Below are 57,671 nucleotides of genomic sequence, written 5' to 3' on the forward strand. Positions count from 1 at the left end.
CTAGTCACGCTCCGATATTTAAGTGCCTGCGGCACGAGCCGTGGGACAGGCGCGCGGTATCGGCCGAGGGACAGACCGTGGCGCTTCCAGGGTCTGTCGTTTGGATCAGGCCGGGCTCGGCCTGATCCAAACGACAGACCCTAGTGGTTCGCGTAGCCCAGCGTCTCCGACAGGCGTTTGCAGGCCGACAGCACCGCCTCGATCACGGGCGGATGCGCCTCCGGCGGCAGCCGCATCGTCGGGGCCGAGATGTTGACAGCGGCGACCGGGGCACCACGGAAGTCGCGTACGGGCGCCGCCACCGCGGTCATGCCCGGCTCGTGCTCCTCGATGGACACCACGTAGCCGGCCCGATGCTCCTCGTGAAGTCGCTCCAACAGGGCCGGGACGGTACGGGGTGCGCGCTCGCTGCCGGGCAGTGGCTCTCCCGTCGCGTCCGCGGCGGCGAAGAGCGCGACCACCTCGTCGTCCGGCAGGCCCAGCAGCAGGGCGCGTCCGGAGGACGTGCAGTTCAGCGGGGACGTCTGGCCGACCCGCTCGTGCACTTGCAGCGTGCGGACCGGGCGCTCCGACAGCACCGTCACCGCCGCGTTCCCGGCCAGCGTCGTGAGGTGCGCCGACTCGCCCAGCTGCTGAACGAGGGCGCGCAGCACGCGCGGTGCCTCGTGCCGGAGCGGATTCTCCTCGGCCGCGGCGGCAAGGGCGAAGAACTGCCAGCCCAGCCGGTACTCCATCGTTTCGGGGTCACGCACCACGAAACCCTCTTCGGCCAGCACCTTCAAGGTGCGCGAGACCTGCGTCTTCTCTCTGCCGATCGCGTGTGCCATCGCCTGCACCCGCATCGGCCCCTGCCCGAGGGCACGCAGGACTTCCAGGGCGCGCTTGACGCTACTGAGGCTGTCGTTACTCACAGCTCAACCTTCCCCCAACCGTGCGTATAGCGCAACAGTAGTTGCTGCATGCGCTCCGATGACGTAATGTCGACCTGCATGTGTGGCATAGCTGCGATCTACCACCAGTCCTCCAAGGACTCCGATCCCCTCCATACCTGCGCCGCGGGCCGGAAGATGCTCACCGGCATCAGGCACCGCGGTCCCGACGAAAGTGACCACTGGCTCCTCGGGCATTCCGCCTGGCTCGGTCACACCCGGTTGTCGATCGTGGACCTCGACGGCGGTCGGCAGCCCCTCGGCCGGCAGGACGGCTGGGCCCTCGTCTGCAACGGTGAGATCTACAATCACGCCGACATCCGCGCCGACCTCGGCGAGGCCGCCCGCTTCGCCACCTCTTCCGACAGCGAGTCGGCCCTCGCCCTGCTGAAGCTGTACGGCCCCGCCGCCCTCGACCGCCTCCACGGCATGTGGGCCCTGTGCGCCGCAACCCCCGACGGCCGCTTCGTCGCCGCCCGCGACCGCATCGGCATCAAGCCCCTCTACTGGGCACAGCAGGACGGAACCCTCTGGTTCGCCTCCGAGCTGCGCGCCTTCCCGCGCGAAGTCCAGCCCGCCGTCGAGGCATTCCCGCCCGGCTGCTACTGGACGCCCGAGGCCGGCCTCGTACGGTTCGCCCACGCCGTCCCGAGCGTCGGCGCACCCGGCGGCGAAGTTGCCGAGGACTGGCTGCAGTTGGCGCCCGAGATCGCCGAAAAGGCCACCCACGAGGTCCTCGTGGACTCCGTACGCCGTCACCTCATGGCCGACGTCGACGTCGGCGTGTTCCTCTCCGGAGGGCTCGACTCCAGCGTGGTCGCCGCCATCGCCGCCCGCGAATACGCGAAGCGGGGCAAGACGCTGAAGACCTTCGCCGTCGGCACCGACGGCTCGCCCGACCTGCTCGCGGCCCGCGAGGCGGCGGCATTCCTCGGCACCGAACACCACGAGGCCGTCTTCGACGCCGAGCAGGCGACCGCCGTCGTGGACCAGGTCGTCGCCGCGGTCGAGTCCTTCGACGCCAGCCTCATCCGCAGCGCCGTGCCCAACTGGTTCCTCTCGGAGCTGGCCTCCCGGCACGTCAAGGCGGTACTGACCGGCGAGGGCGCGGACGAGCTGTTCGCCGGGTACGACTACTACCACAGCGCACACGCCGACCCTGCCGCACTCGACGCCGAACTGGCCCGCACCATCGGCGACCTCCACGGCCTGAACCTCCAGCGCTGCGACCGCGTCACCATGGCCCACGGCCTTGAGGCACGCGTTCCGTTCCTCGACGCGCAGGTCATCGCGCACGCCGTGTCGCTGCCGCCGGAGCTGAAGGGGCTCGAACCGGACGGCATGGAGAAGGGGCACCTGCGCCGGGCCTTCACCGGCTGGCTGCCCGAGCATCTGCTCTGGCGCCGCAAGGTGCAGTTCGGTACGGGCAGCGGCGCACAGGACGTGCTCGCACCGCGACCGGGAGCCGGTGACCACGACCGGGTCTCCGATGCGGAAGCGTCGGAGATGGGCTTGCGGACCGCGGAGGAGACCGCCTACTACCGGGCCTTCCGGCGGGCACTGCCGGACGTACGGCCGGAGGCCGTACTGACGAGGTTCGCCACGGCCTGACATTCGGGCCGATGCACCTTCCCCGATTCCTGCTCGCGCCGGCGTAAGAATCACGCGGGTCGGCTCTCAATGGCCGCCACGCGCTCTCCAGCCGAGGCGGTGGTCGCGAGCGGCAGCACTGCAGCATCCATCGCGCAGACGTCGCCGGTGCATGTGCGGTGCCCGGCAGCGTTCGCGGTCCGCCGCCCAGCCCTGACCAGAACTCCTGGCTGACGGTAGGTCAGGTAGGACCTGCGGAACCGCTCCGAGGGCTCGTGTGTCAGCGGTGTGTGCCGTGTCACGCACCCCAAAAGCCGCTTAAGTTGCGTGCATCACAGCGTAAATGTCCCTTTGGTGTCCATGCTCGAAACGGATACCGCACCCCGAAGTGGCACCTATCGGAACTCTTGGGCACAAAGCTCAAAGTGACTCATGCCACAGCACTCGGGACATTCCCCCCTGCCCTGGAAGGTACCTCCTTATGGCCGCTTACCTCTGTCCTCCTGCCGTCATACACGGCGAGCACACCGTGGAGACCAGCGACATCGTGACGGAGGTGCGCGATCGGCATCCACACGCGGCGTGGGCGCCGCGGATCGACGGCATCGCGGCCAGCACGGGCATCGAGACACGTGGGTGGATGCTGCCGCTGGAGGCCGCCGTCGCACCCGGCAATGGCGGCGGCCTGCGGGGTGTCAGCATCGAGTCGGCCCAAGAGGCGTTGGCACGCGACGGGTTCACCCAGCAGGACGCGGACCGCGTGATCACCGCACTTGAGGCGATACCCGGGCCGCAGACCGTCCAGGAGCGCACCGCGCCGGCCTGGGAGGCCGTGCAGTCCTACGGGGAGCGTGCGGCGCGCGGGGCCCTGCAGATCGCCGGGCTGGACGCCGCGGACATCGACTGCGTCATCACCAGCCACTCCACCACCCCGGCGCTGCCGGGTCTGGACGTCGCCCTGGCCAACAAGCTTCCGCTCCGCAAGGACGTGCTGCTGCTGCCGGCCACGCAGTGGGCCTGCATAGCGGGGACCCGCTCCCTGGCGCTGGCGGCGGATCTCGTGGCCGCGGACCCCGACCGGGTGGTCCTGGTGGTGATCGCGGAGGCGCTGAGCACGACCTACCAGCCCACGGACGACACTCTGGAGTCCCTGATCGTCCGGTTGCTGTTCGCCGACACCGCGGTCGCCGCGGTGGTCACGGGCCGCCCGAGGCGCGAGTCGGTGCTGCGGCTGGACGCCACCTGGCACCACACCCTGCCCGGCACCCAAGATCTGCACCGCCTGGACACCCGGGCGGACGGCACCCACTTCGTGATGGACCGGCGCGGGCCGCGCGCCGTGCAGGAGACGGTCGCAGCGATGTGGGAGTGGCTGCGCGTCCGCTACCAGGACGACCCCGACGCCTGGCACCCCGACGTGCTGCTGGCGCACCCCGGCGGGACCCGGGTGCTGGAGTACATGGAGAAGACGATGCCCGACGCATGGCCGTCGGGGCTGCTGGACTACAGCCGGGACAGCTACACCAGCGGCAACCGCGGCGGCGCCGCCGTGTTCGACATCCTGCGGCGGGCGCACGACGCCGGGCAGAAGTCGGGCAGCCGCGCCGTCCTGTACGCGGCCGCACCGGGCCTGACCGCCACCGCCCTGGAAGGGAAGTGGCTGTAGCCCGAGCCCGCGCCACCCGTACCGGCAAACGGGCCGTCCGCGTCACCCCGCGACCTCTGCCCAGACCACCTTGCCGGTGTCCGTCCACCGCACCCCCCACCGGGTGGTGAGCCTGTGCACGATGTGCAGGCCACGACCGCCGTCGTCGAAGAGGCCGCCCCGGCCCAGACGTGGCCTGCCGTTGCCGGTGTCGCCCACCTCGCACAGCAGGCCGTGACCGGCCCTGATCAGCCGTACCGTGAGGGGACCGGTGGCGAAGCGCACCGCGTTCGTGACCAGCTCGCTGACCACCAGCAGCACGTTGTCCCGGGTGTCGTCCCTGGTGCGCCAGTGCCGCAGCAGCACGGAGGCCTGCGCGCGGGCACGGGCGGGGGCGTCGTCGCGGGCGGGCAGCCGCCAGGTCTCGGTGTCCCCCTTGCGGTAGCCGACCATCCGCGCGAGCAGCAGGGTCACATCGTCGCGCTGGCGCCCGGGAGCCAGCGCGGAGACGACCTGCCGTGCGGCCTGCTGCAGGGCGTCCCAGGGGTGCACCCTGGACACGGCGTCCGCCAGCCTGCTGATGCCCTCGTCGATCGACACGTCCGGATCCTCCACCAGGCCGTCGGTGTAGAGGACGAGCAGGGAGCCGGCGGGGGCGCCGAACGTGCGCACCTCGAACGGCTCCCGCAGCGCGAACTCGGCGCCCAGGCCGGGGTGCGGGCGGACCGCGAGCGGGCCCGCGTGCCCGTCCGGCGAGACCAGGACCGGGGGGAGGTGGCCCGCGCTGGACAGCGACACACGGTGGCTGACCGGGTCGTAGAGGGCGATGCAGCAGGTCGACCCGAGGGCGCTGTAGCCGGCCGCCAGCCCGGACTCCGCGTCGTCCATCAGCGTCACGGTTTCGTCCAGGTGCTCCAGTACCTCGTCGGGCGCGAGCCCCGCGGACAGCAGCGCCCGGGCCTCCATGCTCAGCTGGCCCATGGTCGCCGCGGCTCCCAGGCCGTGCCCGACGACGTCACCGACCACCAGCGCGGTACGGCCGTCCGGCAGCGGAAAGCTGTTCACCCAGTCACCGCCGACGCCCGCGCTGTCGGGGGTGGCGGGCTGGTAGACGCTGGCGATCTCGACGGTGTCGCCGCCGGTCCGGGGCAGCAGCCGGCGCTGCAACGCCAGCACCTGTGTGTGCTCGCGCTGGTGCTGACGGGCCAGGTCGACGTGATGGGCGGTCCTGGCCACCAGTTCCTGCAGGTCGAACAGCTCGCTGTCGTGGAAGGGGCAGTCCGCCCGCCGCCAGACCTCCGCCACGCCCAGCACGACGGGCGGCGAGCCGTCCAAGACCAGCGGTATGCACGCCACACCCGCCGCCCGGTCGCCGGGCACCAGGGCACGCATCACCCGCGGACTGCCGAATACCCGCTCGACCGCCTCCCGGTCGGGTATGACGATGGCCTGCGGAGCGTCGTCCCGCCGTACCGCCTGCGCCAGCAGGCGACTCGCGTCGCTGGGAAGATCGTCGCCCGGAGTCACGTAGCCCTCGGGCCACGCCCGGTCCGGCACCAGGGCCGCCCGCCGCAGCCGGATGCGCCCCTGCCCCTGCCCGGTGACTCCCTCGCCCGTCCACACGGCGAAGTCGAGGTCGACGGCAGCCACGTCTCCCCAAGCCAGCAGGGACTGCGCCAGCGACTGTGCGGTGTCCCCGATGTCCAGCGAGGTGCCGATCGCGGTCTCGGCGGCGTACAGGTGCAGCCTCCTGGCCATGGCGATCACGGAGACGGTCAGGCCCTCCTGCGGCACCGCGGCGGGCAGGATGCTCATCGAGACCACCAGCTCCGACCCGTCGCTGCGCCGCAGGCGCTGGATCCGGGCGACGTGCGCCTCACCGGTCTCCCATACCTGCCGCAACCGCCGTGTGACCGTCGGTACGTCCCCCGGGGGCAGGAGATCGGCGAAGGGACTCCCGACCACGGCGTCCAGACCCGCGAACACGGGGGCGTCCAGATTGCAGCGGGTGATGTTCAGATCCCGGTCCAGGTTGACCGCACCGAGAATCTGATCCTGACGGCCGGCTGCCTGGTTGTCGGGTACACGTGGGCGGGTGGTGCGGTCGCCCTGCGCGTCGGCGGGACCGGCGGCCGCTGCCGCCCCGCGGCGTGGGATATAGCGCCCCAGGGCGCTGCTGACCAGGTCGAACGCCGAAGAGGACGAGCGCGAGGGTGTCGAGTCCATGCCGGCTCTCTCAGCAATCCCCGGCACAGCGCCGGGGCCGTACTCGGACCCGTGCGACGGGGCCCGAGATCCCTGACCACACCCTTCATTGAATAACACCGTGGGTCGCTTCGCCCACACCAGCGAATCGCACAGTGAACGCGGACAGTGAGCGAACGGAACACCGCGGCAGGTGGGGCCGTGCTCACCCTGCCGGGGGCCTTCGCTGCGTGACGGCTACCTCGGTCAGCGCCGCCCTGCCGTGCGAGCCACCTGGTCAGCGACCCGAATCCGGAACCTCACACGGAGCGGACGCAGCCGGGCGTCCGGGCCGAGAGACCCAGCCGGCGGTGGCGGCCAGGGTACGCAGGACGGTCGCGCCGGCGAACACCACCGAGGAGACCGGCCGTCCCATCCATCGCGTCAGATCGCCTCGCAGGTCGGGATCGACCTCGACGGTCACCCGGATGTATCTGCTCTTCAGCCTGGTGACATTGGCGGACCGGGGTACCGAGACATTCTGCTCGCGCCGCAATGCGGCGCGGTAGTTGTCCTTGCGCTGGCTCATTCCTCATCCTGACGCTTGATCAGTTCCTCCGCGAAGTCCATGTACGCCGAGCCCTTGGCCTGGACCGGGTTCCCGAAGGACTGGGCGTAGAGGTCGAGCCGCGCGATCTGGGTGTCCAGCACCTCGAAACCCCGCTCGCCGAGTGCCTCACGAGCGTCGGCATCGGGCCCGGTGCGCGTGGCATCGGGACGGTTGGTGCGATTGAGCAGGACCGCCGTGCGGGCGGGTTCGGCACGCAGGGACTGCACGTCCGCCATCTCGGTAAGGATGGGTGCCATCCGGTCCAGTTCGATGGGGGCGGGCGTCACGGGCACGATCCACTCGCCGGCGTACCTCATGATGCTGCGGGTGATGCGGGCATGGTCCTCCAGCTGGGGCGCGTCGAGCACGACGGCCTGCCGGTCGCCGAGGAAGTCGTTCACGCGACGGTGGACGTCCCCCACCGGCAGGGCGATCACCGGAAACGGAAAGCCACCGGCCAGCTCGCTCCAGCGCAGCGCGGAACCGGCCGGGTCACCGTCCACCAGCAGCGGCGACAGTCCCGACTCATGAAGCGCATGGGCCAGCCACACCGCACTCGTCGTCTTCCCGACGCCGGGCTTGAGGTTCACAAACGCGCAGCTCAACGGCACGAGAGCTGACGATAACGGGCACGATCATCCGGCTTCGGCCGACACGAGGACGCGGCTTCGTGGTTCACCCGCACGCGAGTGGAAAACGGCGGGCACCCAGTCCTCTCACTGGCCGAGGAAACTCAACCGCACCTGACGGTTGGCATTATCGACATTGGTGTCGACCAGGCAGACCGACTGCCACGTGCCCAGTGCCATCCGGCCCGACACGACCGGGAGGGTGGCGTGGGGTGGGACGAGGGCCGGCAGAACGTGGTCGCGGCCGTGGCCGGGGCTGCCGTGCCGGTGGCGCCAGCGGTTGTCGGCGGGCAGCAGGTCGTGGAGCGTGGCCAGGAGGTCTTCGTCGCTGCCTGCGCCGGTCTCCAGTACGGCGATGCCGGCTGTGGCGTGCGGCACGAAGATGTTCAGCAGGCCGTCCCGGCCGTCCGCGTGCTCTCGGAGGAACTCGGCGCAGTCGGCGGTGAGGTCGGCGACGGCCTCGGTCGTGCCGGTGGTGATGTCCAGGGTGCGAGTGGTGAATGCGGCGCTCATGCGGCCATTTTCGTACGGGCGTCTCCGGGAAGACATACGGCCCCTCCCGGGTTGGGTGAAGCATGAACCACTTCGGGGTGCGTGACGTCGAGGTCGTGGTGATCGGTGCCGGGCAGGCGGGTCTGGCCGCGGCCTTCCATCTGCGGCGGGCCGGCTGGGTACCGGACCGGGACTTCGTCGTGCTCGACCACTCCCCGCGCCCCGGCGGGGCCTGGCAGTTCCGGTGGCCCACGCTGACGTACGACAAGGTGCACGGGATGCACGCACTGCCGGGCATGGAGCTGACCGGCGCCGATCCGCAGCGCCCGTCGTCCGAGGTGATCGGCGGGTACTTCGACCGCTATGAGCAGGCCTTCGGGCTGCGGGTGCACCGGCCGGTGAGCGTGACGGCGGTGCGGGCGGGCGCCGACGACCGGCTGCTGGTCGAGGCGTCCGAGGGCGCTTACGCACCGCGGGCGCTGATCAACGCGACCGGGACCTGGGACCGGCCGTTCTGGCCACGGTTTCCGGGACAGGACGTCTTCGCCGGCCGTCAGCTGCACAGTGCGCAGTACAAGGGGCCGGAGGACTTCCGCGGTGCGCGGGTCGTGGTGGTGGGCGGCGGGACATCGGCCGTCCAGCAGTTGCTGGAGATCGCGCCGGTCGCCGCCGCCACGACGTGGGTGACCCGTCGGCCGCCGGTGTTCCGGGAGGGACCGTTCGGCGAGGAGCAGGGCCGGGCCGCGGTCGCGCTCGTGGAGCAGCGGGTGCGGCAGGGGCTGCCGCCGCGGAGCGTGGTGAGCGTGACGGGGCTGCCGATGACCGAGGCGATCCGGCGGGCCCGGGCGAGCGGCGTGCTGGAACGGCTGCCGCTCTTCGCGCGCCTCACGCCCGGCGGGGTGGTCTGGCCCGACGGCCGTACGGTCGAGGCCGATGTGCTCCTGTACGCGACGGGCTTTCGTGCGGCGCTCGACCACCTCGCCCCGCTGCGGCTGCGTGAGCCGGGCGGCGGGATCCGGATGGACGGCACCCGTACCCTGCGCGATCCGCGGGTGCACCTCGTCGGCTACGGACCGTCGGCGAGCACCATCGGCGCCAACCGGGCGGGGCGTGCCGCGGTCCGCGACATCCGCCGGCTGCTCGATGGTGATGCACAACCTGCCCGTGAGGAGGGGGAATTGGCCGGGCGTCCGGCCGCATGAGGTGCGTTCGTGCACTGTCGTCACGAGGGCACCGCGAAGAGCCCCGTCCACGCGAACGCGAGGGCCCGGGCGCGCACGTTCGACGACACGCATGCTCGAAGAGTTGTGGGGTTCAATTGACTCACCGCAACGGGCAATGATGACGAGGCGCAAGCCACGGGCTGCAGACCGTTACCGGCGCCTCCGGTCGAACCCCCTTGCTGGACCGGAGAGTTGACTCCCACGTCAAAGGAGTAGCCTCGATGGACCTCATCACCAACTTCATCGCGAACATCCTCCACTTTGTGGGGTGGCTCGTCTGACCGACCCCGCCTCGAAGCGCCGCCCCTACCTGTCCCTGGAGGGGCGGCGCCTTCGCGTGGTGCCGGACGCGTGAGGCCCGCGGGCGCCGGCGGGCCCGCGCACGCCCAGCGAGGCCGGCCCCGGCGGCGGGCGCTCGCGGATCGTGTACTGCTGGTGGCGGTCGGGGTGGCGGTGAGCCGTGAGCGAACTACCGGATGGCCGCGAGGGCGACCGCGCAGACTGAGGGCATGGATGTGATCGAGGTACTGCCGAAGCTGCGCATGCTCCGATTCCCGGTGGGATCGGCCTATTTATGGCGGGACGGTGACGAGCTGACCCTGATCGACACCGGGACGGCGGAGTGCGCGGCGGAGATCGAGGGAGCCCTTGACGACGAGCTTCGGCGGATCGTGCTGACGCACTGGCACGAGGACCATACGGGCTCGGCTGCCGAATTGGCCGCCCGGCACGGGGCGGAGGTGCTGGCGCATCGGCTGGAAGCGCCGGTGATTCAGGGGGAGGTGGCCGGGACGCCGCCGGTGCTGGAGGAGTTCGAGGTGCCGATTTGGGCGACGCTTCCGCGCCTGCCAGTGGCACCACCGTGCCTGGTGGACCGAGAGGTGGAGGACGGCGATGTCCTGGAGTTCGGCGGCGGGGCGGTGGTGGTCGCGGTGCCTGGGCACACGGATGGGTCGATCGCACTCCACCTGCCCGGTCCGAGCGTGCTGTTCACCGGTGACGCGGTCGCCAACGTCGGCCAAACGATGCTGGGTGTCTTCAACACCGACCGCCCCCGGGCCATCGAGTCGCTGCACCGAATGGCCAAGCTGGAGGCCGACACGGCGGTCTTCGGGCACGGCGATCCCCTCGTCCACGGCGCGGCGGCCGCCCTGCAAGAAGCGGCCACCGCAGTGAGGTGACGACGGTCGGCCTTTCGGCTCACCGTCAGGCCGCCCCCTCATAGGCACATAGCTCGGGAACAGGCAGGTCCCCGGTGTCCGGCGGCCGGCGGTGCCATCTCGGGAACGCGGGTCGGTGATCCGATTCGAGGGCCGACGGCCCGGCCCCGCGCCGTGCAGACGCAGGGCCGGGATCGTGCGCGCGGCTGGGCTCAGCTCTCCAGGCCCAGCTCCCTTGCGATGAGCATCCGCTGGATCTCGCTGGTGCCCTCGCCGATCTCCAGGATCTTGGAGTCGCGCCACATGCGGGCCACCGGATACTCGTTCATGAAGCCGTAACCGCCGTGCACCTGGGTGGCGTCGCGGGCGTTGTCCACGGCGATGGTGGAGGAGTGCAGCTTGGCCAGGGCCGCCTCCTTCTTGAAGGGCTCGCCCGCCACAAACCGGGAGGCGGCGTCGCGCCAGGCCAGCCGGGCCGTGTGGGCCTTCATCTCCATGTCGGCAATCTTGAACTGGATGGCCTGGTGGGAGGCGATCGGGCGGCCGAACGACACCCGCTCCTTCGCGTACTTCACCGACTCGTCCACACAGCCCTGGGCAAGCCCCGTCGCCAGGGCCGCGAGGGCGATGCGGCCCTCATCCAGGATGCGCAGGAACTGGGCGTACCCCCGGCCCTCCTCACCCAGCAGGTTGGCCGCCGGCACCCGGACGTCGGAGAACGACAGTTCGCGGGTGTCGGAGGCGTTCCAGCCGACCTTCGAGTAGGGCGCGCCGACCGTGAAGCCCGGTGTGCCGGACGGGACGATGATCGCCGAGATCCGCGGTCCGCCGTCGGGCTTGCGGCCGGTGACGGCGGTGACGGTCACCAGCCCCGTGATCTCCGTGCCCGAGTTGGTGATGAAACACTTCGTGCCATTGATCACCCATTCGCCGGTGTCCGGGTCCAGCCGGGCCGTGGTGTGCGGTGCGCCCGCGTCACTGCCGCCGTTCGGCTCCGTCAGGCCGAACGCGCCGAGCGTCTCGCCCGCGCAGAGGCGGGGCAGCCACTGCCGCTTCTGCTCCTCCGTGCCGAAGAGATGGATCGGCATCGCGCCGAGCGAGACACCGGCCTCCAGGGTGATCGCCACCGAGGAATCCACCCGAGCCAGTTCCTCCAGGGCGATGCCGAGCGCCAGACAATCGCCGCCCATGCCCCCGTACTCCTCCGGGAACGGCAGAGCGAACAGGCCCATACGGCCCATCTCGCGCACGATCTCGTAGGGGAACTCGTGCCGCTCGTAGAAGTCGCCGATCTTCGGCGCGACTATGTCGTGCGCGAATTCCCGTACGGTGCGGCGGAGTTGCTCCAGCTCTGGGCTGAGACGGTGGTCCATGCTGATCACTGATCCTCGGGAGAGTGAGTGGGCGGTGCAGCGCGGACGAGGCCGGCGGCGGGAAGCGCCGGCGATCGGCCGCTGTGGCCGGCCGACATCCGGCCCAGGCTCCCGACGTCAGGCTTCGCCGAGCACTGACGTGCTTGCTGTGGTGCGGGCGGGGCAACCGGGCGGGGACGGCCACGCATCCGCCCCCCTGGCCCGGCCCACCCGGTAGGCGGGTCAGCCCTTCCGCAGTCCGGCCAGCCTCGCTGCGGCCTCGCGCAGCACCTCGGCCGACTTGCAGAAGGCGAAGCGGACGAGCCAGTCCGGGCCCGTGTTGTCGGCACCGTGCCGAAAGGCGGAAGAGGGAATGGCCGCGACCCCGATCCGCAGGGGCAGCTCCCGGCAGAACTGGTCCCCGTCCGTATATCCCGCGCCCCGCACGTCCGCCTGCAGGAAATACCCCCCTTCGCCGCGGTAGGTACGCATTCCGACCTGCTCAAGGCCGGTACGCAGCAGGTCACGATGGTGCTGCAGAGTGCCTCGCAACTGCGCTGCCCACGCCTCGACGTCGGCGAGCATGCCCGCCACAGCAGCCTGGAACGGTGTGCCGGAGGCGAAGGTCAGGAACTGTTTGACGGAGAGCACCGATTCCACCAGCCAGTCCGGTCCGCAGGCCCAGCCGACCTTCCAGCCGGTGACGTTGAATGTCTTGCCGGCGGACGAGACGGTGAGCGTGCGCTCCCGCATGCCTGGGAGCGAGGCGAGCGAGTGATGCTTTCCGCCGTCGTACACGAGGTGTTCGTACACCTCATCCGTGACGGCGGTCAGTCCGTGGTCCAGGCACAGCTGGGCCAGGACGGCGAGTTCCGCAGCGGTGAACACCTTGCCGGTGGGGTTGTGCGGTGTGTTGAGCAGCAGTACCTGTGTCCGCGGGGTGACCGCGGCCCGCAACGCGGCCTCGTCCAGCACGAACCGGTCGCCCTCCATGGCCAGCGGAACGGCGACGAGCCTGGCGCCGGCCAGCGAAGCGGCGGCCGAATAGGCGTCATAGCAAGGATCGAGTGTAAGGACCTCGTCCCCGGGGTTGCACAGCGAGAGGAGCGCGGCTGCGACGGCCTCGGTCGCTCCGGCGGTGACGACCACTTCACGGTCCGGCTCGTACCGGACCCCGGTGCTGCACAGCCGGCTTTCGGCTATCGCACTGCGCAGCTCGCCGAGTCCTGCCGCCGGAGGGTACTGGTTGTGTCCTGCGGCCATGGCCGATGCAGCGGCGTCCACCAGGGCCGTGGGGGCGTCCAGTCCGGGCGCGCCCTGGCCCAGGTCGATGGCGCCGTGCCGCTCGGCGAGTTCACGTATCTCGGTGAAGACGGACGGCCGGAAGTGCTGGATACGGTCGGCCCTGGGCCTGCGGAGGACAGGGGTGTCCGAGGGAGTCTGCGCTAGGGGCACTGTTGCGGTGTCCTTTCCTTGTCCGTTCCTACGTGGTGCTCGTCGTCTCGGCCCTGTCTCATATCCGCAGAAGGACCGTCTCGGGGGATTCGACAAGGTCACGCAGCGCGGTCAGGAAGGCGGCGGCCTCCGCGCCGTCACACACCCGGTGGTCGAAGGCGCAGGTGAGCTTCGCGGTGGGCCGTACGACGAGCGCGTCCTTTCCCAGGACGTACGGACGAGGCCGGATCGAACCCACACCGAGGATCGCCGCCTCGGGGTGGTTGATGACCGGCACTCCTTCGTCGAGCCCCAGTGCACCGAAGTTGGAGACGGTGAAGGTGGAGCCCGTCAGCTCCCCGGGGCCGAGGGTGCCCTCGCGGGCCTCAGCCGCCAGCCGCGCCGTCTCCTCGGTCAGCGCCGCGGTGGACATCGTGTGGGCATCGCGGACCACCGGCACGACCAGGCCACGCGGGGTGGCCGTGCCGATGCCCAGGTGTATCGCGTCGTACGTGCGCACCGCCGGGCCTTCTTCGACGAAGGAGGCGTTGAGCCGTGGATGGTCGCGCAGCGTCAGCGTCAGGAGCCGCAGAAGGAGTGCGAAGGGGGTGGCCTGCTCCGCTCCTGACCCCGCCCGCAGCCCGTCGCGCAGGGCCAGCAGGCGGGAGAAATCGGCGGTGACGGAGCAGTGTGCGTCGGGAATCTCCCGGCGGGACATCGCCATGCGCTCGGCTGCTCGCGCCCGGATACCGCGGACCGGAAGGGTGTGCGCCGCCGGTTCCGTTCCGGGGCCCTTGGCGGCCCCCGTGGCGAGGGAGTCCGCGGCCGCATGGACGTCTGCACGCGTGATGATTCCCGCGGGGCCCGAGCCCCTGCCGAGGGAAGCCAGGTCCACGCCGAGCGCGCGGGCGAGCTGTCGCACGGGGGGCTTGGCACGGGGGCGTCCGGTGTCCGTCACGGTCGGCTCCGGACGCCGGGGAGCAGGGCGCCGACGGACGCTGCGCCCTCGGGCTGCCGTGCCCCGGTCCGTGCCGTATCCGACGAGTACCGGCCCCGGCTCCGTCCCTGGTAAGTGAGCACCGTCCTCGCTGCCGGCGTCGCCGGCCGGTGCGGTGTCGATGAGTGTCAGGAGTGTTCCCACCAGGAGGGTTTCTCCTGGCTCACCGCGTCGTTCCAGAACGACTCCGGCGAACGGGGAGGGGATCTCCACCTCGGCCTTGGCCGTTTCGAGAGAGCACAGGGGCTGGTTGACCGTAACTGAGTCACCCGGCGCCACCAACCACTCGACCACGGTCGCTTCGACCAGCCCCTCCCCCAGGTCGGGTACGAGGAATTCCCGGGCCGCGTTATCCGTCAGGGCGTCAGTCATGGGCGTACCCGAACGATCGGTCGATGCTGTCGAGCAGCCTGTCCACACCTGGCAGCCATGCCTTCTCCCATCGTGCCGGCGGATACGGTGTGTCGAATCCCGTGGCCCGCAGCACGGGAGCCTCCAGGTCCCAGAACAATTCCTCCTGCACCCTGGCCGCGATCTCTGCCCCCAGCCCCAGCGTGCGCGGCCCCTCGTGCAGCACGACGCAGCGTCCGGTGCGCGACACCGATTCGGCGATGGTGGGGAAGTCGAGGGGTGCCAGCGAACGCAGGTCCACCACCTCCAGCTCCCACCCGTGCTCGCGCCGGGCGGTCTCCGCGGCCTCGAGGGCGGTGCCGACGGTGCCACCGTAGGCAACGACCGTGACATCCCTCCCGGTTCGGCGGATCATCGCCCGTGCCAGGTCCGCCGGCGCTTCGTCGGCAAGCAGGTCACCGCTCTCCCAGTAGCGTCGCTTGGGTTCCAGGAAGAGCACCGGGTCATCACAGTCGATGGCCTGCCGGAGCAACGTGTGGGCGTCGGCCGCCGTGCCGGGCGCCACTACTCGCAACCCGGCGGTGTGGGCCCAGAAGGTCTCGGTGGACTCCGAGTGGTGCTCGACCGCGCCGATACCGCCGAAGGACGGGATACGCAGTGTCACCGGAACCGCAAGCTGCCCACGGGTGCGATTGCGGTACTTGGCCAGGTGACTGACGATCTGGTCGAGCGCAGGGTAGGCGAACCCGTCGAACTGGATTTCAGGTACCGGACGGAGTCCACGCATCGCCATGCCCAACGCCACCCCCACAATCGCCGACTCGGCCAGTGGCGTGTCAAAGCAGCGTTGTGGGCCGAACCGCTCGGCGAGGCCCTCCGTCACACGGAAGACACCGCCTTGGCGTGCCACATCCTGGCCGAAGACAAGAACTCGCTCGTCCTCGGCCATGGCTTCACGCAGCGCCGCATTGAGTGCTTCCACCATGGTCGCCGCCACTGATCACTCCTCCCGGGTCAGCTCGGCGAGGAGCTGGTCGGATTGGGCCAGCAGGTCCTGCGGGGGCTCCTTGAGCACGTGCGCGAACAGCTCCTCCGGCGGGACGTCCGGTGCGTCGAACACGCTGGCTCGCAACTCGGTGCACATCTGCGCGGCCCGCGCCTGCGCGCGGTCCTCGACCTCCGTGTGCCAGATGTCCAGGTGAGTGAGGTACCGGCGGTAGCGTGGCAGCGGGTCGAGCCGCTCCCAGCGGTCCACCTCCTCCTGCGGGCGGTACCGGGTCGGGTCGTCCGAGGTGGTGTGCGGGCCGAGCCGGTAGGTGACCGCCTCGACAAGGGTCGGGCCGCCGCCTTCCCGGGCCCGGCGGGCGGCCTGTTCGGTCACTGCCCGGCAGGCGAGTACGTCGTTGCCGTCGACCCGCACCCCCGGCATGCCGTAGCCCACGGCCTTGTGCGCGAGGGAGGGGGACCGCGTCTGCTGGGACAGGGGTACGGAGATCGCCCACTGGTTGTTCTGGATGTAGAACACACACGGTGCGGAGTTCACGGCGGCGAAGTTCAGTGCTTCATGCACATCTCCCTCACTCGTCGCCCCGTCGCCGATGAACGCGACGGTCACTGAGTCCTCCCCGAGCCGGGGCGCCGCCATGGCGGCGCCGACCGCGTGCAGGGCGTGCGTACCAATGGGTATGGACATCGGTGCGCACGCGTGCTCGGGGAAGCCCCAGCCGGCGTGCCAAGTGCCGCGCCAGGCGGAGCCGACCGCGGCGGCCGGCACACCGCGCATCAGGAACAACCCGAGTTCCCGGTACTGCGGGAAGAGCCAGTCGTCGGAGCGCAGTGAGGCAGCGCAGCCGACCTGTGCCGCCTCCTGGCCCCTGCACGAGGGGTAGAGAGCCAGTTGTCCCTGCCGCTGCAGATTGATGAACTCCGCGTCCACGGCCCGGGTGATGACCATCCACTCATACAGGCCGGTCAGCTCGTCCGGTGACGACGGTACGTCGAACGGCGGGTCTTCCACCGGTAGGCCCTCAGGGGTGAGGAGAGCGACCAGCTCCGGATCGACTGTGGTTGGTGCGGCCTGCATGAAGGCCCTCCTTACGCAATCAGTGCAGTCCCCTGCGATCCGGGAGTCAGCCGGCGGCTTCCTCGGCGCGGATGGTGTCCCCGTGGTACCAGGGGTTGCCCGCGGCCTCGGAAATCAGTTCGCGCGAACGCGTCTCGTGGGCCCGGCCGAGGTCCAGCGTTATGTACTGGATCAGTTCGAGCGCGGTGAAGTACTTGCGGGTGAAGGTAGGTTCGGTGAGGGGGACCACGGAGACCTCGATGTTCCGGTTCTCCGGGCGGTCGCTGGTGAGGAGACCGACCAGGTTCTTCATCTTCGCCCTGGTGTAAGCGTCATCGTCGTCGTCCTCGAAAATGATCAGGCTGTGCTTCCTGGTCGGGTCGGACAGCGTGGCCACCTCGCTGTGGCAGAACTCGTGGAAGTAGTTCCGGGCCGCCGGCACCATCGCGATCTCGTTGAGGTGCATCTTGCCCAGCTTCAGCAGGCTCTCGTGCCACTTGGGGGAGGCCAGCATGATGACGTTGGCGTCACGACTGCGCTCAGCCACCACCCGAGCCAGCTCGCGGTGGGCCTCAGTGAAGTCGGTCTCCAGGTGCCCGGGGAGTTCCCGGGTCTCCTGCCGGTGGTCCTGGTCGATCAGTCCCAGTTCAAGGAACATGTCCAGCAGGATGGCGAAGTACTGGCCGACGTGGAAAAGCGGGTACTCGCGGTCCGGCTCGCTCAGCGTCCACCGAGCGATCGACACTCCCGCCTCCTGGCCCAGGTCGCCCAACCGCCCGCCCGAGGTGAGCAGCAGCACCCTGTCATGGGCGTGCGCGAGGTTGTGGAAGACGTGGACCGGCTCGTTCGAGTGGCCGCTGTACGAGCTGAGGATGATGAGTGTCGACTCGTCATCCATGATCGAGGCCGGGAGCAGATAGCGGTAGTCGTAGTCGTTGAAGACGTGGAATTCCAGTTCGCTGCCAGCCGAGTTGAAGAAGGCTGCGACCACGTCGGAGACGATTGCGGAGCATCCCATACCGGTGAACACGACCCGCTTGAACTGCCCCGACTTGATTTTGAGTCGGAGGTCGCCGGTGACGTCTGCGAGGGAGTATTCCTCAGGCTTGAGGAATCCCGTCCGGTACTCATTGGTGAGAAAGTTCTCGTAGCGTGCCATGCGCGACTGCATGTGACTTACCTTTCGTTGTGGGGGGCGTCCGCCGGGTGGGAATCAGCTGTGCGAATACCGGAAAGCCGAACCGTCACCACATGAACTGGCCGCCGTCAACAATCATCTTCTGTCCCGTGATGTACGAAGCCTTGTCACTGACCAGGAACTCCAGTGCGTCGGCCATGGATTCCGGGCTGCCGATGTAGCCCTGCGGGATCTCGGCCAGCAGCCGGTCACGGAACTCCGGCTCATCCGTCCTGAACCGTGTGTTCATCTCTTCGGTGTCGATCATGCCGGGGATCAGAGAATTGACCCTGATCGTGGGAGCGAGTTCCAGTGCGAGGCACTTGGTGAGGTGGAGCAGGCCGGCCTTGCTCGCGCAGTAGTTGGCGCCGTTCAGCCGGGGCCGGATGCCGGTGGTTGCGGCCACGTTGACCACACTGCCACCGCCGGCCGCCAGCATGGCGGGAGCCAGCACTCGGGTCAGGTAGAAGGGCGCGGACAGGTTCGCCTCGATTACCTGGTTCCAATCCGCCGGAGACATCTCCAGGAAAGGACGGTCGATGTTCCGCCCCGCATTGTTGACGAGCACATGAGGGGTACCGTGCTCGGACAGCAGCAGTTCGATGGTGCGGAAGGCCTCAGCGCTGTCGGAGATGTCCGACTGCAGTGCCGTGAAACCGTCGTCGCCCAGCTCCTTTACGGCGCGCGCGGCGGACTCCTGGTCGCTGCGGTACAGGGCGACGACCCGGTACCCCACGGACAGCAGTCTACGACTGAAGCTCAGGCCAATTCCCTTCGTTCCGCCGGTAATCACGGCAAGTCGCGGCTGCATGGAGAACTCCTTACTTCGTGGGGGCCTGCGTAGCCCAACCTTCACGGGTCGGCGCTCATATCCAGAACTCGGCATGCCGGAATTCCGGAATGCCCACCCGCGGGTCGGCCCTCAGCGGTCATGGGGTGTGCTCAGTCCAGTGGGGGCCAGGTGAGGACCGCTTCGTTCTGGCTGGTGAGCTTGGACAGGGGCGCGAACCGAAAGTAGAGGTCGCGCAACCGGGACGAGGCCGCGCCCTCCAGCTGCTCGGTCTCGCTGAGCGCACGGGCCGCGCCGACCAGTGCCTCGGTCCGCGGCCGGCGCTCGTCCTCGTAGCCGCGCAGGGCCGCGGACAGATCCGTTGCCCCCTTGAGGTGCTGGGCGAGGACGACGGCGTCCTCTATGGCGAGCGCCGCGCCCTGGCCGAGGCTCACCAACATCGGGTGCGCCGCGTCCCCGAGCAGGGTCATCCGTCCGCTGCCCCACCGTGACAGGAACGGGCGGTCCTGGGCGGTGATGCGGACGATCGTCTCCTCGGGGGTGGCCCGGATCGCCTCCTGTACCTCGTCGGCCCAGCCGGCAAAGAGGCCGGTGAGCCCCTCCTTGCCCCGCCGCAGGCGCCCGGAGGCCCCGGCGGGGACATTCTTCGTCCCCCACCAGTACGCGCGGCCGTGACCGATGTCGGCGAGGCCGAAGCGCTGGCCCCGCCCCCAGTAGTGCGCGGCGTAGCCCTTGGTCATCCGCGGGTGGCTGAAGGGCACCGTCGCCAGCCAGCAGGCGTAGTTGCCGGGCCGTGGCTCATCGGCGACCGCCACCTGGCGGCGGATCGCGGAGTTGAAGCCGTCCGCGCCGATCAGGACGTCGCCCGAGGCCGTCCGCCCGTCCTCGAAGGTCACCTCGACCCCGTCGGCACCGGAGACGAACCCCGTTGCCGCGGCGTTGAGTTGGATGACCTGGTCGTCCCCGAGCGCGTCCAACAGCGTCTGCTGGAGATCAGCCCTGTGGACGGCGTAGTTCGACGCGCCCAGCCGGTCCGCGAGTTCACGGAAGGGGAGCGTTCTGATCGGCCTGCCGCGCTTCGTCAGGAACTTCAGCTCGTCGAAGACCTCACCGCGCTTGTCCAGCCCCGGAGCGATGTCGATGTCCAGGGTGCGCAACGCCAGGATCGCGTTGGCCATCAAGGAGACCGCTGTCGTCCCCGGGCGCAGCTCGGGGGCCCGTTCGAAGATCTGCACCTCGACGCCGGCCCGGCGCAGCGTGGCCGCGGCCGCCAGCCCGCCGATCCCTGCCCCGATGATGAGGGCCTTGCGTGGGGAGTGCTGGATCATTTCCCGCTCCTCTTTGCCGGCCGCCCGTCGAGACGGTCGGACATCGCTTCCGCCACCCTCTGGGCGACCGTGCTCACGTGCGGTTCCTCCAGCAGGACCAAGTGGTCACCAGGAACGTCCACCACCTGGAGCCGGCCGGTGGTCAGGGCTCCCCACCCGTTGGTGGGGTCCTCGTGCAGACTCTGTGCGGCTCCGTGCATCGGCCGGAGGATGTCCGGAAGTTCTGCGTGGGCGCGGAGCAGTACCAGGTCCTCGTCGCCCGGTTCGGGGTGGTAGGAGAGAATCGCCTGCCAGTGCGCCTTGAACATGCGGAACAGCCGCCGCACGGTGGTGCGTGAACTGCCCGCCGGCAGGACGCCGGCCTGCGTGGCGTGCTCGACGATGAAGTCGAACTTCGCCTCCTCCTCCAGCCCGTCCGGCAGCGAGACCACCGGCGCGGTCCCGCCGCGTTCCATCCACAGCAGCTCCCAGAAGAACCACTCCAGCAGCGAATGGTCGGCGATGTCGGGCCGCTCGCCCTGCCGCACGAAGATCGGATCGATCAGCACGGCGGCCCGGAGGGCGTCCGGATCGGTGCGCCGCAGCTGACGCGCCATCTCGAAGGCGATGAAGCCGCCGAACGACCAGCCGCCGATGACGTACGGGCCTTCCGGGCACGCCCGGCGTATCGCCTTCAGATAGCTGTCGGCCAACTCGGGGACGGAGCTGAGCGGTTCCGTGCCGGGGACGGTCCCGGCAGCCTGCAGCGCGTAGACCGGCCGGTCTTCCGGCAGGTGGCGGGCGAGGCGTACGTAGGACAGGACGTGGCCGCCGAGTGGGTGGACCAGGAAGAGCGGGGGCTCGCTGCCCTGGGCGCGGATCGGCACGACAGGGTCGAACTCCGCCCCCGAGTCCCCGCCCCGCAGCCGTTCCGCGAGCCCGGCCACGGTCGGCGCCGCGACGAACGCGGAGAGCGGGACGTTGACGCCGTACCGCTTCTCGATCGTCATCACCAGCCGCATCGCGGTCAAAGAGGTGCCGCCGATGTCGAAGAAGTTGTCTCGCACCCCTAGCGACGGCAGCTCCAGCAGTTCCGCCAGGATGTCCACCAGCGCCCGCTCGTACTCGTCACCCGGCGGGGCGGCGTCGGCCGTCGGCGCGGCGAGCGGCATGCGGCGCAGCAGCGCGTCGTCCCGCTTGCCGCTGGGGGTCAGGGGGATGCGGGGCAGCCACTCCAGGTGCGAGGGCATCATGTAGTCCGGCAGCACCACGCGCAGGCGGGAACGCACCTCGTCCAGGTCAACGGCGGCCGCGTCACCCACGAGGAACGCGGCGAGGAACGCGTCGGCGCCTTCCCGGCGCCGGGCCACCACCGCGGCCTCACGAATACCCGGCTGCTCCTCGGCGAGTTTGGCGATCGCGATTTCCACCTCGGCGAGCTCGACCCTGAAGCCGCGCACCTTCACCTGGGAGTCGGCGCGGCCGAGCCACACGAGGTTGCCGTCGGGCATGCGCCTGGCCAGGTCACCGGTGCGGTACAGACGGGCCCCCGGCTCCCCGGAGGGATGCGGTACGAAGCGCTGCTCGGTGAGGTCGGGCCGGTTGCGGTAACCGTGGGCCAGGCACACCCCGCCGACGTAGACCTCCCCCTTCGCGCCCGGCGGCACCGGCTGCATCAGCCCGTCGAGCAGGTGAATCTCGATCCCGTCGAACGGGGTGCCGATGGGCGGCAGGTCGGGGAAGGAGGCCGGGTCGCCGGTCATCGTGTGGTGGGTCAGCAGGTGCGTCTCGGTCGGCCCGTACTGGTTCTCCAGCACGGTGCCCGGCAGCGCGGCGCAGAACCGCCGGATCTCGTCGGTGACGCGCAGCTGTTCGCCGGAGGAGATTACGACCCGCAGCGCGCGGGGCCGGATGCCCAGCGCTTGGGAGGCCTCCGCGAGCTGCTGGAGCGCCACGCAGGGCATGAAGGCGCGCTCCACCTCCTCGCGGTCCAGGAGGCGCAGCAGCGCCGGCATGTCGCGCCGCTCCTCCTCGGCGAGCAGTTGGAGAGTGCCGCCGCCGCACAGGGTGGAGTAGATCTCCTGGAACGCCACGTCGAAGCTGAGCGATGCGAACTGCAGGGTCTTGCCGCCCGCCGCGCCGCTGACGGACGGGATCTGCCATTCCATGTAGTTGGCGAGCACCCGGTGCGGGAGTTCGACGCCCTTGGGCTCACCGCTGGATCCGGAAGTGAACAGCAGGTAGGCGACGGTCTCACCGGTGATCTCCGGCAGGTCCGGCCCGTCAGCTGCCGGCTCGGCGGTGAGCAGGTCGGCCACGTCCAGCAGCCGGGAGGAGTCCGCGAAGAGATGCGCGTGCGTGGCGTGCGTGATGATCCGCACCGGGTCGGCCTGGGCGACCATGGCCGCGAGCCTGGCCGGTGGATAGCTGACGTCGAGCGGGACGCAGGTGGCGCCGGCCTTCCCGACCCCCAGCACGGTGGCCAGCGTTTCGGGCGACCGGTCCATCGCGATGCCGACGGTCGTCCCGGGCCGGGCCCCGGCGCCGATCAGACCACGGGCTATTCGGTTCGCGGCGTCGTCGAGCTGTGCGTACGTCCACTGGCGCGACCCGCAGGAGACGGCCACCGCGTCGGGGGTGCGCGCCACGTGCTCGTCGATCCGCCGGATGACGTTCTTGTGCGCGGCCACGCCGGTGCCGGGCGCTGACCTCAGTGCCGCTTCGGCCCGCGGATCGCGCAGGAAGGCGAAGTCCACGCTCTCGTCGGGGTGTTCGGTCAACTGCTGGAGGACGGCGAGATACGTCCGGCCGATGCTCTCCACCTGTGCCCGGGAGAAGGTGCGTCCGTCGCAGTCCATGCGCAGCCAGAGGTGTTCGTCCACGGGGTCGACCACAGCGTTGACCAGGAACTTGAAGTTCGTCTCCTCCCAGGTCCTGAAGCCGGTCAGCTCCATGCCGGTGTCCTCGAAGAGCGAGGTGAGCACGTGCGGGTGGACGTAGTTGAAGGCCGTCTCGAAGATCACGCCCCCGCCGCGGTCCTCCTGGATCGCGCTGAGCGGGTAGTGCCGGTGGGGGTGGCTGTCCCGCTCCTGCTGGTAGACCTCGCGCGCCGAGTCCAGCCAGGTACGCGGCTCGGGGTCGAGGCGCAGCGGCAGCGTCTCCAGGAAGAGACCGGTGATCCGTTCGGCATCGGCTTCCTCCGGCCGTCCGCCGGTGACCAGGCCCGTGGTGATGTCCGGCGTGTCGGAGTACAGCCGCAGGGTCAGACAGTGCGCCGCGAGCAGCAGGGATTTGACCGGCAGGCCATGGGTGCGCGCCAACTGGCGCACCTGGGTGCCGAGGCCGTCGGGCAGTTCCACATGGTGGACGATGAGTCCCTCGTCGCCCGCGGGTGCGTACGGCCGGAATCCGTCGAGCTGGACCAGTTCGGAGCCGGCCAGCAGCCGCTCCCAGTAGCCCTTGGTGAGATCGGAGGCGAGGGCCCGCCGTTCCTCACGTACGTAGAGGGCGGGGGACGGCAGCTCGCCGGACGGGACGGCGGCGACGGGCTGCCCGGCGTGATGGAGGAAGTCCTGGAGCAGCTCGCGGACGAGGGTGGCCACGCTCCAGCCGTCCAGGATCGCGTGGTGGAAACTGAACACCAGCTCCACGGAGGAGTCCAGGACGTGCGCACGGAACAGGTACAGCGGCGGGCGGTCCAGCCGGTACTCGTGGTACCGCCGCTCCTCGACGTGCCGGGCGACCTCGGCCTGCGCCTCCTCGTCACTGAGCCCGCGCAGGTCCGCGATCTCCAGTCCGCCGTCGACCTCGCGGTGGACGAGTTGCAGGGGTTCGGAGTATCCGCCCAGATCGAATGCCGAGCGCAGGACCGGGTGGCGCCGGACCAGGCTGTCGAAGGCGCGGCGCAGCGCTTCCTCGTCCCAGACCGTCTTGAGGGAGTAGCGGAAGACATCGTGGTAGACGGCCGTCCGCTCGTGCTCCCGGCTGTGGTAAAGGAGACCGAGGTGAAGCCGCGTCGCCGGGTAGGCGTCCGCCAGGCCGGTCAGCCGCGCGCGGTCGACCCCGGAGACCAGCGCGAACGGCTCCAGCGGAGCGTCCCGCCCGTCCGGCGACGAGGTGGTCGCGACCTCGGCGAGCGCCGCCACGGTGGGGTGCCGGACCATGTCGGCCAGGGTGAAGTGCACGCCGGCGCGCCGTGCCTCCGCCTGGATGCGGAGCATCAGGATCGAGTCCCCGCCCAGGGAGTAGTAGTCCTGGTCGACACCGATCCCGTCGGTTTCGAGGACGACGGACCAGGCCGCCGCGATCTTCGCCTCCATCTCGTTGGCCGGCGCCGCGCCCTTGGCGTCCGCCTCGACGGCGGGAGCGGGCAGCCGCCGCCGGTCGGCCTTGCCGTTCGCGGTGAGCGGGATGTGGTCGATCCGTACGAAGAACGCCGGGATCATGAACTCCGGCAAGGTCTCCAGGAGCCGGTCCCGAAGATCCGCGATCCGCACTTCCTCATCCGCGACGTAGTAACCCACCAGGTGGACGCCGCGGGCCGAGGTGCTCCGGTCCACGACGATCGCGTCCCGGACGCCCGGGAAGGCCGCCAGCCGGTCGCGCACCTCGCCGAGCTCCACCCGGTTTCCGCGGATCTTGACCTGGTCGTCCAGCCGGCCCAGATATTCGAGGGTGCCGTCCGCGAGCCATCGCGCCCGGTCACCGGTCCGGTACATCCGTCCGCCGGGTGTGAACGGGTCCGTCACGAACACCGCCGAGTCCAGCTCGGGCCGGTCCAGGTAGCCGCGTGCCACGCCCACACCCGCGATGCACAGCTCACCGGCCACTCCGGCGGGCTGCAGGTCGCCGTGTGCCCCGACCACGTAGAGCCGGAGGTTGTCGATCGGCCGCCCGATCGGGACCCGTCGGACTTCTTCGGCCGCGTCGCCCGGGCAGTCGTAGTAGGTGACGTCGACCGTGGCCTCGGTCGGGCCATAGAGGTTGACCAGCCGCGGCGGGGTGGCACCGGCCGCGGTGAAAGCCCGGTTGAACCGGTTCACCTGAGCAGGCGTCAGCGCCTCTCCGCTGCAGAACACCAGGCGCAGTGACGCGATGTCGTCGACGAGTGCCGGAGTCGCTTCGAGCAGGTCGAGGAAGGGGCCGAGCATCGAGGGCACGAAGTGGGCCACACTCACCCGGTGCGCCTTGACCGTCCCGAGAATGACCTTGGGGTCGCGCTCGCCCCGGGGCGGGAGCAGCGCGAGTCCGGCGCCGGTGATCGCCCACCAGAACAGCTCCCACACCGAGACGTCGAAGGTCGCCGGCGTCTTCTGGAGCAGCACGTCCTCGGCACCGACCGGGTAGCCGCGCTGCATCCACTCCAGCCGGTTCACCACGGAACGGTGCTCCACCTGCACGCCCTTGGGCTGCCCGGTGGACCCCGAGGTGTAGATGACATAGGCCAGGTCCCGCGGACCGCCGAAGGAGCCGGGCGGCGCGGACGCGGCACGCGGGGCGGCGTCCAGGTTCCGTACGGGCACCGCGTCACCCACCAGGGCACCGGACACGGTACTGCCCAGGAGTGCGGCCTTCGCCCCGCTGTCGGTGAGCAGGAACCTGACCCGTTCCGCGGGGTGGCTCGGGTCCACCGGTACGTACGCACCGCCTGCCTTGAGCACTCCCAGTACGGCCGCCACCAGTTGCGGGCTGCGCTCGGCTACCACGGCCACCCGGTCGCCGACCTCCACGCCGTCGCCGCGCAACTGGTGCGCGACGTGGTTCGACCACGCGTCCAGCTGGGCGAAGGTGAGCGACTGGGCGGGATCGTCCGTGACGACGGCCAACCGGTCGGGGGTCCTGGCCGCCTGCTGCTCGAAGAGCGCGTGGACCGTGGTGTCCCGGGAGAAGTCGGACACCGGGCCACTGCCCGTCGTGAGCAGGGCGGCGCGCTCAGCTTCGCTGATCATGGGGACCTCTGACAGCGGGCGGTCCGGCCGGGCGAGGGCGCCCTTGAGGATCGTCTCGATGTGGGTGGCCACCGACTCGATGGGGAAGTCCGTGTCGAAGACGTCGAGCGCGTAGTCCATGTCGACCAGGACGTCGCTGACGTCGTCGGGCTCGTTGACGACGACCGCCAGTACGTCGTCGTCGTGGGCGCGGGCCTGTACGACGGTTTCGTACGCCACGCCCTGCACGTCGAGCGGGCTGGGCCAGCGCAGATAGGTGATGGTGGTGTCGAACAGCCGCTTGGGGCCGCTCTCCTGAAGCGGTACCGAGCGCAGCAGGTCGCCCAGGGGGAACCGCTCATGGGGCTTGAGCGCCCGGGTCGCGGCCTGCACCCCGGCGACCAGCTCGCTCATCGTGCGGTCTCCGGAAGGGGTCACCCGCAGCGGCAGGGTGTTGGCGAAATGGCCGACGGTCTCCTTCTGGCCGTCGGTGGGCCGGTTCAGCAGCGGGACGCCCAGAACGACCTCGTCGCTGCCGTGGACCCGGGAGAGATAGACGGAGAAGGCACTGGCGACGAACGCGAAGACCGAATGGCCGCGTTCACGTATGCCGTCGATGACGCCGCGCTCGATCAGGAAGCTGTGGCGGGCGCTTTGCCGGGAGCCGGCCGGGGCGGTGCGGCGGAAGAACGCCGGGGTGACGCCCTTCAACTGCTGCTGGAAGAACTCACGGTCCCGCTCGTGATCGTCCGAACCCTGGTAGCGGCGCTCTTCGTCGACGAAATCGAGGTACGACGGCGCGGGCCGGTCGCGGAACCGCCCGGTCCGCCGCACCTGGTCGTATTCGGCGCGGACCTGGGACATGAACAGGTTCAGGCCCCAGCCGTCGGCGACGATGTGGTGCACCTTGACGTAGGTGTGGACGACGTTCTCGCGCTCCTTGAGGACCGCTAACGTGAACAGCCGACGACGCTCCGCCTCGAACGGGACGTCGAATGCTTCTTTGATCCACTTCTCACAGGCCGCACGTGGCACGGCAGTTCCGGAGAGGTCGACCGTAGGGATGTCGAACGCCTCGTGCTCGGCCCACTGGCTCGGGGTTCCGTCCTCCGGGTCGATCCGGAGCTGGAACGCGTCGTTGCGGTCGGCCGCGCGGCGCAGGCACTCCTTGAGCAGGTCGACGTCGACCTCACCTGTGAACCGGTCGGTGATGAAGCAGTTGAACTGCGGGAGATCCGGGTAAAGAGAGTTCGCTGCCCAGATGTCCTGCTGATATGCCGTGAGAGACTTGCGCCCCCGGAGATTCACGATCGCTCCATTTTCCTCGGCTTTGCCTGTGCTGCATGAGCTGTGGGAGTGCCTCAGCGGGCATTCTCCGCGGCGGTCGCGCTGCCGTGCTGCCAGGAATGCCCGGCCGCCTCGGAGGTGAGATGGCATGCTTCGTTTCCCGCGCCCTTCGGAGACCAAGGGGGTCAGGCACTCAATGAGTTCCAGCGCGGTGAAATACTGGCGGATGGAGGTTGGCTGGTCGAGTTCGGCTTCTGCCACGGTGACGCGCGTTCTTCGAGACCGACGCGGTGCGCGACGAAACCATTTTCTTGCGCTTGACTCGGGTGTCTTCGTCCGCTGCCGGGCCGGAGAAGATGAGAATGCCGTGCCGGCACTCGGGATCGGTGAGCGTGGCCGCCTCGCCGTGGCAGAACTCGTGGCAGCAATTCCCCGTCACCGGCACCATATCGATCTCGTTGCGGTGCGTCGCCGGCATCGGCGGCCGACGCACGCAGCGCAGGCGCGACGACGTTCTGCAGGGCCTTCGCCAGGCCACGGGCCTCGGGACCACGGCCCACATCGAGGATCCCGAGCTGCCGGAGCGTGGCGACCAGAAGCGGGAAGGGTGCCCAGCAGCTCCGGACGATTCGCTTCCGATCGTCCTCGCTCACCGAACGCGGGACCGGGAACGCGAAGTCGCGGTCTTTGCAGACCTGCACTTCAAGGTCGTTCCTGACCGAGTGGACGAAGACCCCGATCATGTCCGACACGGTGGTCGAGTGACCCGTTCCGCAGTACACAATACGCGTGAACCGGCCGCCTTGCATTCGCTTTAAAAAATCATCAGAGACCCAGGAGACATCACACTCGTCCGACTTCACGGAACTGGGGTGGCACTCCTGCTCAACATCTCCCTGACAGCGCTCAAGGCGTGCTCGCATGACTTCCCCCGTTCGTCAAAACCCGCTGCCTACAGGCACACTGATGCGCAGTCCGCAGAAGATTGCCGAGTGACATTACAGCATGATTCGACTGCCGTTTGAGGTCAATTATCGGCTCTTGGTCGAGATGGCACGTTAATGCATCGTGAAATCAAGTGCGTCCACCCCGTGGCGGTGACGCCGACCCTGCGCTGCGAAATCACTTCCAGCACTGCCCTCATGCATTCCGCTCGACCGAGCCGGAGCGGGGCCGCACCGCGTCCGCTCCGGGGCGAACTCCTCCGGCGAGGCGGTTCACCCGGATGCCAGGGGACGAGTTCCGTAGAGACTTGGTCAGATGGAGTGGGATCGGCTCGCAGCGAACCCTGGGGGGCGCCGTGCCGGCCGGGGCCGGCCGGGGCCCGGCCGCCGTGGTCGCGCGTTGCCGACCAGCGCTTCGCCGCCCCGAGCGAGGGGCCTGTTCGGCGATGCCTCCGAAGAAGCGAAGCGAGCGGGCGTGCCCCCGGTTCCGGCGCGGACGGGCTCACCGGCGCATCCGACGCACGAGCCCGGGAGAGTCCGGGACCGAGCCGGGCCGACGCGGTATGCCGCCGGTCAACTCCCCTTCCACTGCCCCCCGGTTCAGCTCAGACGGCCTCGGGCTTGCGGGCCCGAAGGATGACGTCGAACCGTCCAGGGTACTGGCGGTCGATCGTCTCGAAACCGGCTTCGGTGTACCACTGCTCGAACTCCCGCGCCGTGTAGATGCGGCCCTCGGGCGATGCGACCGTTTGGACGTACGCCGACATGAACGCGGCGTGGGCGGGACCCGTCTCGTCGTCGTCCTGGGCACAGGCGACGATCACCATGTGGCCGCCCGGCTCCAACGCGCGGTAGGTCTTCGCGAAAAGGTCCTTGACCTGCTCCGGGGACCAGATTTCGAGGAACCGGGAGTACACGACGCAGTCGTGGGACGACGTGGGGAACTCTTCCTGCATGATGTCGGTTCCGATCGCGCTGACCCGCTCGGACAGGCCGGCCTCAGCGATCCGGTCGTTCGCCATCTTCGCCACGTTGGGCAGTTCGAGGATGGTCGCCTGAAGGTGCGGCCATCGTTCGGCGAAGCTGATGGCGTTGGTTCCGGTCCCCCCTCCGACGTCCAGTACGCGGTGGTACGACGAGAAGTCAACGGCGTTGACGAGGTCCTCGACCACCGAGCGACTCTGGTGTTCCATCATCGCGGTGAAGACCTTTTCGAGGTCCTTGTCCTCGGCGAGGAGCTCGTAGAGCGTGGTCGCCGACGATCCCGCGAGCAACTCCCGGTCCATCCCCAGGTTCTCGTTCTGCACCAGCGACTCGTAGAGCCAGCCGACCGGCCGGTAGAGCACCTGGTGGGTGTAGCGGACGATGACCGGCATGAAGGCGTCCTGGTCACCAGCCAGAAGGTCGGTCGCGGCGGTGTTGTGGTAGCCGTCCCCCTCCTTGCGGACCAGTTCGTACGCGCAACACCCCAGCAGCAGCACATGTCCCGCGCGCTCTTCCAGCCCTAACGCGTCGGTTATTTCCTCAAGCGTGCTGCCGGGCCGGTCCTTGAGCAGGGTGAACAGATCCAGCCGTTGGGCGGCATGCATGAACGGGAATCGGAAGCTGGTGTACACCAGCTTCCAGAGCTCGTCCAACGCGGTCGACGACGGTTCAGTCATGGTGTTTCCCTTCACGAAATCGCAGGCCTCGGGCGGGTGTCCTCGGTCGAGTCGTGGTGCGGTCCGGCATCGTCCGGGTCTGCGGATCGCCGGCGGCTCGAAGTGGGCAACAGAAACAGCGGCTACGGATCGCCGTGCGCGGCCGGCCCGCCCACTGCACGGTCCTGGATGCGGAATGCGTCTTGTTCGTCACCCGGCGGGCGCACGCACGGCGTTGGTCTGCGTCGATGCGCAGCGTGGGCGGCGACATCGCCGGCCTCGGAGAGATATCGGGCCGGCACGACGGCCTCCCCTGTGGCGATCCCTGCCCCTCGGCCCATCGACGCGTGCGTCGGGCCGGGCGGTTTCGCCTCTCCCCCGTCTTCTGAATCGTCAGCACCTCCCCCCGCAAGATGCAACACCAGGCTCAGAGTTCACACAAGACCTCTCAAGTCACCGCCCTTCCAACGGTGGCGCGAATCGTGCGGCGCTCCCTTCCGGATACCGCTGCGAGACACGCTGGGGGCGCCAAAACCGTTGCGCCCATTCGTTCGATCACGCGGCTGAAAATCCTCCATCCTTTAAATGGTCGAAAAATAGACCATCCACCTGAAGTAGGACGACGTACCGGAACTGATGCCTACCGATGGCTCGTCAAATCCGCGCAGCAGTAGGGGAGATGACGCTCCGGGCTGTTCAGGGACGAGGGCGCGGGGACGCCCCCAACGAACCCGGATGGAGGATGACCACACGGCATCCGCTTCCGCCCGCACCGGTGTCGTTGAAGGAGTACACCCAGGGACAGTGCAGGAGTAACCGACTGTTCACGAGCACCTGTTCGTAGGACCGGGCCAACGGGTTTGCCGACAAGGGGGGCGGTTGGGGAGAGGCGAAGGTTGACTTCACGTCACCATTCGCACGCGAACGAGTCATTCCCGTCCTATTCGAGCGAACGATCCGCCGACATCGAACCCTGGAAGCACCGGCCTGCGGACATTCGGGGTGACGCAAAGCGCCGGGGGGTCTGACTGAAATTCGTCGCCGCATGTCCGAGATTGCATGCTGCGCATCGGCACCTGGCCACCGCAGCTCAACACCGGTTGTGGAGCCGGGCGTTGAGTCACGCATCCGCTCTCAGCGAACGACAGACGGAGTCACGTTCCGTGGCGTGTGAACGTGTTAGCTTCAAATGAGACTGGGGAGGCGAGTTCCGACCATCGCTTACCCGAAGCAGTTCCCCGGGGCGCCTGGGGCTCGGTCAAGAACAGGGGAAGACATGAGTGACGCGAAGTTCCACCACCCGGCAGCGTCGACCGCACCGTATGCCTACAACCCCAACGGCGGCGCCGCGTTCGGTGACCAGATTTACAACCGCCTGCTCAGCGACCGCATCATTTTCCTGGGCAAGGAAGTCGACGACGAAATCGCCAACCAGATCACGGCCCAAATGCTCACGCTGGCCGCCGATCCGGACCGCGACATCTATCTCTACATCAACTCCCCCGGCGGCTCCGTGATGGCCGGACTGGCGGTCTACGACACCATGCAGTACATCCGCAACGATGTCGTCACCATCGCCATGGGATTCTGCGCGTCCATGGGCCAGTTCCTGCTCACGGCCGGCACTCCGGGGAAGCGGTTCGCGCTGCCGCACACCAGGATTCTCATGCACCAGCCCTCGGCCGGGCTCGCGGGCTCCGCCACGGACATCCGGATCTACGCCGAGCAACTGCGGGAAACGAAGCGGGAGATGGCCGAGTTGATCGCCCAGCATTCGGGGCAGACTCCGGAGCGGATCACCAAGGACTCGGACAGGGACCGCTGGTTCACGCCGGCCGAGGCAAAGGAGTACGGCCTCATCGACGACATCATGACCAACGCCACAGGTACGCCGGGTGCCAGCACCTTCCCGGGCGGTTCTGCCGCTTGATCGCGTGGTGGGACCACGACGCCTATTCGTATGGAGGTGTCGCACTCAGTGCAGCCGACTGAATACTCATCTCAAGCTTGGAACATCCCCATGAAAAGTCGTTACGTCGTTCCGAGCTTTGTGGAGCGCACCTCGCAGGGAACCAGGGAACTGGATCCGTACGGCAAGCTCTTCGACGAGCGGGTGATATTCCTCGGAAGTCAGGTCGACGATGTGTCGGCCAACGACGTCATGGCACAGATGCTTTGCCTGGAAGCCATGGATCCGGACCAGGACATCTCCCTCTACATCAATTCTCCTGGCGGCTCCTTCACGGCCTTCACCGCCATCTACGACACCATGCAGTTCGTCAAGCCTGACATCCAGACGGTCTGCCTGGGGCAGGCCAACTCTGCCGCCGCGGTGATTCTCGCCGCGGGCACGCCGGGAAAGCGGATGGCACTGCCGAGCGCTCGGGTGCTCATTCACCAGCCGTTCAGTCAGGGAAGCCAGGGCCAGGTATCCGACCTGGAAATCCAAGCGGCGGAGATCGAACGGCTGCGCCGACTCATGGAGAAGGTGTTGGCGGACCACTCTCAGCAGACCCTGGAGCAGGTTTCTGCCGATGTGGAACGCGACAAGATCTTCACTGCCCAGGAGGCCAAGGAGTACGGACTGATCGATCACGTAGTGGCGCCTCGGTCGATCCCCGTAGCTTCTTCCTCGTAGCTTCTTGATCCTCGTACGCTGCGCTGTGGCACTCCAGCGAGAGGGGCCGGGACACCACGTCCCGGCCCCTCGTCCGTGTGCGGACTCTCTCGACCTCGGGGAGCATCGCGCGGCAGGACCTCGTCGGACTCTCGGCTCGGCTCCGCCGCCCGGCTGACTCGGCGCGGCACGACCGGACCGCGGCCACGCCGCTACACGAGACCACCGGCAACGATCGGTTCTCGACGCCCGGCCTGCCGTGCGGCACTTCGAGAAGTCGCCGCGGCCCAGCCCCCACGCCTGTTCGACGAGTACGTCGATCGCGATGCCGTTCTCCGCGTGGGACGTAGAGGTAACAGACGCCCCTGGTGTCCGACTTCACGGCACCGCTCGCGTCCTGCGCTTGGTGCGGAGACAGATGATGCGTCGTCCCTCTGCGACGACATGGCTCCGCTCCGAGGACCTGGCCCCCGTCGGTGTTCACTGCCGTGGCCACCGATACGGCCTGCCCGTCGCTGACCGTGGGGAGGACCGGCCGTCCGCAGTGCCCAGACCTCGCCCCGGACGGTCAGCGCTTCCTCCGATTCCCGACTCTCCGCTTCCGCCCACTCCGCAGGCCTGTACCCAACCGCCCCCTCCTCCACGGTTGTTGCCGCGTGCCGGATCAAACGACACGCACATCGGCCCGGACGGCAACAGCCGGGATGGCGACAACCAGGACGACAACCGCCCGGACGGCCGTACGTCGGGCGAGGCCGGTTGCCGGCGACCAGGCCGCAGGAACTGGTGTACGCCGGTGTGCGGTCAGCGCGGCGTCGCAGTCGAGGCGGTCGGCGATCTCTACAATCCCGTCTCATGACGACGGTCACCACGCGCACGGTCGAGTACCCGGCCGACGGCCGGACGATGATTGGGCACCTCGCACTCCCGGCCGGTGTCGGCCGCCGGCCCGCGGTCCTGGTCGGGCCCGAGGGGGCGGGGCTGAACGACTTCCAGCGCCGCCGGGCCGACACCCTGGCCGAACTTGGATACGTGGCGCTGGCCTTCGACATCAACGGAGGGCACTGGTTCTCCGACCCGGAGGAGATGCTGGCGCACGCGCTCCCCCTGCTCGCCGACCCCGACCGGATACGGGACATCGGCCACGCGGCGCTCAAGGTGTTGTGCGCCGAACCGCGGACCGACCCCGACCGGATCGCCGCCGTCGGCTACGGCACCGGGGGAGCGATCGCGCTGGAACTGGGACGTGACGGCGTCGACCTGCGCGCGATCGGGACAGTCAACGCACTGATCACGGGTCGGCCGGGCGAGGCAGCGCGCATCCGCTGCCCTGTGTGGGCCGGGGTCGGATCGCAAGACCCGATCATGCCGCCCGCGCAACGGGACGCGTTCACCGCCGAGATGCAGGCCGCGGGCGTCGACTGGCGCCTCGTGATCTACGGCGGCGCCCTGCACGCCTTTCACCATCCACCGGTCGAGCATGCCGTGCGCCCCGGCGTCGGCTACCACCCGCGGCATGCGCAGCGAGCCTGGCGCGACGTCGTCAGCCTCCTCGCCGAGTGCCTGCCCATGACGGAGTGATCTGTCGGCAACCGCGCAGGTACCGGACCACAGGCCGGTTGCGGCCTCCGGCCCGGCCACGGGCAGGGTCGGGACGTTTCGTCCCGGCCCTGCCGCAACAACGCCTGCAGGAGGCAAACCGGCGTCAGGACACACCGACGGTCGACCGCGGCGACGCCACCTACCCACCGCTTCCTTCAACGGCCCCGGAGTCCTGGCTCAGACACCGGGGAGCAAGTAACCCGCCGGTAGCTTTGAGGGCTTCTCGGCCGTGGTCCTCTTGGGCTGGCGGGGCACGGACTTCGTCTTGTCGAGGTGGCCATACACCGTCGACCGGGGCACGCCGAACATGTCGGCGATCTGCTGGACGGTCTTCTCCCGTTCGTCGTAAAGCCGTTGGGCGAGCGCGGCCTGGGTTGCGGTGAGCTTCGGCCGGCGCCACCACCCCGGCCGCGAGCACCAGCAGCGGCGAGCCCGTGGTTGGTGTTCGCCCCGATCAGCTCGCGCTGGAGCTCGGCGAGCACGGACAGCATCCCGAACATCGCCCGGCCCTCCATCGTGGCGCTGTCGATGCCTTGCTCGATGACGTGCAGCCCGCGGTCGAGACTCGCGCGTCGCCGATGAGCATGTGTCGGAATCTATCGGTCGGACCGTTCACCCACGTTGATTCGGCACGAGGTGCCGACACTGCCCACCTGTGGGTTCATGCTCGCCGGGGCGAGTGTCGACAGACGGTCGTGCTGACACTCAGCGTCGAAGGTGAGGTACCAGGCAAGCGCTCAGCCTGGAATGAGTGCATCCCACTGATCGCGCGTCGGGCCGTCGTGCGTTGGCGAGAAGTCTGGGCGGTCGGCCAGCCAGTCGGTAACGGCTCGGTCCACTTCGTCAGTGCCGTAGGCATCGTCGGCCGGTTGCAGGAGATGGCGTACCTGGGCACGGGCCCGCATGACGACGGGATCGTCGAAGGCACAGGCGGCCAGGGCAGCAGCCCGTCGATCCGAGAGTGGTGAGCCCTCTCCAAGGCGTTGCTCGTTGGCCCGGTCGGCAGTCACCTGCGCGTCGAACAACGGGCGGAGGGCCTGTGCGGTCCAGGTGTGGTAGCCGATGGGGTCGGTGGCGATCTGGTCGACATGGGCGGCGAGGTGCTGGGCGGCGCGCAGGCCGAGGGCAACGCCATGGCCCGAGGTGGGGTTGGTGTGGATGAGGCTGTCCCCGGCGTTGACCAGGCCGGTGACGATAGGTCCGTCATCGTCGGCGAGGGCGGTCCAGCGGTTGGCCAGGCCAGCCATCGCCAGGACGGCTGTCTGTGGTTCGGGGGCCAGGTCGAGCCAGGCGGCGGTGGCGGGGAAGAGGCGGGCGACGGCCTCGAAAACGGCGGGGTCGGTGAGCGCACCTCGGGTCGGATCACTCGTGGAGAGCACCAGGTGCGCCGCGAAGATGTCGTTGTCGGAAGGGAAGACGCCAGCGAGGGCGAACGGTGCGGCCGAGCCGGTCTTTACCCGTCCGGGGTCACGCGGGCCGTCGGCGCGCAGGCGGTACCAGCGGCACAGATAAGCGATCCCGGTACGGTGGCTGTCGATCACGGGCGGGCGGCAGCCGGCCGCGGTCAGCCAGGAGGGGACCGGCGAGCGGCGGCCGGCCGCGTCGATGACGAGGTCCGCCTGGTGCATTTCCGCGCCCACCTGTACGCCGGTGACACGGGCAGGGCGGCCTTCCTCGAAGGTGAGGGCACGCACCCGGCAGGCTTGCCGCACCTCGACGGTGGGTTCCCGCCGCACGGCCGCGGTCAGGGCGGCCTCCAACACGATGCGGCGGGTGCGCAGGGTTACCAAGTCCTCATCGCCGGCCCGGTGCGGCGGATGCTCATCGAACCAGTCGAAGTCGTGGTATTCCCGGGCTCCGCGCGCCAGCAGGTCCGTGTAGACATCGGGGGTCTCGGTGCGCAACACGGTGCGGACGGGCGCGAGAAACGAGTGGGGATGGTTGGCCTGCGGGACTCGGGGCCTGTCCCATTGGAAGAAGTCCCGGTTCAGGTCGTCTCCGGCCTGCCGTGCAGCCTGCTCGAACAACGTGACCGTATGGCCCCGTCGGCCAAGCATGAGCGTCGTCCCCAGCCCGCTGATTCCCCCACCGATCACCGCAACCCGCGCCACCGATCTCCCCTTCGCGTCGTGTTGCGGAATGAGCCTACTGCTAGACGATCTTCAGTTCGAAATCAGCGTCGTCCGGCGCGGTGCGGGGGCGGGGCACGGCGGCGGCCGGTGCCAGGTCGAGCCTCTTGTCCATGTCCAGGTGGAAGGCGCTGTACGGGTTGACGTTGGACCGGAACAAAGCGGTCAGCCCGCGCCGGTCCTCGTCGGTGAGCTTCTTTGCCATGCCGGTTCGACCGGCACCTGCTGGAGCAGCAGCGTCCTCTCCCCGACCACCGGGTACAGCGCCGTGCGCACGATCTCGTCCGGCTTGCCGATCGCGGCGTCGGCAAGCTTGAAGAGGATGCCCCTCCTTGCCGCGGATCTTCTTCAGCTCCGCCGTCAGCTGCCTCTCCACCCGGCGCTCGGCGCGGGCGTTGATCTTCTGCATCAGGGCCACCAGCAGATCCACCGGGGCATCGGTGATCTCCGCCTGCCGAGAGGAGCACAGCGCCGCGAGCAGCGTGATCCGTGCGACCTCGGCGGTGTCCCGGCCCGAGGGGTACATCTTGACCGCCCGCGCCCGCCAGGCGGCCAGCAGCTTCTCCGAGCAGTCTGCGAACAGCCCGTCGGGCAGACCGAGTCTGCGTACGTCGTTCCGCTTGGTGATCTCCCTCAGCAGGGAGTCCAAGCCGACCGCGCCCGGGTCGCGCTTGAGCGCGGCCGGCAACGCGGTGCCGTACTCGTTGTCCTCCCCGACCAACGCCAGCAGCCGGGCTGTGCCCGCGTCGCCCAGGCGCTCGATGGTCCGGGTGCAGAACGCCTTCTCCCGCAGCCCGCAGTGGAGTACGCACGCCACCACGTCTTCCGGCGACCACCCCTGTCGCACACCCGCCCCTGTGCCATCGACTCTCAGGGCGTTCACCCGGTCGGCTCAACGAGGTGCCCGGCGTCGGGAAACGGCGGATCTGAACCGCTGAAAGCTAGCGGCGGGTTACTTGCTCCCTGGTGTCTGGGCTAGGCGGTGTCCGACGGGTCTGTGACTGGACAGTATTCGTCGGGGCAGCGCGATCAGCGCGACTGGCGCCGGATCAGAAGACCGAACCGGCCCCGTCCCGTGCATTGCCCTGCCGGGCCCACGGCGGCGTCCCGCCGACGCAAAGACCCGGAAGGTGGGGCGGCAGGCGAGGCCCCGGCCAACGTTCTTCGCCAAGTGAGGCCCCAGCCGGGCCCACTCCCCGTTCGATAAGTCACCCCGCCCACGCCTACCGGAACGATCAGGACACTCGGCAGTCACGTCACCCATCGGACACACCCAGGACTCCGGGGCCTCAATGGAAGGATTTCAGCCTTGTTGCCGAACGCGTTTCCGGTCGCGTTCGGCGATCAGGCGGCCGGAAGTGAAGGGATGCGGAGGAGAACACGGCACGATTCACGCCACCGATGAGGGGGTGGGGACCTTAAAGGTCTTGTTGTGTCCCCGAGCGTGATGTTGCCTCGTGCAAAGGGAGGTGCTGACGATGCAGGAGACGGCGGAGAGGAGACGTCGTTCGGCCGTGGCTGGCGCTTGCCAGGAGGACGCCACGGAGGCGGCCCCCACCTCGCCGGACTCGACAAGATCGCCGCTGCGCCGCGTGCCTGCGAAGACGAACGCCGCCCGCTGGACGATGAACAGGGACATACGGATCGACCCGGAGGACGGAACCCCGTGCCAATGGGCCGAGCACGAGGCGTTCGACGCCCCTTCGAGGTGGAGCGCCGCCGACTGAGCTGAATGCGGCCGCTTGCACGATCCCGGCTCCGCTCCGGCACGGTGCGGGGCCAAGTCGTCCGGTACGTCGACGTTCTGGTCGAGCAGATCCGCGACTGGATCGACTCCTGGAACACGAAGCCCCGACCACGTCCCCCCAGTGATTCCTTCGGGATCTCGACCAACTCACGCTAGGAAAGCAGAGGGTTTTGCAGATGATCGCCGTGCGTGGCACATCCGTGGGAATACCCACACCTGACGGCACTGCCGACGCCTATCTGGTTCGCCCCGATGACACCGGCACTCACCCGGCAGTGCTGGTCTACATGGATGCTTTGGGGCTGCGTCCGCACCTCAGGAAGATGGCCGACCGGCTCGCCTCGGCCGGCTACACCGTCCTGGTTCCCAACGTCTTCTACCGCCACGGGCCGGCACCGGTATTCGACCTGCCCGACTTCATCGATCCGACGCAGCGCCCGGAGATCTTCCAGCAGATCATGCCCGTCGTGCAGTCGCTCACAACGGAGCTGGCGATGCGCGACGCCGAGGCCTACTTGCGCTGGCTGGCCGACTCCCCCACGACCACGGACGCGCCGGTGGGCATCACGGGCTACTGCATGGGCGCCGGCCTGGCCCTGCGCACCGCCGCCTGCTATCCGGACCGGGTCGCCGCGGCGGCCGGCTTCCACGGTGCGCACCTGGCCACCACCGCGTCTGACAGCCCGCACCTTCTCGCCCACCGCATCAAAGCCGAGCTGTACTTCGCTCACGCCGACCAGGATCAGACGCTGCCGCCCGAACAGATCGAACGCCTTGAGAAGGCTCTCACCGAGGCCGGCGTACGGCACGTCTGCGAGGTCTACACCGGCGCTCACCACGGCTACACACAAGCCGACACCGCCGCCTACGACCCGGATGCCACCGCACGGCACTGGTCGGCACTGCTGGACCTCTTCGGCCGCACGCTCTGACCCGTAGTCGCGCGAGGTGACGTGGGTGAATCCCAGCGTCACCTCGCGCGCCGAGGCACCGCCGTCGGCGGTATGGCCGTTCCGCCCCGGTCATGCGCTCAGGATCACGCCCCGCTGCGCGGAGGCGGCCCGGCGAAGCGGAGCACCGAGTCGACGGTGCGGCGCAACGAGCGGATGGCTGGGGGCGGTGCGTAGGAGAGTCGGAACAGCATGAGTTCGGACTCGTCCGGCTTGGCAGGGATAACGGCGGTGAACCTGGTGCGCAGGGCGTGCACGGTCTCGGTCTCGGCGGCATCGAGTCCGGCGGCGTTGCCGCGTTCTGCGCGCGCGAACAGGTAGAGCAGTGAGGTGTGCGGCTGCAGCCCCAGGCCGAGGGAGGTGGCGGTGAGCCAGAGCCGTTGCAACGCACGGCCGCCGTCGACGAAGGCCTGGGGGCCCGTGCCCGGTATGGTCAGGCAGCCGATGGCCGAGGAGGCGGCAATGGCCTTGCCGGCGCCCTCCTCGAAGGCTTCGCCACCGCCGATCCGGCGGATGAAGGCCAGGTTGGACCAGTGCCGGGCCAACCGGACACCCGCGAGGTCGACGTCGTCGAGCCCAAGCGTGGCGACGTCGATGCCGTCTCGCGTGCGCCGCGTCTCCTCGGGGTCCCAGCGCAGTTCGTCCATCAGCTCCCGGTGCAGTTGCGAGGAGAGCATTCGCAGCCGGTCGCCTGCGCCCAGGATGCGGCCCATCGCGTCCAACTGGGCGCGGTCGGTGACAAGGTGGAGCCGCGCGCCGCTCTCGGCGGCGCAGTCCGCCAGTGCGGCGGCGTGCGCCTCGTCGAGCGGGCGGGCTGGGCCGGGGTTGCGGTTGGTGGTGCGGTGCTCGACCCAGTCGAACAGGGCGGGGCGCGGGGCGTGCGCCGCCCTGGAGAAGGTGAGCCGGCAGACCAGGTCGGGGTCGGCCGGGGTGGGGAAGGTCTGCGCATCGCAGGCCCAGCCCGAAGCCTGGGCCGCGAGGTGAATGTTCTCCACCGCCGCGCCGATGGCCAGATGGGTGGCGCACCTTTCGAAATCGAGCAGGGTTTGCGGCTGGGCGGGGTCGATGCGGCAGTCCACTGCCTCGCCGCGGGCGACGAATTGCCAGGGCTGGCTGTTGCCGCCGGACGGCGCCTGGATCCCGTGGGCGACCAGGCGGCGGATCCCTTCCTCGCCCAGGGGGGCGCTGCCGGCATCGGGCAGGAGGAGAGGAGTCGGGGTCGCCTCTGGGGTGGGGTCGAGCGTGGGAGCCGTCACGAGGGTCTGGGCACCATCGCGGATCAGCTCGTCCAGGTCGACGAAGTACCGTCCTGACGCGGTGAACCGGCCGAGGAGGAGGCGGCGCGCGGTATCTGTGACCAGGGCGGCGCCCAGGGCGACCCCCGAGGCGAGCTGGGGCCATGAGGAAATGGTCTTGCCCACCTCGACGAGCGAGGGGACGAGGCGCTCGGAGAGCTCGTCCTCACCCAGGATGCGCAGGAGGTACGGGAGCTTCTCGCGGGTCGACATCGCTTTGAAGCCGGCGGCCGCGACTCCGTTCAGCAGGCCGTGCAGCAGGGGACGGTCCGGTTCGCGATCGAACCGCTCCACGTCCAGCATGCCGCGCTCGTTGGCCTCCATCAGGACGGGAATGCCGAGCGCACGGGCGCGTTCGCGGGCGTGCACCTTGAGGTACATGTCGTCGCACTCCTCGACGAGGAGGTCCGTGCGGCCGCCGCCGACGAGGAAGGTGTCGGTGTTCTCCTCGGTCAGCCCCTCCGGCCAGACGGCGATGTCGAGGTAAGGGTCGATCTCGTACATCTGCCGTGCGGCGATGACCACTTTGGTCAGGCCGATCTCGGCGGCCGAAGCGCGGAGCCGGTTGATGTTCGAGAGGGAGAGGCGGTCGAAGTCGGCGAGCCGGAAGCGGCTGCCCACGCCTTCCTGGGCGAGGGTGACCGCACTCGCGGCACCCACAGAGAGGCCGAGCACCGCCACGGTCTTCCGCGCCAGGAGGCTCTGCTCCTCCGCCGTGATCTTGTAGCGGTTGCGGGACTGGCGGAGCTCACGGTACTCGGCCGGCGGCAGGACGTGGACGAGCTGCCGCGACCAGGGGTACCACGCCCATGTGCCGTACTCCGCCGGGCGTCCGCCACCGAGGTGGTCGGCGACTGCCGAGGCCAACTCGTCGGAGTCCGGCCGCCAACCGGGCCGCCGAGTGGTGAGGAGCTCCGCCAGCTGCTCGGCGAGCGTGTCGTGCGCGGAGGCGACGGCGCCGCGTTCGAGGAGCTCCATGAGGGCAAGACGTTGCTCGGGGTCGGCCGGTGCGTACAGCTCTGGGCGCCATGGGGCCGTGCCGTCGGCAGGCTGGGCGAGGGCGTCGAGATGTGCTTCGAGGTTCATCGCGTGCCTAACGTGAGGTGCTCAGCGTGCGGTTGCCTGCAGCGGCCGGGGCGGTGAAGAGCCCGAGGCCGAGCCGCTCGGCGGCGGCGCGGGCGACGTCGGTGGGTATGCAGTCGGCCCGGTCCAGGGCGCGGTCCAGGAGCGTCGTCGCTTCCGTCAGCCGCTCCTCGCGATGGCGGATGGCCTCGGCCCGGTTGATGGAGTAGTACCCCGTGACGCCAGGAAACGGCCGGTCGGGCAGTGGGTGGTCACGCCTGAAACGGAGACCGCACCGTTCGTAGAACCTGATGCGTTCGGGGGGACAGCTGCCACAGATCACGGTTGCCCCCAGCCGCTGTGCCGCCACGACGGCGGTGACGCACAGCAGGGCGCCGAGGTGGCGGCCCTTCCAGTCGCTCTCCACCCAGAGGCCGCAGATCTCCGCCGCCGACTCCCCGGAGGCCAGCTCGTCCGCCAGGGCCTGGTTGAACTCCTGGCTCTCGAGGTGAATCTCAGACGGAAGATGGCCCTCTATTTTTCGGTGGATGCGGATTCCACCGACCAGCCTTTCGCCCTCGCCGCTTCCCGATTCATCGAATGCAGCGAGATATTTTAACGGGTCGCGCGTGGTGCGCGCGTCCGTGCTTCCGTATTTCGTCAACGTCTCGTAGCCGGGCCGGGAGTAGGCGCGCTGCTGCGCGTCGAGGTAGCCGTGATAGGCGGGGTCGTCGATCCGGGCGTCGAGCAGTCGAATGTGCATCGGTGGAACCTCGCAGTGTCGGTCAGGTCCGAAAGCGCGGCGCGGCCGCGCACGGCGCATAAAGCTACGGGGCTCCACGGATCAACCATATACGTTTCGGCCATTTATGGCCGCTCACGCCGCTTGGTAGGCACGTTCCGAAAAATGGGCGGCCCTTGGGTTGTTCCGTCGGGTGGTGAATCCAGACATTTCACATCGAGTATCGAGGAGCAAACTCTCAGGATGTGGCGCAGATCGAGTACTACACAACCTCTTCACCACGGACGTGGTTTACGAAATCACATCCACCTTTCCGAGGGACTGTCTCGATGTCTGCTGCATACGAGTGCGTCCGGTGCCACGGAGCGGGCGGTCACGCCACTATACCGTGCTCCGATTCGTGTCAAATGATTTAGCGTTCGCGTCATTCGATCGGCTTCCGTCGGCACGACCGCGCGCAGGACCCGCACGGCGGCGTTTCAGACTCCTGCATGTACCCGATGGGCGGCCCCTGCCGAGCGCCCGGCCGCGTCCCCATGTGCGCCTCGACGAGTCCCTGCACCTCTGTCTCGACCTCAGCAAGACGCGACATGACCTCGATATGCCGGTTTTCGTCGTGTCCATACGGAACAACGTCAAGCCGCCTTGTTATCTCAGCGGAAATCGACAACGCCGGGAAAGCAGGGATTTGTTTTTACGGCGGGCATAGCGTCATGTGCAGCACGCGTGCTGGAGACCCGATCGACTGGGTCAGCACCCCGACGCACGGAACGCGCGCCCGTGGTGCCCGCGCGATTCGTCGGCGTTCAGCATGCATTCAGCACGGTGCGGAACGCTTGACACCGCAAACCCCGGCGACCTGCCACACCCGCGCGGCGGAGCGTCATTTCAGCGTCAAGAGTCGATGGCGCCACCCGTCACCCTGGACCGTCCCGGGCGCAGCCGCATGCCACCCGACGCGTACCCGAGGAGGGCCCGCCATCGCGTTGCGCAGTGATGGTGCTGACCCGCCTTCTCCGTGGCGCGACAGCGATCTCTCCCCGGGACGTATGGGCACGCGGGGCGCAAGATCCGGACCATTCACGGACCCGCCCCAGAGCACCGACGCCATCGCCACGGTTCAAGCAGTTCAAGGTCGCTGTGGTGTATGCACCACCAGCAGACGAACAACCTGCTGACGGTCCGCAACCACACCACAGCGATCACTTGGCGCGGCCGGACTTCCCGTCTGCAGTCCGGACCGCATCGGCGTCCTGGGCGGGCGGCTCCGGCAGCGGCTCGCCCGTCTCCAGCATCGTCTTCAGGCTGGAGAGCAACGGCGGCCACCCCTCACCGATCATTGTCCGCACGGTGCTGCCCGGCGCGAAGCCCCCGTGGGTGAGGGCGAGCCGGGTGACGCCCGCGCCCTACGGCGCCAGCTCGAAGGTCACGAGCGAGGCCCCGGTCCCCTCCGGGAAGCGCACCGCGGGCCGCTCGGGCTCCTGCCAGCTGGCGCCGAGGTCGTCGGAGTGGCAGACGCCGGGCCCTCGGTGCGCGCTGTCCCGGAGGCGAGCAGCCGGGGCCCGCCCGGGTGCCGCGGGTGGATGGCTTCGGCGTACACGGCCTGGTCGGGGAAGTGCGGCTCCTCGAACTCCCATGCCCCGTCGCGCCGGTGGGCGAGGAAGAGCCCCTTCCTGGTGCTCGCGGGCGGCAGGGTCGCGGTCATGACGATCGCCTCTCCTGTCCGGTGCATGACGCCTCTGCCCGCAGCACTGCGGACAGTGCGGACCCCGCCCCTGACAGCCCCCGCTGACCTGCGCGAACGGCGTGCCGCGAGCGCTCACCCGCCCGTCAGCCCGCCCGCGGCGGACGTATCACCACCGCACCGGCAGCTCCCGCCTCCCCCGGATCAGCATCCCCGGGAGCCACTCCCCCGGCTCCCCGTCCGCCGCCAGGTCCGGGCAGCGCTCCAGCAGCGTGCGCAGCGCCACCTCGCCCTCGAGGCGGGCGAGGGGGGCGCCCAGGCAGTAGTGGATCCCGTGTCCGAAGGCGACATGGCCCCGGGCCTCGCGCCGTACGTCGAAGCGATCCGGATCGGGGAAGCGCGCCGGGTCGCGGTCCGCGCCGGCCATGGCGATCAGCACGATGGCACCGCGCGGCACCCGCACGCCGCCGATCTCGGTCTCCTCAAGTGCGATGAGCGGCGTGTCGGTCTCCACCGGCCCGTCGTAGCGCAGCGTCTCCTCCACCAGCCCCGCCGCCAGCCCCGCCGGATCGGCCCGTACGGCCGCCAGCTGATCGGGGTGCTCGAAGAGCGCGCGCACCGCGTTGCCGATCGTGTTGACCGTCGTCTCGTGCCCGGCGACGAGCAGTAGGAAGGCCAACGAGACCAGTTCGTCCTCGGTGAGCCGGTCGCCGCCTTCGTCGACCGTGTGGACGAGGGCGCTGAGCAGGTCCTCCCCGGGATTCTCGCGCTTGGCGGTGATAAGCCCCGTGAGATACGGCATGACCTGCTCGTACGCCTCCTTCTCCGCCTCGGGGCTGGTGGGCGCGAGGGTCTCGTTGGACCAGGCGTGGAAGGAGGCGCGGTCCAGGCCGGGGACGCCGAGCAGTTCGGAGATGACGATCATGGGGAGCGGGGAGGCGAACGCCTCGATGAGGTCGGCGCGGCGCGCTCCGTGCGCCGTCATGCGGTCCAGCAGCTCGTCGGTGATCTCCTGGACGCGCCCCCGCATCCCCTCGACCCGCCGGGCCGTGAACTCCCCCGCCACCAGCCTCCGCAGCCGGGTGTGGTGGGGCGGGTCGCTCATCAGCATGTTGGCGTTGCCGAGCATGTTCAGGGCGTACGGCGGGCTCCAGCCGGTCTGCCGCCACTCGCGATGCCAGTCCCGGCTGAGCTGCGGGGAGCTGAGGGCCTCGCGCGCGGCCTCGTACCCGACCACGAGCCACACCGGGCCCCTGTCGGGCGTGACGACGTGGTGCACCGGACCGCGCTCGCGCAGTCGCGCGTAGGCGGTGTACGGGTCGGCGAGGAAGTCGGGGCTGAGCGAGGCGAGCACCTCGATCCCATCGGGGCTGTCGGGCCGGTCGGTTCTGTCGGGTATCGCGGGATCGGCGGTGGTTTTCTCGGTCTCGGTCACGACGGAATTCCCTTCCCTCAGGCCCGTGTTACCGGCCCCCCGCCGATCACTCCGAGCACGGCCGATCACTCTAATCCCGCACCCCCACTCGCACAACTGTCCACTCCCCTTGCTGGGACTGCGAGTTGCCCAGAGCGACCTCGAGCTCCTCTAATCGAGGAGGATCGGCCGTCGACCTTCGCCGAGCAAGCCGCGCGGCTCTTGCTGTCCAACTACGCGGTGGCCTTCGACATCGACCTGCTCGAATTGCTGAGAGCCTTACCTGCAAGGGACACCAGCGAGCAACCACGGGTGAAACGGTGGTTGAGTCAGTGTTACGGGACTCTGCCGGCAAGCGGCCTGGTCTCCCTTGGTTTCTGTGACGCTCGTGAGAATCCATCTCCGGTCAACGTGACTTGCGTTACGTCCGACTGCACGTGTGAAGCCGTCGTTCGAACCGTGGAGACGATGCCCGAATACCTTCTCCAGAACAGGTCGGTAGGGCGCTTTCTTCACGACCCCGGACTCGCGGAGCAGCGTATCTTCGCCCCCCCTTGAGCCAGTGTTCGGACACCGCTTTGGGCCGTGGTGGGGCATGGACGCGGTGGACGTCGCCATCGACTTCGACAGCACTGGAAAGATGGGGTGGGTGAGTGGTGGGCGCCGATGTGACGGATCACGCCGGCGCAGCCCTTCTGGGGCGTTCGTTCCGCTGGAATCCACGCGCCGCGGCGCGGCGGCGGATCCTCGTCATCGCGCCGCACCGCTTCGAGCAATCTGACTACGTGGACGGCCTCACTACTGCTTTGCAGGGGCGCGTACAGGGCGTTGAAATCATGAGTGAGAAGGCGTTCGTCACCGCAGAACTGGCTCGTGAAGGGCGGCGGCCCAGTACTCCAGTTGCAGTTCGTGGTCAAGGACGACAGGGAGCCCTGCGGGTGGCGGCGGTTCTACGCTGCTCCTCATGATTGCCAAGCTGCAGTGCGTGGTGTTGGACTGTTCCGATGTGCGTGAGCTTTCCCGGTTCTACCGGTCGCTTCTCGGCGGCGTGGTGGACCAGCCGGATCCACGATGGTCCCTTGACGACGACTGGTCGACCCTCCACACCGACTCGGGGCTCGTGCTCGCCTTCCAGCGCGCGGAGAACCATCAACCGCCGCGGTGGCCGGACCCCGCTCACCCGCAACAGTTCCATCTCGACCTGGGTGTCCAGGATCTCGACCAGGCCCAGGAGCAGGTTCTCAAGCTCGGGGCATCCCTGCTCGACGCCGGCGACGACAAGCGCAGTTGGAGGATCTACGCAGACCCGGCAGGGCACCCGTTCTGCCTCGTTCGCGGCGACTGACTTGCGAACACAGACTGGTACGCACCGTTGATCATCATTATGTGTGTGGAGTAACGATGAGACGGTGGCCGCAGGTCACAGCTAGATCCCGTTCGTTGGCGGCCGGCGTTCGAGGTGGCCATGCGCCGGATCGCTGGCGGTTCGCCCGGGTCGAACTACAGCTTCGGGCCGGGCGGTTGGTGCTGGCCCCGTTGTCGGACCTGCCGCAAGAACCGCTGGACGATCGCGGAGTGGGCCGGGGGAGGCAGCTCGTACGGTATGCAGCATCTGCTGTGCCGGGCCTCTTGGGGTGGCGACGCCGTTCGTGACGATGTCCGTGAGTACGTCGTCGAGCACCTTCCCGCTGCGCCCCCGGAGATACTGGCGCCGGGTACTCATGTCAGGCGACCGTCGGGCGGCCTCCCGTTCCAGCTCACCTGCTGAAGGGCGCGCCCCAGGGCAGGCCTTCCTGACCCGCGGGCCATAGCGCCCTCACCTCTCCAGTGGGCGGTGGGCGGTCTCGGGCAGCCGGAGGTAGACGGCGGAGGAGACCAGGCACAGCACGGCCACGTACACGGGGAAGAGGCCGGTCTGCCCCATGTCCGCGAACAGCGTGCCGATGTAGGGCGCCGTGCCGCCGAAGAGGGCGACGGTGAGCGAGTAGGGGAACCCGATTCCCGCGGCGCGCACCCGGGCCGGGAACGTCTCCGCGTTCACCGCCGCCGAGATGGCCGTGAAACCGCTCAGCAGGATCATGCCCGCACCCTGCACGAGCAGCAGCATGACGAAGGAATCGTCGAGCGCGCGCAGCAGCGGCACGCTCAGCAGCGCGAAACCGATCCCGAACATCAGCAGCAGCGGCTTGCGCCCGAAGCGGTCGGACACGATGCCCGCGATGGGCTGGAGCACGGCGAAGAACGTCAGCGAGAGGGTGCCCGCCAGCAGCGCGTCTGCCTTGTCCACCCCGGCGTTGAGCTCGGCGTACGTCGGCAGGTACGACGTCCACGTGTAGTACGCGAGCGTGCCGCCCGCGGTGATTCCGCAGATCAGCAGCGACTTGCGCGGATGGCGGCGCAGTGCCTCGAAGAGGCCAGGGCGGGGCGCCTTGGCCTGCTCCTCGCTGCGGGTCTCGCGCGCGCCGCGCCGGACCCAGAAGCCCACGAGGCTCAGGAGCGCGCCCAGCACGAACGGGACCCGCCAGCCCCAGCTTTCCATGGTGGCGGGCGCGAGGTCCGCGACGAGCAGCGCCGCGACGCCGGACGCGACGAGCTGTCCGATGGTCGTCGAGACGTACTGGAAGCTGGAGAAGAGGCCCCGTCGGCCGGGCCCGGCGGACTCCACGAGGAACGTGGTCGACGCGGCGAACTCACCGCCCACCGAAAGCCCTTGCAACAGCCGGGCCAGGACGAGGATGACCGGCGCGAGGACCCCGGCGGCGGCGTAGGTCGGCGTCAGTCCCACCAGCAGGCTGCTGCCGCCCATCAGCAAAATGGTCACCGTCAGCGCCGCACGGCGCCCGCGCCGGTCAGCGACCGCACCCATCAACAGCCCGCCAATGGGCCGCATGAAGAATCCCACCGCGAAGACCGCGAACGTCGACAGCAGCGGAACCAGCGAACTCGCCGCACTCTTGGGGAAGATCTGCGCGGCAATGTACGTGGCAAGGAAGGTATATGTGTACCAGTCATACCATTCGACCGCATTACCCACTGAGGCGGCGAGCAACTGCCGCACAGGGCGCACCGGAGGGGTCACAGCACTCGCATGAACCCCGTCAGTAGCGGAATCCGGGCCGCCCTCGGGCGTAGGCCCTCCCGTGAACGCTGTCATGATCACTCATCTCCCCGTCATCGGGCACGGCACATCACGCCGCGCCAACCTCTCCAGAAGTCGTAGCGCTACGCGCCACGAGCGAACTTTCGCCGTCGGCCGCTCCGTCGAATCCGCTTGGCAACGGAAGCGGGAACCTCCATGCCCACAAGGACTCAGTCCAGACGCTTGCAGAACCCCTGACTAGCCATCAGCTAAGTCGGCAAGCAGTCGGCATCGACCCGGCCAGGGACGGCGAAAGCCAGCAGCGCCTGCACGTGAACGACCACTCATGCGTTCACCGCGAGCTGCGGCGATGCAGGCAGGGGGCGCACAAGTAGACTGCCTGGGCGTCCATGCAGGAGAACCAGTCGTACCACTCGACGGCGTTGCCGATGGAGGCGGCGGCCGGCCGGCGCAGCCGCGACGGCGGCGGGCGCCGCCGGGCGCCCGGTCCTCGGCTGTGTATTCGGCGTTCGACATGGTCCTCCGCTCCGGGTTCTTCTCCTGGGCCTGCCGCTGGGGCAGGATGAGCCGACAGGTGATCATGTACCGCGGAAGCGGAGGGCCGCCAGGGGCCGAGGGCGGCCGAAAGGAGAGGGCACCGTGCGCGTAGCACTGTTCGTCACCTGCATCAACGACCTGCTCCAGCCACGGACGGGGCAGGCGGTGGTGGCGCTGCTGGAACGGCTGGGGGTGGAGGTCGGCTTCCCGGAGGGACAGAGCTGCTGTGGCCAGCCCCAGTTCAACACCGGATACCGGCATGCGACCGAACCGCTGGTGCGCCGTTTCGACCGGGTGTTCCGCGAATTCGACCATGTGGTGACCCCGTCCGGGTCCTGTGCGGCGATGGTGCGCGACAACTACCCGCGGATCGGTGCGAAGGCGGCCGCCGAGGGGCGCGGCCGGGAGCTTGCGGACGCGGCGGCGGTCGCGGTGCCCAAGACGTACGAGTTGACGGAGTTCCTGGTGGATGTGCTGAAGGTGGAGGATGTCGGCGCCTACTACCCGCACACCGTCACCTATCACCCCACCTGTCACGGGCTGCGGGTGCTGGGGCTGGGTGACCGGCCGCGGCGGCTGCTGGAGCGGGTCAGGGGGCTGGAGCTGCGGGAGTTGCCGGGCGCGGAGGAGTGCTGCGGCTTCGGCGGCACCTTCGCGGTGAAGAACGCGGCGGTCTCGGCCGCGATGGGCGCCGACAAGGTCCGCCATGTCGTCGCGACCGGCGCCGAGGCCCTGTGTACGGTCGACAACTCCTGTCTGCTGCACCTCGGGACGACCCTCACCCGGCAGGGTGCGGCGGTCCGCCCGGTGCATATCGCCGAGATCCTGGCCAGTACGGAAGGGAGCGTGTGGTGAGCGGTACGTATCTGGGCATGCCGGCGTTCCCCCGGGCCGCGGCCGCCGCCACCCGCGACGGCCGGCTGCGGGCCAACCTCACCCACGCCACCCACACCATCCGCGACAAGCGGGCGGCGGCCGTGGCCGAGCTGGACGACTGGGCGAAGCTGCGGGCGGCGGGTGCGGCGGTGAAGGACCGTACGCTGCGCCATCTCGATCACTACCTGGAGCAGTTGGCGGCCGCGGTCACGGCGGCGGGCGGGCAGGTCCACTGGGCGGTGGACGCCGACGAGGCCAATGCGCTGGTCACCCGGCTGGTGCGGGAGACCGGTGAGCGGGAGGTCGTCAAGGTCAAGTCGATGGCGACGCAGGAGATCGGGCTGAACGAGGCGCTGGCCGAGGCCGGTATCCGGGCCTACGAGACGGATCTGGCCGAGCTGATCGTGCAGCTCGGTGGGGATCTGCCGTCGCACATCCTGGTTCCGGCGATCCATCGCAACCGCTCCGAGATCCGCGACATCTTCCGCCGGGAGATGGCGGGGTGGGGCCGTCCGGCGCCCGAGGGGCTCGCCGACTCCCCCGCCGAGCTGGCCGAGGCGGCGCGGCTGCATCTGCGGGAGAAGTTCCTGTCGGCGAAGGTCGGGATCTCCGGCGCCAATTTCATGGTCGCCGAGACGGGCACCCTGGTCGTGGTGGAGTCCGAGGGGAACGGCCGGATGTGTCTGACCCTGCCCGAGACGCTGATCTCCGTCGTCGGCATCGAGAAGGTGGTGCCGAGCTGGCAGGATCTGGAGGTCTTCCTGCAGCTGCTGCCCCGCTCCTCCACCGCCGAGCGGATGAATCCGTACACCTCCACCTGGACGGGCACGACGGACGGCGACGGTCCGCAGACCTTCCATCTCGTGCTGCTCGACAACGGGCGGACCGACGCCCTCGCCGACCCCGTCGGCCGGCAGGCGCTGCGCTGTATCCGCTGCTCGGCCTGTCTGAACGTCTGCCCGGTGTACGAGCGGGCCGGCGGGCACGCCTACGGTTCGCCCTACCCGGGCCCCATCGGCGCCATCCTCACTCCCCAACTGCGGGGTGTCGGTGGCCCGTTGGAGGCGTCGCTGCCGTACGCCTCGTCGCTGTGCGGGGCGTGTTACGAGGTGTGTCCGGTCGCCATCGACATCCCCGAGGTGCTGGTGCATCTGCGGGAACGGGTGGTGCAGGGCGGTCCGGTCACCCGGGGCGGGGCGCGCGTGGTCCTCAAACCGGCCAAGGGCCATGCCGCGGAGCGGGCCGCGATGCGCGCGGCGGTCTGGGCGTTCGACCACCCGGGCGTGCTGCGCACCGGGGAGCGGCTGGCGGCCCGCACCCGGCGGCTGCATCCGCGACGGCTGCCGGGCCCGGGCCGGGCCTGGTCCGACACCCGCGATCTGCCCGAGGTGCCGGCCGAGTCCTTCCGTGACTGGTGGCAGCGCACCCGCCGGACATCGACCGCACGGCAAGGAGGCAACGGGTGAGCAGCCGTGACGTGGTGCTGGCGCGGGTGCGCCGGGCGCTGACGGATGTGCCGCGCGGGGAGCGGCCGGACGAGGCGCCGGTGGCGCGTGACTACCGGCGGGTGCACGGGACCCGTACGACGGAGCAGACCGTCGAGCTGCTCGCGGAGAATCTCGCGGACTACCGGGCGCTGGTGCACCGCAGTACCGCCGGAGCGCTGCCGGAGCTGATCGGCCGGCTGCTGGCGGAGCGCGGGGCCCGTACGGTGCTGGTGCCGCCGGGTCTGGATGCTTCCTGGCTGGCCGGTTGTGACCTCACCCGTGTCGAGGACCGGGCGTCCGCCACCCCGCGGGAGCTCGACGCCGTGGACAGCGTGCTGACGGGCTGCGCGGTGGCGATCGCGGAGACCGGCACCCTGGTCCTGGACGGCGGGCCCGATCAGGGCAGGCGCCGGATCACCTTGGTGCCCGACCATCACCTCTGTGTGGTCCGCGTCCCCGAGCAGGTGGTCGGTTCGGTCCCTCAGGCGCTGCCTCGGCTGGCGCCGGACCGCCCGCTGACCTGGATCTCCGGCCCGTCCGCCACCAGCGACATCGAGCTCGACCGGGTGGAGGGGGTACACGGGCCGCGGACGCTGGAAGTGATCCTGCTGGCGGGGTCGTAGCCGGCGCACACCTCGGCGGCCGTGCGGGCGGTGGGCAGCCCGTGGAGGGCCGCCGGTCGTGAGCCCGCGCGACAACGCCGGGAAGAGGGTGCGGCGGCCACCCCGACCACTGAACTGGCCGCCGCGCCTCCGACCTTACCCGCGGGTCACTTACGGGGCCATGATCTGCTCCCCGGCCGGGGTGAGGTGTGCGTCACGCCGTACCAGCGCCGCATAGCGCCCCTCGGCGGCGAGCAGTTCGTCGTGGGTGCCGCGCTCGGCGATCCGGCCGGCGTCCAGCACCACGATCTGGTCGGCGTCGCGGACCGTGGAGAGGCGATGGGCGATGGTGAGGGTGGTACGGCCCGCGGACAGCTCGTCGATGGCCTGCTGTACGGCGTGTTCGGTGTGGGTGTCCAGGGCACTGGTCGCTTCGTCCAGGACGAGGACGGGCGGGTCGCGCAGGATGGTCCGGGCGATGGCGAGGCGCTGTTTCTCGCCGCCGGAGAAGCGGTGGCCCCGCTCGCCGACGAGGGTGTCGTAGCCGTCGGGGAGGGCGGCGATGTGGTCGTGGATCTGGGCGGCCCGGGCGGCGCGTTCGATCTCGTCGTCGCTGGCGTCCGGCTTGGCGAAGCGGAGGTTGTCCGCGACCGAGGCGTGGAAGAGGTAGGTCTCCTGGGAGACCACGCCGACCGCGCGGGCGAGGGTGTCGAAGTCGAGGTCGCGGACGTCGGTGCCGTCGAGGGTGACGCGGCCGCCGGTCACGTCGTAGAGCCGCGGCACGAGGTAACTCAGGGTGCTCTTGCCGCTGCCGGTCGGCCCGACGACGGCGAGGCTGCCGCCGGCGGGGACGGTCAGGTCGATGCCGTCGAGGGTGGGGGCGGCGTCCGGGTCATAGCGGAACATGACGTTCTCGAAGCGGATTTCCCCCCGCGGGGCCGCGATCCGGACCGGCTCGGCGGGCTCGGTGATGGCCACCGGCAGATCGAGGTACTCGAAGATGCGCTGGAAGAGCGCGAGCGAGGTCTGCATCTGCACGCCGGTGGAGAGCAGGGAGACGGTGGGCCGCAGCAGGCCCTGCTGGAGCGAGACGAAGGCGACCAGGGTGCCCAGGGAGAAGGCGGGGCCGCCGAGCTGGAGGACGAGTCCGGCCGCCCAGTAGATCAGCGCGGGCATGGCCGCCATGACGATGCCGATGGTGGCCATCCGCCAGCGGCCCGCCATGTTGGCGCGGACCTCCAGGTCGACCAGGCGCTCGGACTCGTCGGCGAAGCCCTGGGTGAGGGAGTCGGCGCGGCCCATGGTGCGGCCCAGGAGGATGCCGCTGACCGAGAGGGACTCGGTGACCATCGCGGACATCGCGGCCATCTGCTTCTGGCGCGTGGAGGTGATCTTCTTGCGTTCCTTGCCGACCCGGCGGCTGATCCAGACGAAGAGCGGAAGCAGCAGCAGGGAGACGACGGTCAGCCGCCAGTCGAGGGCGACCATGGCGCAGACGGTGGCGAGGACGGAGGTCAGGTTGGAGACCAGGGAGGTGGCGGTCGAGGTGACCGTCGCCTGCATCCCGCCGATGTCGTTGGCGATGCGGGACTGGACCTCGCCGGTGCGGGTGCGGGTGAAGAAGGCCAGCGGCATCCGCTGGAGCTTGGCGTAGACGGCGGTACGCAGATCGTGCATGACGCGCTGGCCGACGGTGGTGGACACCAGGGTCTGCAGGACGCCGAAGACGCTGGTGGTGATCGCGGTGGCGATCATGCCGAGGGCGAGCAGGGTGAGCAATCCGGTGCGCCGGCCGGGGATGGCCACGTCCAGGATCTCCCTGAGGAGGAACGGGGAGGCCACCGACACCAGCGAGGAGGCGCCGACGAGCAGGCCGACGAGGGTCAGCCGGCCGCGGTAGGGGCGGAAGAGGGCGAGGATCCGCCGCAACGGGACCGGTTCGTCGGGGTCCTTGGGCGGTGGGGTCCACTCGGGATCGTCGCGGTGCATGGGCTCCTTCGGGAGGGGTGTGGGACACGCCGGCCGGGACCGGCCGGAGGCAAGCGTCGTGGAGCTTAGCTCATTGTTACCTATGCTCACAATGAGCCTGGTCCTGATATCCGCTATCCTCGCGGTATGCCCTCCCCCGAGCCGACGGTCAGCACCTCGAACCTCGCCGAGCAGTTGGTTCGGCTGACCCGCCGGATGCACCGCTCCCAGAAGCACCATCTGGAGCACCTGGACATCGCCTTCACGCCGGCGCAGTCCCGGCTGCTGCGGATCGTCGGCCACTACCGCGACACCCCACCGCGGATGGCCGACCTCGCCGAGCGGCTGGAGGTCGTCCCGCGCGCGGTGACGACGCTGGTGGACGCGCTGGAGGCGAACGGCGCGGTGCGCCGGGTGCCCGATCCGGCCAACCGGCGGGTCGTCCGCATCGAGCTGACCGACACCGGCCGGTCCACCCTGCGGGCGTTGCGCAGCGCCCGGCAGGCCGCGGCGGAGGAGATCCTGGCCCCCCTGACCGCCGATCAGCGTGAGGTCCTCGGCGGTCTGCTGTCCACCCTGGTCGACGGGCCGGGTGCACCGCATTGAGCTGACATCGAGCTGACGCGGAGTCAACCGGAGGAGTGCCGCCATGCCCCTGCTGGAGCCGGATCCCGCGTCCCTGCGGCCCACCGCTGCCCCCGGTGCCGCACCCGACCGGGTGCCCGGCCGGCGGGCGGCGGGTACCCCCGAGCGGCTGCGTGCCGACCTGATCGCCCTGCTCGGTGCGGACAAGGTGCGTCACACGATCTCCGACCTGGTCCGCTATGCCTCCGACGCCAGTCCGTACCGCTTCGTCCCCCAGGCCGTGGTGGTGGCCGAGAACGTCGACGACGTCTCCGCGGTCCTCGCCTACGCCCGGGACCAGGGCCGGCACGTCGTCTTCCGGGCGGCCGGAACCTCGCTCAACGGCCAGGCCCAGGGCGAGGACATCCTCGTCGAGGTACGCCGGCACTGGTCCGGGATCGAGGTGCTGGACGACGGCGCCCGCGCGCGGATCCGGCCGGGCACCACCGTGCTGCGTGCCAACGCCACGCTGGCCCGCCACGGCCGGCTGCTCGGGCCCGATCCGGCCAGCGCCCTCGCCTGCACCCTGGGCGGTGTGGTCGCCAACAACGCCTCCGGAATGACGGCCGGCACCACCCGCAACTCCTACCGGACGCTGGCCTCGCTCACCGTCGTCCTGCCGTCGGGCACGGTCGTCGACACCGCGCGGCCGGACGCCGATGCCCGGCTGGCGCGCGCCGAACCGGCGCTGTGCGCGGGCCTGCTGGCGCTGAAGGCGGAGATCGAGGCGGAGGGGGAACTCGTGGCCAGGATCCGCGCCAAGTACGCGATCAAGAACACCAACGGCTACCGCCTGGACGCGTTCCTCGACGGTGCGACACCCGTGCAGATCCTGCGCGGGCTGATGGTCGGCTCCGAGGGCACCCTCGGCTTCCTCGCCGAGACCGTCTTCGACACCCTGCCCCTGGACCGGCACACCGCCGGGGCGCTGCTGTTCTTCCCGACGCTGCGCGCGGCGGCCGCGGCCGTGCCGCGGTTCAACGAGGTGGGCGCGCGGGCCGTGGAGCTGATGGACGGCAATACGCTGCGCGCCTCGGTGCGGGTGGCCGGGGTGCCCGCCGACTGGGCGGGGTTGCCGCAGGAGACCACCGCGCTGTTGGTGGAGTACCGCGCGCCCGACGAGGCCGCCCTCGACGCGTACGAGCGGGCCGGCAGAGGGGTGCTGACGGAGCTGGAGCTGGTCCGGCCGGTGGCGTCGGTCAGCAACGACTTCACCCGGGACCCGGCGGTCCTCGGCGGCTACTGGAAGGCCCGCAAGGCGTTCGTCACGGCGGTCGGCGGATCCCGGCCGCCCGGTACGACGCTGATCACGGAGGACTTCGCGGTGCCGCCGGCCCGGCTCGCGGACGCCTGTACGGCGCTGCTGGAACTGCAGTCCCGGCACGGCTTCGACACCGCGGTCGCCGGCCATGCCGCCCACGGCAATCTGCACTTCCTGCTCGCCTTCGACGCGGCGAAGCCGGACGACGTGGCGCGCTATGCCGCGTTCATGGCGGAGTTCTGCCGGCTGGTCGTGGAGCGTTTCGACGGGTCACTGAAGGCGGAGCACGCCACCGGCCGGAACATGGCGCCGTTTCTCGCCCTCGAATGGGGCCCGCGGGCCACGGAGTTGATGTGGCGGATCAAGGAGCTGGTGGACCCGTGGGGCGTGCTGGCCCCACGGGTCCTGCTAGACCGCGACCCGCGGGCGCATCTGCGCGGGCTGAAGACCCTCCCCGGGATCGAGGCCGCGGCCGACCCGTGCATCGAATGCGGCTTCTGCGAACCGACCTGCCCCAGCGCGGACCTGACCACCACCCCGCGCCAGCGGATCGTGCTGCGCCGCGAAATGCTGCGGCAGCCGGCCGGCTCCCCGGTCACCACCGCGCTGCTGGACTCCTACGGCTATGACGCGGTGGACACCTGCGCCGGTGACTCCACCTGCGCCCTGGACTGTCCGGTGGGGATCGACACCGGCGCCCTGATGAAGGACTTCCGCCACCAACGGCACACCGCGCGCGAGGAGTCGCTCGCCGCCCGCGCCGCCCGGCACTTCCGGGCCGTCGAGCGGCTGGCCCGGCTGGCGGTGGCGGCAGCGGGCCGGCTCGACGACCGCGTGCTGACCGCGGTCACCGGCGCCGCCCGCCGGGCCGTCCGCCCGGAACTGGTGCCCGAGTGGCTGCCCGGAATGCCCGGCCCGGCGGCCCGCGGACTGCCCGGGACCCGGCGGGTGGGAGCGGCCGCGGTCTACTACCCGGCGTGTGTGAACCGGATCTTCGGCGGGCCCGCCGGGTACCGGGGGCCGTCGTTGCCGGAGGCGATGGTGGCGGTGTCGCAGCGGGCGGGCCGGCCGGTGTGGATCCCGCCGGACGTGGCCGGGACCTGCTGCGCGACGATCTGGCAGTCCAAGGGATACCGGCGCGGGACCGCGGAGATGGCCAACCGCATCGTGGCGGCGGCCTGGGGGTGGACGGCGGGCGGCAGACTACCGCTGGTGGTGGACGCCTCCTCGTGCACCCTGGGCCTGGCCCGCGAGGTCGTGCCGTATCTGACGCCGGCCAACCGTGCGCTGCACGACGGGCTGACCGTCGTCGACTCGGTCGTCTGGGCCGCCGACCATCTGCTGCCGCATCTGGCGGTGGTGCGCACGGCCGGTTCCGCGGTGCTCCATCCCACCTGCGCCATGGCGCACCTGGGCGACGAGAAGCAGCTGCGTGAGGTGGCCGAGGCGGGTGCGCGGGAGGTGGTGGTGCCGGACGACGCGGGCTGCTGTGCCTTCGCCGGCGACCGCGGGATGCTGCACCGGGAGCTGACGGAGTCGGCCACTGCGAAGGAGGCGGCCGAGGTGACCGGGCGGCGCTTCGACGCGTATCTGTCGGCGAACCGGATGTGCGAGATCGGGATGGATCAGGCGACCGGACACCCCGGCTATCGGTCGGTCCTGCTGGCGCTGGAGTGGGCCACGCGGCCCGGCCCGCCGGACGGGCACCCGAGCCCGTCCGGCGGATGAGAACGGCGCGCTCAGCGCACCGGCAGCAGCGCCACCGCCCGCTTCGCCGGGACGGTCAGCCGGACCTTCCCGTCGTCCCCGACGGTGACCGTGTGGCCGTAGCACGAGGACGGTGTGGCGGCCACGACATCGCAGTACGTCCCGCCGGGCAGCGAGGTCGCGAAGGTCCGGGTCAGCTCCCCCGCGCCGTTGTTGAGCGCGACGAATCCCTTGCCGCCGCGGCCGAAGGCGATCGCGCTGCCTCCGTTGTCCCACCAGTCGGTCAGCGGGGCGGCGCCCACCGCGTTGCGGAACCCGACCATGCCGGTGATCTCCTGCTTGGCGTGCTCGCGGGTCCAGCCGCCGCTGCCGCTGGGCGGTCCGGCGTCCTTGTCGGACCACTCGTAGCCGGAGTAGACGTTCGGTGAGCCGTAGGGCGAGGCGAGCATGAAGACGTTGGCGAGGGTGTAGGCCGCGCCGTCCTTGTAGGTGAGCGTCGAGCCGTTGCGCTCGGTGTCCCAGTTGTCGACGAAGGTA

40 protein-coding genes and 4 pseudogenes (1 of these 44 running past the window's edge) are annotated in these 57,671 nt (G+C 69.6%); 16 read left to right on the forward strand and 28 right to left on the reverse strand.

The genetic code is table 11. The annotated features are described in order from the left end of the window. Positions 1-140: 140 nt before the first annotated feature. A complete protein-coding gene (locus tag EST92_RS02985) occupies positions 141-911 on the reverse strand; it encodes an IclR family transcriptional regulator (protein WP_129279402.1) in 771 nt (256 codons plus the stop codon). Positions 912-989: 78 nt separating this feature from the next. Between EST92_RS02985 and asnB the strand changes: the two genes are divergently transcribed. Then, on the forward strand, positions 990-2,540 hold the full coding sequence (gene asnB / locus EST92_RS02990) for an asparagine synthase (glutamine-hydrolyzing) (RefSeq protein ID WP_216849067.1): 1,551 nt from the start codon (positions 990-992) through the stop codon (positions 2,538-2,540). A gap of 460 nt (positions 2,541-3,000) precedes the next feature. Continuing rightward, positions 3,001-4,185, forward strand: coding sequence for a type III polyketide synthase (locus EST92_RS02995; protein WP_129279404.1), 1,185 nt, complete (start codon positions 3,001-3,003; stop codon positions 4,183-4,185). 42 nt (positions 4,186-4,227) lie between these two features. Here EST92_RS02995 and EST92_RS03000 read toward each other — a convergent pair whose 3' ends face one another. From EST92_RS03000 to EST92_RS03015, 4 genes are all read right to left on the reverse strand, one after another. Further along, entirely contained in the window at positions 4,228-6,390 is a 2,163-nt protein-coding gene (locus EST92_RS03000) for a SpoIIE family protein phosphatase (RefSeq protein WP_129279405.1), read from the reverse strand. 256 nt (positions 6,391-6,646) lie between these two features. Further along, positions 6,647-6,937, reverse strand: a complete 291-nt coding sequence (locus EST92_RS03005) for a hypothetical protein (protein WP_129279406.1) — start codon at positions 6,935-6,937, stop codon at positions 6,647-6,649. After that, positions 6,934-7,569 (reverse strand): ParA family protein, encoded by a 636-nt coding sequence (locus EST92_RS03010; RefSeq protein WP_254068451.1) that lies wholly within the window; start codon positions 7,567-7,569, stop codon positions 6,934-6,936. The genes EST92_RS03005 and EST92_RS03010 overlap by 4 nt, the downstream gene beginning before the upstream one ends. 105 nt (positions 7,570-7,674) lie before the next feature. Then, the gene (locus EST92_RS03015; RefSeq protein WP_129279407.1) at positions 7,675-8,100 is read right to left on the reverse strand and encodes a secondary thiamine-phosphate synthase enzyme YjbQ; all 426 of its coding nucleotides are present in this window, start codon (positions 8,098-8,100) and stop codon (positions 7,675-7,677) included. A 62-nt stretch (positions 8,101-8,162) separates the two neighbouring features. Between EST92_RS03015 and EST92_RS03020 the strand changes: the two genes are divergently transcribed. Both EST92_RS03020 and EST92_RS03025 read left to right on the forward strand, forming a co-directional pair. Then, a complete protein-coding gene (locus EST92_RS03020; protein WP_129279408.1) occupies positions 8,163-9,281 on the forward strand; it encodes an NAD(P)-binding domain-containing protein in 1,119 nt (372 codons plus the stop codon). A 530-nt stretch (positions 9,282-9,811) separates the two neighbouring features. Further along, entirely contained in the window at positions 9,812-10,483 is a 672-nt protein-coding gene (locus EST92_RS03025; RefSeq protein WP_129279409.1) for an MBL fold metallo-hydrolase, read from the forward strand. Between the two features lie 191 nt (positions 10,484-10,674). Here the strand turns inward: EST92_RS03025 and EST92_RS03030 are convergent, their stop codons facing one another. From EST92_RS03030 to EST92_RS03080, 11 genes are all read right to left on the reverse strand, one after another. Then, positions 10,675-11,835, reverse strand: a complete 1,161-nt coding sequence (locus EST92_RS03030; RefSeq protein ID WP_129279410.1) for an acyl-CoA dehydrogenase family protein — start codon at positions 11,833-11,835, stop codon at positions 10,675-10,677. Positions 11,836-12,057: 222 nt separating this feature from the next. Continuing rightward, positions 12,058-13,269, reverse strand: coding sequence for an aminotransferase class I/II-fold pyridoxal phosphate-dependent enzyme (locus tag EST92_RS03035; protein WP_254068453.1), 1,212 nt, complete (start codon positions 13,267-13,269; stop codon positions 12,058-12,060). A 58-nt stretch (positions 13,270-13,327) separates the two neighbouring features. Further along, on the reverse strand, positions 13,328-14,617 hold the full coding sequence (locus EST92_RS03040) for a dihydrolipoamide acetyltransferase family protein (protein ID WP_129279411.1): 1,290 nt from the start codon (positions 14,615-14,617) through the stop codon (positions 13,328-13,330). After that, positions 14,610-15,581: an alpha-ketoacid dehydrogenase subunit beta gene (locus EST92_RS03045; protein ID WP_129279453.1), complete on the reverse strand. Its 972-nt coding sequence runs from the start codon at positions 15,579-15,581 to the stop codon at positions 14,610-14,612. Before EST92_RS03045 ends, EST92_RS03040 begins: the two co-directional genes overlap by 8 nt. Before the next feature lie 15 nt (positions 15,582-15,596). Continuing rightward, entirely contained in the window at positions 15,597-16,679 is a 1,083-nt protein-coding gene (gene pdhA, locus EST92_RS03050; protein ID WP_129279412.1) for a pyruvate dehydrogenase (acetyl-transferring) E1 component subunit alpha, read from the reverse strand. Between the two features lie 46 nt (positions 16,680-16,725). Continuing rightward, entirely contained in the window at positions 16,726-17,829 is a 1,104-nt protein-coding gene (locus tag EST92_RS03055; RefSeq protein WP_129279413.1) for an SIS domain-containing protein, read from the reverse strand. A 73-nt stretch (positions 17,830-17,902) separates the two neighbouring features. Further along, the gene (locus tag EST92_RS03060; protein WP_129279414.1) at positions 17,903-18,646 is read right to left on the reverse strand and encodes an SDR family NAD(P)-dependent oxidoreductase; all 744 of its coding nucleotides are present in this window, start codon (positions 18,644-18,646) and stop codon (positions 17,903-17,905) included. A 131-nt stretch (positions 18,647-18,777) separates the two neighbouring features. Further along, entirely contained in the window at positions 18,778-19,953 is a 1,176-nt protein-coding gene (locus EST92_RS03065) for an FAD-dependent monooxygenase (protein ID WP_129279415.1), read from the reverse strand. Further along, the gene (locus EST92_RS03070; protein ID WP_254068455.1) at positions 19,950-27,167 is read right to left on the reverse strand and encodes a non-ribosomal peptide synthetase; all 7,218 of its coding nucleotides are present in this window, start codon (positions 27,165-27,167) and stop codon (positions 19,950-19,952) included. Before EST92_RS03070 ends, EST92_RS03065 begins: the two co-directional genes overlap by 4 nt. Positions 27,168-27,331: 164 nt before the next feature. Continuing rightward, on the reverse strand, positions 27,332-28,009 hold the full coding sequence (locus tag EST92_RS03075; RefSeq protein WP_129279417.1) for a hypothetical protein: 678 nt from the start codon (positions 28,007-28,009) through the stop codon (positions 27,332-27,334). Between the two features lie 686 nt (positions 28,010-28,695). Then, positions 28,696-29,751: a methyltransferase gene (locus EST92_RS03080; RefSeq protein WP_129279418.1), complete on the reverse strand. Its 1,056-nt coding sequence runs from the start codon at positions 29,749-29,751 to the stop codon at positions 28,696-28,698. Positions 29,752-31,006: 1,255 nt separating this feature from the next. Between EST92_RS03080 and EST92_RS03085 the strand changes: the two genes are divergently transcribed. The 3 genes from EST92_RS03085 (at position 31,007) to EST92_RS03095 (ending at position 33,928) form a co-directional block, all read left to right on the forward strand. After that, positions 31,007-31,660, forward strand: a complete 654-nt coding sequence (locus EST92_RS03085) for an ATP-dependent Clp protease proteolytic subunit (protein WP_129279419.1) — start codon at positions 31,007-31,009, stop codon at positions 31,658-31,660. A gap of 90 nt (positions 31,661-31,750) precedes the next feature. Then, positions 31,751-32,368, forward strand: coding sequence for an ATP-dependent Clp protease proteolytic subunit (locus EST92_RS03090; protein ID WP_216849070.1), 618 nt, complete (start codon positions 31,751-31,753; stop codon positions 32,366-32,368). Positions 32,369-33,202: 834 nt separating this feature from the next. Further along, on the forward strand, positions 33,203-33,928 hold the full coding sequence (locus EST92_RS03095) for a dienelactone hydrolase family protein (protein WP_129279421.1): 726 nt from the start codon (positions 33,203-33,205) through the stop codon (positions 33,926-33,928). Positions 33,929-34,126: 198 nt separating this feature from the next. On the opposite strand, the pseudogene EST92_RS32665 reads toward EST92_RS03095, so the two are convergent. The 4 genes and pseudogenes from EST92_RS32665 to EST92_RS03115 all read right to left on the reverse strand — a co-directional run. Continuing rightward, positions 34,127-34,291, reverse strand: a pseudogene (locus EST92_RS32665) (hypothetical protein); the annotation flags it as partial. 122 nt (positions 34,292-34,413) lie between these two features. Beyond that, a pseudogene (locus EST92_RS32670) lies at positions 34,414-34,464 on the reverse strand (hypothetical protein); the annotation flags it as partial. 222 nt (positions 34,465-34,686) lie between these two features. Then, on the reverse strand, positions 34,687-36,060 hold the full coding sequence (locus EST92_RS03105) for an FAD-dependent oxidoreductase (protein WP_129279422.1): 1,374 nt from the start codon (positions 36,058-36,060) through the stop codon (positions 34,687-34,689). Positions 36,061-36,100: 40 nt separating this feature from the next. Beyond that, the gene (locus tag EST92_RS03115; protein ID WP_216849068.1) at positions 36,101-36,895 is read right to left on the reverse strand and encodes a hypothetical protein; all 795 of its coding nucleotides are present in this window, start codon (positions 36,893-36,895) and stop codon (positions 36,101-36,103) included. 775 nt (positions 36,896-37,670) lie between these two features. Here EST92_RS03115 and EST92_RS32535 point away from each other — a divergent pair. After that, on the forward strand, positions 37,671-37,805 hold the full coding sequence (locus EST92_RS32535; protein ID WP_275540838.1) for a hypothetical protein: 135 nt from the start codon (positions 37,671-37,673) through the stop codon (positions 37,803-37,805). Positions 37,806-38,001: 196 nt separating this feature from the next. Further along, positions 38,002-38,757 carry a dienelactone hydrolase family protein gene (locus tag EST92_RS03120; protein ID WP_129279424.1) on the forward strand — a complete coding sequence of 252 codons (756 nt, stop codon included), beginning with the start codon at positions 38,002-38,004 and terminating at the stop codon, positions 38,755-38,757. A 104-nt stretch (positions 38,758-38,861) separates the two neighbouring features. On the opposite strand, the gene EST92_RS03125 is transcribed toward EST92_RS03120, so the two are convergent. The 5 genes and pseudogenes from EST92_RS03125 to EST92_RS03135 all read right to left on the reverse strand — a co-directional run bounded on the left by EST92_RS03125 (position 38,862) and on the right by EST92_RS03135 (position 44,918). After that, positions 38,862-41,156 carry an Rv1355c family protein gene (locus EST92_RS03125; RefSeq protein ID WP_129279425.1) on the reverse strand — a complete coding sequence of 765 codons (2,295 nt, stop codon included), beginning with the start codon at positions 41,154-41,156 and terminating at the stop codon, positions 38,862-38,864. A gap of 7 nt (positions 41,157-41,163) precedes the next feature. After that, positions 41,164-41,895: a GNAT family N-acetyltransferase gene (locus EST92_RS03130; protein ID WP_161981694.1), complete on the reverse strand. Its 732-nt coding sequence runs from the start codon at positions 41,893-41,895 to the stop codon at positions 41,164-41,166. A gap of 1,181 nt (positions 41,896-43,076) precedes the next feature. Beyond that, complete coding sequence (locus tag EST92_RS31070; protein WP_154073959.1) at positions 43,077-43,214, reverse strand: hypothetical protein; 138 nt, start codon at positions 43,212-43,214, stop codon at positions 43,077-43,079. Positions 43,215-43,283: 69 nt separating this feature from the next. Beyond that, positions 43,284-43,579: pseudogene (locus EST92_RS31945) on the reverse strand (exo-alpha-sialidase); the annotation flags it as partial. A 148-nt stretch (positions 43,580-43,727) separates the two neighbouring features. Then, entirely contained in the window at positions 43,728-44,918 is a 1,191-nt protein-coding gene (locus tag EST92_RS03135; RefSeq protein WP_129279454.1) for a cytochrome P450, read from the reverse strand. 1,018 nt (positions 44,919-45,936) lie between these two features. Between EST92_RS03135 and EST92_RS03140 the strand changes: the two genes are divergently transcribed. Together EST92_RS03140 and EST92_RS31950 are read left to right on the forward strand one after the other, a co-directional pair. Beyond that, a complete protein-coding gene (locus tag EST92_RS03140) occupies positions 45,937-46,317 on the forward strand; it encodes a VOC family protein (RefSeq protein ID WP_129279427.1) in 381 nt (126 codons plus the stop codon). Positions 46,318-46,493: 176 nt separating this feature from the next. Beyond that, positions 46,494-46,656, forward strand: a pseudogene (locus EST92_RS31950) (IS701 family transposase); the annotation flags it as partial. A gap of 132 nt (positions 46,657-46,788) precedes the next feature. Here the strand turns inward: EST92_RS31950 and EST92_RS03150 are convergent. Continuing rightward, complete coding sequence (locus tag EST92_RS03150; protein WP_254068459.1) at positions 46,789-48,051, reverse strand: MFS transporter; 1,263 nt, start codon at positions 48,049-48,051, stop codon at positions 46,789-46,791. Positions 48,052-48,711: 660 nt separating this feature from the next. On the opposite strand from EST92_RS03150, the gene EST92_RS03155 reads away from it, so the two are divergent. The 3 genes from EST92_RS03155 to EST92_RS03165 are packed head-to-tail and all read left to right on the forward strand — an operon-like array spanning position 48,712 to position 51,595. Continuing rightward, entirely contained in the window at positions 48,712-49,464 is a 753-nt protein-coding gene (locus tag EST92_RS03155; protein ID WP_129279429.1) for a (Fe-S)-binding protein, read from the forward strand. Further along, the gene (locus EST92_RS03160) at positions 49,461-50,951 is read left to right on the forward strand and encodes a lactate utilization protein B (protein ID WP_129279430.1); all 1,491 of its coding nucleotides are present in this window, start codon (positions 49,461-49,463) and stop codon (positions 50,949-50,951) included. Before EST92_RS03155 ends, EST92_RS03160 begins: the two co-directional genes overlap by 4 nt. Further along, positions 50,948-51,595 carry an LUD domain-containing protein gene (locus EST92_RS03165; protein ID WP_129279431.1) on the forward strand — a complete coding sequence of 216 codons (648 nt, stop codon included), beginning with the start codon at positions 50,948-50,950 and terminating at the stop codon, positions 51,593-51,595. Before EST92_RS03160 ends, EST92_RS03165 begins: the two co-directional genes overlap by 4 nt. A gap of 150 nt (positions 51,596-51,745) precedes the next feature. On the opposite strand, the gene EST92_RS03170 is transcribed toward EST92_RS03165, so the two are convergent. Then, positions 51,746-53,563 (reverse strand): ABC transporter ATP-binding protein, encoded by a 1,818-nt coding sequence (locus EST92_RS03170; protein ID WP_129279432.1) that lies wholly within the window; start codon positions 53,561-53,563, stop codon positions 51,746-51,748. A 126-nt stretch (positions 53,564-53,689) separates the two neighbouring features. Here EST92_RS03170 and EST92_RS03175 point away from each other — a divergent pair, with 126 nt between their 5' ends. Together EST92_RS03175 and EST92_RS03180 are read left to right on the forward strand one after the other, a co-directional pair. Next, entirely contained in the window at positions 53,690-54,148 is a 459-nt protein-coding gene (locus EST92_RS03175) for a MarR family transcriptional regulator (protein ID WP_129279433.1), read from the forward strand. Between the two features lie 43 nt (positions 54,149-54,191). Then, entirely contained in the window at positions 54,192-57,155 is a 2,964-nt protein-coding gene (locus tag EST92_RS03180) for an FAD-binding and (Fe-S)-binding domain-containing protein (protein ID WP_129279434.1), read from the forward strand. A gap of 11 nt (positions 57,156-57,166) precedes the next feature. On the opposite strand, the gene EST92_RS03185 is transcribed toward EST92_RS03180, so the two are convergent. Next, a protein-coding gene (locus tag EST92_RS03185) for an alpha-amylase family protein (RefSeq protein ID WP_129279435.1) crosses the window boundary here: on the reverse strand, positions 57,167-57,671 show its 3' portion. The gene runs 866 nt beyond the window's last position; 505 of the gene's 1,371 nt are visible here — the last part of the coding sequence; the start codon falls outside the window, past its right edge; it ends in the stop codon at positions 57,167-57,169.

Origin of the sequence: Streptomyces sp. TM32 (assembly GCF_004122755.1) — a bacterium.
Lineage (GTDB): Bacteria > Actinomycetota > Actinomycetes > Streptomycetales > Streptomycetaceae > Streptomyces > Streptomyces sioyaensis.

Coding starts and splice junctions, on each gene's coding strand:
- EST92_RS03055 (WP_129279413.1), bottom strand. CDS start 17,829: ATGCAGTCGCGCATGGCACGCTACGAGAACTTTCTCACCAATGAGTAC.
- EST92_RS03140 (WP_129279427.1), top strand. CDS start 45,937: ATGATTGCCAAGCTGCAGTGCGTGGTGTTGGACTGTTCCGATGTGCGT.
- EST92_RS03080 (WP_129279418.1), bottom strand. CDS start 29,751: ATGACTGAACCGTCGTCGACCGCGTTGGACGAGCTCTGGAAGCTGGTG.
- EST92_RS03060 (WP_129279414.1), bottom strand. CDS start 18,646: ATGCAGCCGCGACTTGCCGTGATTACCGGCGGAACGAAGGGAATTGGC.
- EST92_RS03025 (WP_129279409.1), top strand. CDS start 9,812: ATGGATGTGATCGAGGTACTGCCGAAGCTGCGCATGCTCCGATTCCCG.
- EST92_RS03120 (WP_129279424.1), top strand. CDS start 38,002: ATGATCGCCGTGCGTGGCACATCCGTGGGAATACCCACACCTGACGGC.
- EST92_RS03130 (WP_161981694.1), bottom strand. CDS start 41,895: ATGCACATTCGACTGCTCGACGCCCGGATCGACGACCCCGCCTATCAC.
- EST92_RS03040 (WP_129279411.1), bottom strand. CDS start 14,617: ATGACTGACGCCCTGACGGATAACGCGGCCCGGGAATTCCTCGTACCC.
- EST92_RS03045 (WP_129279453.1), bottom strand. CDS start 15,581: ATGGTGGAAGCACTCAATGCGGCGCTGCGTGAAGCCATGGCCGAGGAC.
- EST92_RS03175 (WP_129279433.1), top strand. CDS start 53,690: ATGCCCTCCCCCGAGCCGACGGTCAGCACCTCGAACCTCGCCGAGCAG.
- EST92_RS03005 (WP_129279406.1), bottom strand. CDS start 6,937: ATGAGCCAGCGCAAGGACAACTACCGCGCCGCATTGCGGCGCGAGCAG.
- EST92_RS03170 (WP_129279432.1), bottom strand. CDS start 53,563: ATGCACCGCGACGATCCCGAGTGGACCCCACCGCCCAAGGACCCCGAC.
- EST92_RS03095 (WP_129279421.1), top strand. CDS start 33,203: ATGACGACGGTCACCACGCGCACGGTCGAGTACCCGGCCGACGGCCGG.
- EST92_RS03090 (WP_216849070.1), top strand. CDS start 31,751: ATGAAAAGTCGTTACGTCGTTCCGAGCTTTGTGGAGCGCACCTCGCAG.
- EST92_RS03020 (WP_129279408.1), top strand. CDS start 8,163: ATGAACCACTTCGGGGTGCGTGACGTCGAGGTCGTGGTGATCGGTGCC.
- pdhA (WP_129279412.1), bottom strand. CDS start 16,679: ATGCAGGCCGCACCAACCACAGTCGATCCGGAGCTGGTCGCTCTCCTC.
- EST92_RS03000 (WP_129279405.1), bottom strand. CDS start 6,390: ATGGACTCGACACCCTCGCGCTCGTCCTCTTCGGCGTTCGACCTGGTC.
- EST92_RS31070 (WP_154073959.1), bottom strand. CDS start 43,214: ATGATCGGTGAGGGGTGGCCGCCGTTGCTCTCCAGCCTGAAGACGATG.
- EST92_RS03065 (WP_129279415.1), bottom strand. CDS start 19,953: ATGATCCAGCACTCCCCACGCAAGGCCCTCATCATCGGGGCAGGGATC.
- asnB (WP_216849067.1), top strand. CDS start 990: ATGTGTGGCATAGCTGCGATCTACCACCAGTCCTCCAAGGACTCCGAT.
- EST92_RS03085 (WP_129279419.1), top strand. CDS start 31,007: ATGAGTGACGCGAAGTTCCACCACCCGGCAGCGTCGACCGCACCGTAT.
- EST92_RS03030 (WP_129279410.1), bottom strand. CDS start 11,835: ATGGACCACCGTCTCAGCCCAGAGCTGGAGCAACTCCGCCGCACCGTA.
- EST92_RS03125 (WP_129279425.1), bottom strand. CDS start 41,156: ATGAACCTCGAAGCACATCTCGACGCCCTCGCCCAGCCTGCCGACGGC.
- EST92_RS03015 (WP_129279407.1), bottom strand. CDS start 8,100: ATGAGCGCCGCATTCACCACTCGCACCCTGGACATCACCACCGGCACG.
- EST92_RS03180 (WP_129279434.1), top strand. CDS start 54,192: ATGCCCCTGCTGGAGCCGGATCCCGCGTCCCTGCGGCCCACCGCTGCC.
- EST92_RS02995 (WP_129279404.1), top strand. CDS start 3,001: ATGGCCGCTTACCTCTGTCCTCCTGCCGTCATACACGGCGAGCACACC.